Below are 57,671 nucleotides of genomic sequence, written 5' to 3' on the forward strand. Positions count from 1 at the left end.
TTTTACCTCATTCTCCCGCCGGAAAATCGGTCGAAGCGGCCAACTTGGTCTGAGTTTTAAAATCAGCGACACGCTTCTCTAACGTCTCAATTGTGCTTTGAAGTGCTTGGGACCCCAATACCATCCGCAATGGTGCTGGTTCTCGATCTGCACTTTCAATAATCCGACTCGCCATTCGAGCTGGATCACCAGGGGCTAACCCATTTTCAGGATTCAACATGGTTTGGAATGCGTGGGCTGGATTACCTTCATACGCTGGTAATGCCTTTGCGACCTGTGCGCTCCCGTAACGAAATTCGGTACGTGCACCACCTGGTTCAACGATCGTCACGCCGATATTAAAACTGGCAACTTCTTGGGCAACTGATTCCATAAACCCTTCGATACCAAACTTAGCTGCGTGATACATCGAATTGCCTGGAAAAGCAACCTGACCACCATAAGACGAAATCTGAATTAACCGTCCGTGACCTTGCGCACGCATGCTTGGTAAAATTGCCCGCACCATTTGAATCGAACCCGTTAAATCAGTGGCAATAATCCGCTCAACTTCTGCATCACTGAGTTCCTCAGCGGCACCAAACAGACCGTAACCCGCGTTGTTAACCAGAACATCAATTTGATACGTTTTAGTTAGTTCATCAATTAGTTGGTGAATCGCGTTGATATCAGTCACGTCTAAAGTTCTACCAATAAACGTTTCTGGGTATTGATCCAATAAATCCTGAACCTTCGTCATGTTACGCACCGTGCCAATCACCGTTTTGCCCTGAGCCAAAAGCTGTGTCGTCATGGCACGACCAAAACCGCTACTAACACCTGTAATTAACCAAGTTTGATTTTTTATCATTTTAATCTCCTTTTTCATTCAAAATTGCGATTCTCATATATACGAGCTAATCAATATACTTAATGACTTTTGCGGGCACACCGACCGCAACTGCGTTATCGGGGATGTCCTTGGTGACCACAGCACCAACGCCAATGATGGCATTTTCGCCAATTGTGACACCAGGCGCAACGTTCACTCGAGCACCCAACCAGGCATTCTTTTTAATGTGAATTGCCTTGGTACTCAGCAGCCGGATATTCTTCGGTTCATGATTATCAGTAAATAACCCAACACCCGGCCCCATCATGACACCGTCATCAATCGTGATCGTTCCGACCGACATCATTGTTAAATTGTGGTTGGCATAGACGTTCTTTCCGAGATGGACTTGACTGCCACAATCAATGTACATTGGTGGTGTGAAAAAAGTGCCATCGTGCATCTGATCAGCCAATAATTCATTTTCAAGTGCAACTATTTTGTCACGCTGACTTGGCAACGTCGCGTTAATTTGATAACAGAGATCATTACACCAATCAATTTCACCGTGAACTTCTTTTTGATACTCACTGTTGCGAATATCGATCGTCTTACCAGCACGAAAATCATCAAAAATACTCATCATCAACCTCCTAACCGATATTGCATACTTGCCTAATAAACCGGCCGTGATTCTCCCTGAGTTGCAGGATTAGCCATCCCCAAGCTCTCATTGGCACCAAAGTTGGGATCCGCAACAATTCTCAAAACAACATCAACGACACTCTGCCGGGAACCCGAAACACCAACGTATGGTTCACTCTGCTTAGTGATCGTGTACGTCACTTCATTGCGATCATTCAACCAAGGCAGCCGTAAAGTGGTGTACGTTAAACCAGAAGTCGCTAGCAGTTTATCCGAGTTAATTGCTGCGTCGAGACCGGCACTCACCATTTGTCGATTCCAAGCGCCAAATTCACCTGGTACTTCGTTATATAAACCTAAAATATTAGTGAAAATGACCCGGTCGACATGGTGTAACTTCATGCCTGCAATGACGTTTTTGGTCATCGCGTTATCTGCATCATGGTCAACAACGGCCACAAACACCATATCCTGTCCGGCAGTCGCGGTGGCAACTGAATCTGCGTCTTCCAAATCAGTTTCAATAACCCGCACCCGCGCGTTATCCTGAAGTGCAGATAAGCGCTGACTATGGCGCAATCCTAGCGTCAGGTCCACATCTTTGAACGTTGGTTTCGTCAGAATTCGATCAGTTACGATTCGTGCAATTTGACCATTTGCTGCTAAGATTAATAATTTCATTTTATTTATCTCCAATCACTTTAATCTGTTGACCCATTTTTGAATTTCAGTGTCATCGTTGGTACCACTACCTGCAATACTTAATCCAGGTAATACCGTGAGAGATCCCGCTGCCTTCTCGAAGTCCGCTTCGTATCCAACCGCACTACCAGCGTGCGTATAAAATGGTGCTAATTGAGCACTTACATTGCCGTGCTTCAATAGCTCTAACAAAGCCAAAACTGGTGTTGCCGGTGAACCTGACCACACCGGTCCACCCACCAAGATTTCATCATACTCACCAAAATTCGGTAACGGTTCGTTCAATGCTGGTAATTGACCGGTCGTCAATTGTTGCTTCGCAATATCAGATGTTGCGTACATATCCGTTGAGAAAGTGCCTGCTGGTACCTTTATTTCAAAGACATCTGCTGACATCAATTGTTGCAAACGATGCGCTAATGCAGCTGTATTGCCAGACCAAGAATAATAAATGATTAACTGTTTCATACTCGTACTTCCTTTCAATACGTGCTGGCTTCAATATGTTCAATTAACCAGCCCTGTGGTGTGTGACTGAAAAAGGCGTGAAGTTGCAGGCGCCAAGATCCGCGACTACCCCAAATCGTGGCGTCCACAAGATTTTGACCGAGTACCTCGTTATCATTCAATTGCTCAACCCGATGCTCTTGTGCCTCATGATACTGCATCTCACCACTATCGATTGCAGCCAACCATTCTGCCTTAGATTGCTGCATTCCCGTCATGTGGACGAGGTAGAAATCTGGCGCTAGCAGTTTGCTTAACGCCTCAGTGTCTCCAGAAACCATTAACGTCACGTGTTGTCGGTAGAAGTCAATTAAGGTTGCCATTACAGTTCATCTCACCTTTCTCTTTAGTTGATAAGGTTACCTTAGACCCTTGAAGTAACTGTAAGGCAAGGGTTATTCTAAAAAAATTTAAAAAGGCCTAATAATCGTGTTCGACAACACAATTATTAGGCCTTCTATATCTAATCTAACTTCAATTCCAAATGCCGGTACCGATGACCCAAAATCGTCATCTCACCAGCTAATTGATACCCTTGGCGGCGGTACAGTTTTTCTGCACGCGGGTTGACGAGGTCAACGTTAAGGGCAAGCGTCTCTGCGCCGTATTGTTCTGCCAATGACTTGGTTGCAGCCAGTAACTTTGCGCCGACACCCTGGCCACGCGTTGCTGGAGCGGTGGCAAGCAGTTCTAAGTACCACTCACCCGGCAGCGTTTCACTTTCTGGGTGGACTTGCATTGAAACATCCGTAAAAGCTGAATTCCAGTGTGCGCCAACGGCACTCTCTTGGTCAGCGTGGTAGCTAAACGCCACCCCAACGACAGTACCGCTGGTTTCGGCCACCAGTGTCTCAGCAATTTCACCAAGAAATACTTGGTCGGCGAAGCACTGTGCAACCCGTGTTTCAAGGTCAGCAGGTGGTAATTCAGTGATACCCATTTGATCAAATATCACCATTAGAATTTTCGCAATTTGTCTTGCATCAGTCGGTTTGGCTGAACGAATCGTGATCATGGTAATGGCTCCCTTCGTTTGTGCATTGTCATGAATAAGGCTTTAAAATACATCTGTTGCATCCAGTGTAACATGACCATACTTTGGAACCGAACACAAGCTACATTCATTTTAAAAATCACCAAAGAGGGTCAAATTTGCTTGATTGCAAACTTGACCCTCTATCATTAAAACGCGCTATCCACTCCTGCAAAACTAAGTGTTTCGAAGACTTAGTATGCCATGTGAACTCGCACGGTTCGAGCAACTGAGGACTTGTAGCCCGTATAAACTTCCCACTTGGTGGACGCATCATTCGGAAGTTTCACCAAGACATGACGTGTCTTTCCAGCAATCTTTAACTTCGTTGGAATAAACATGAAGGTCCCACCTAAATAATCGAAACCTGCAGTCTTGTATTGCTTGGTCTTGGAGCCATTGATGCTAAGCTTGAATTTCGTATTAATATTTCTAACTGCCTTGTTGCTGAGTTTCACGGTCTTAGGCATGCCAGACACTTTCGCGGCTCCAGCTGTAAATTTAACTTTGGTTTGGTGCTTACCAGTTTTATGATACCAAGTACCACGAATCGACGGTGCGAAGGTACGAGCTGAGGCTTGAGTTGTCGTTGAAATAGTCAGCGCCAACACGCCTAGGAAGGTTGTGACAGCTATGAGTAGGTATCGCGGAAATTTGTTTAAATGCATGAGCATGGTCTCCTTTGTTGGGTAGTTAATCCTTAACGCATTAATTATACTTCAATACAAAATTCAAGTATACTGAGTTTGAAATCAATCCAGCTATCGGACGTCAATACATAGGCTGCAGACTAGCACAACTGATATATGCAATAAACCAGAAATGATTTAAAATAAAGTTATCCAATCAATCTAGGGGGATCCACTTATGAAAAAAGCCATCATTACTGGTATCGCTTTAGGCACCTTCGCCTTAAGTACAGGCCTAATGACCCAGTCTGCAAACGCTAGTACCGCCTACCGAACGCTCACAACCAAGAGCTACGCAAGTACCACTCCGGCCTACCATGCCAAAAATGCGGCCAAATCCGTTTATCTATGGAATAGCACCATAACCAAGAAGTTACATAACCTAAAAAACTATCCCAAAACAACTTGGTACGTTCAAAAAAGCGTGAAGTTAACTAACGGCAAGAAGACCGGTATCTTCTATTACGTTCAAAATAAACACAACTCAGCTAATGGTTACGTCTGGCGCGGTTACCTTAGTAAAGGAAAATTTACGTCTACCGTAACCAGTAGCACCACTACCAATGCGGTACCTCGTAACTATTCCTTTGATGCGAACGCAACGGACGCTGGCCCTGTTCCTTACATGGTAAAGCCTGGGGTTAAGAGCGGTTATATTTGGAATTACAGTCACACGAAGAAGCTATATAATATCAAAAACTTGGCTAGTTCTAACTGGTACGTTAACTACGCTTCAACTAAAAAATACGGTCAAAAAACGGCTGTTTATTACCGAGTCATTTCAAACTCAGGCCATGTAAAGGGCTTGATTTGGAGTGGCTATCTGACTCGCTTAATGGCAAAAGCGCCCAGTGAGTTTACCACGCAATCCAACTTTGAAACTTATATGAAGACTGCGCGTTCACAACGCTTTGCTAGACAAGTCATGAAGCTATTCCCGAACGCCAAATTAAGCTTAGATTTATCTCAGATTACTCAAAACGTTGACAGCAATAATCCCCTCAAAACAAAAAAGTATACTGACGTCATTAACATTGGTGATTTGAAACCAGCCGATAAAACTAGCGAGTTAACGAGTATTTCTGCAAAAACCGGTGTTAATATGGCTGGGAAAACCATTACCCCTCGAGTTAAGTATATCGAAAGTGTCCTGAACGATAATGGTCTTACTCAAAAAAAACGGCCTACGATGAGTGATTACTATCTCGGAATTTATATCCCTGACGATGCTCAAGTTATGAGTGATTTCCCGAAAGGCTTTACCTTTTCTTCGCCATACCCAATGGCAAAAGAAGATCACGGCATGACTAGTACGGTGCAAATTTTCATTGCTAAATTAAAATAATTCACTATATGAGTAAATGAAATAAATGTCGCAACCTCAATTCCGTACAAAAAGTAGCGCTATAAGTAGTCAAAAATAAGGACCAAGATCGCACAACTGCGACCTTGGTCCTTTTCAATACTTATAGATGGCAACGCCTAATCCATCACCACATGCTGGAACTCAATCGAACCAGTCCCTAAATCTACCTTGAATAAACCCTTAACGCCCGACTTCTCATCAGTCAAAACGACCATGTACTCGTCTTGAACCTCACCACGGTCAAAGGTCTCATATTCGCCACGAAAACCGTTCTTTCGAAAGAGACCGATGATCTTCATCATTTCGCGTTGTGTGACTTCTTGCTGTGCTACATTATCCAAGGTTTGTTTGCTCCATTCGATTATATTTGATTTTTTACTAAGAACCGCAGTGCCACAAAACAACACTGTAGTTGTGATTACCATATATTTCCACTGTTATCCTAAATTTCCACAGAAAAATGATCACCACTGGGCTTCAATTGACACCCTTCAGTGATCATTTTTTGTGTTTAACTTTAGTTGTGAGCTAAAAGTTTACTAATTATTCGCCTAACTTCGTCTTGCTTTGTACTTCAAGCTTTTCGTTGAAGTCGTAGACAACTGGTTGGCCAGTCTTCATTTCAAGGTTGATGATATCTTCATCACTGATACCTTCGATGTACTTGCTCAAGGCACGTAATGAGTTACCGTGGGCTGCGATGATGACGTTCTTGCCGTCAAGCAACTTAGGTGCGATTTCATCTTCCCAGAATGGCATAACCCGTTCGAGGGTCACCTTCAAGTTTTCGCCACCAGGCACGATGTTAGGATCCAAGTTAGCGTAACGACGATCGTTAACTGCTGAACCTTCGTCATCGGCACTCAAAAGTGGTGGTAATACGTCGTATGAACGACGCCAGATGTGAACTTGGTCTTCGCCGAACTTTTCAGCGGCTTCGGCCTTGTTTTGGCCTTGCAATGCACCGTAATGACGTTCGTTTAAGCGCCAAGTCTTCGTTTCTGGAATCCAGAGTTGGTCTGAATATTCCAAAGCGTAGTGCAACGTCTTGATGGCACGCGTCAAAACTGATGTGAAGGCGTAATCGAATTCGATGCCGGCTTCCTTGATCAACTTACCAGCGTTTTGGGCTTGTTTAACACCCTCGTCGCTCAAGTTAACGTCAACCCAACCAGTAAATTGGTTAGATAAGTTCCATTCACTTTGACCGTGACGGATCAATACTAATTTAGCCATGAATTAATACCTCTTTCTTCTTTTAATTACCAGACCATTTTACACCAAACTGACACGCATTTCACCAAATAAAAAGTTCTTCACAAAGTTGAAAACGCTTTATTTACCAATTACCTGCAATTTTGCTATTTTTTGTTGTTTTAACTGATTCACAACGTCATTTAACGCAGACCAATCATTCGTCTGAAGTGGATTTGGCCAGGTAATTTGAATGGCCTGATTTAAATCGTTCACCACCGTGTCGGATAAATAAATATCGGTTGCCGCCGTTAAACTATGCGTCACGTGAACGCCGCCAAGAATGTGCAATTGCAACAAATTTTCAATGTAATTAACCGGCACGTTACTCTGCCCAAAGTCGATGCACACAGTCACTTGATCTTCAATCACATCCGTTGGCAATAAATCAATCAATAACACTACAAAGTTATACACAATTTTAGGAACGCTATCCGCTGGTAATTTCAATTGGCTTGTCCGCTGCGCAATCTCACATAACTCCCGGGCCAAGCTCACAATTCCCGGAAACGACTGCGCTAGCCGATCAATGTTGAGCTCGTACTGTTCAGGCGTAGTAGTCATATTGAAAAAGGCCAGCCAATTACCAATGGTCAGCAATTGATCGATAACATGATCAGCATCAGCTACCGATAACCGTTGATGATTAATGATTGGTGTTTGGTTAAGGTATTTTTGGGATTCCTGCACCGCCAAGTTCAAACGCTTCGTCAACTTAGTTTCAAGTTTCAACGGTACGTCGTCAATCATTTTTTGACTCAATAAAAATAAGTAAAGGTACGTTACTTCAGACGACACATCGGTATTTTCAATATTAGGCACATAGTGGTTATAGAAATTGACGATAAACCCCGTCGTTTGATTGCTTTCTAGCTGAACCGATGAGCGCGTATTCAGGTCATGAAAGCCATGAATGCGTTGAACCTGCACCTGAAAAAACAGTTTTAGCTTCAACCGTTGGCTAGGCGTCAGTGACAATTTTAAGGTCATCGCCAAGAAGTTCAAAAAGTGGGAACTCACCTCTTCAAGTTCTGGAAACGGTGATTCGATGCCACTGAAATAGTAATAGCAAAAACTGGTCAGATCCGCTCGCTTCGCAAATTCCGGATGGACCGAAACACCTACCAGGTTCTGAAAGGCATCTTGCGTATGAAATTCTGTTTGGATCTGACTTCTCAGCGCATAATAGCGCGCCTGACTAATGTGGGCATTATCAAAGAAGTGCCGTCGATCCCCATGTCGGCGAACAAAGTACTCAAAGAACAGAATCTTGTAAGTCATATTCCGTTTCAATAAGTGTAACTGCAGAATTCGAAACCCCGCGAAGGTTGCATTTTGTAGCACCACCAAGCCATGTTTAAGCTCAATCTGCCAATCGATTAATTCCGGCATCTCGTTAAATATTTTCTGACTTTCTTCAACACTTTTATTTAATTTGTAACGCGACAACGATAATTGTGTCATCACATCAGTCACCAGCATTGCGTTACCTGGTGCACTTTCCAATAACCATACCAATGCCAAAGTGGCCTGATCATCCTGTTCCAGTAAGCTCCAATAACTCACTGCAATCCCCCCCAAGTTAAGGATGTGCCGTAATCGAGATTCCCCGTTTTAGACATTCTTATCATACCATATTTTCTTGATTTCTCAGTGATTCAACTGTTCTGATTCCACCTCATCTAATCAACAGCAGATTCATCGCTGCCACTTCCACTCTAGGGATCACGCTGGTTCAGTTGCTGTGGGACCGGCTTCAGCCACGTAACCGTGTCTTTCGCCTCGCTTGTGAGCCTTCATAACCCGAAGTCTCACAAGCGTCCAGTACGAGTAAGCGCTAAAGCGCCAACTCGTACTTCTCACTGCAACTGAACCAGCGCGTTTCCTTCCGTTATCGTTACCAATACGAGATTAGACACAGATCTAATATTGGTACGCATTGCGTTGATCGAATTTGAACTCAAAAAGACATGAAACTTCGTACTTCACCCACAGTGTGAGCCGTAGTGCCAGAAGCCTGCTTTTTGGACGGGGTTGCAGTGACTAGTGCCACTTTGCGCGCATGCGCTTAGTGGCACTGGACGTTTCTGAGACTCGTGGTCTGCGAGGCTCAGAAGCGAGACGGAAAACGCGAAGCGGTTGAAGTCGGTCCCACAGCAACTCCGTCCAAAAAGCAGACTGGCGGCCGAAGGCGGCCTAAACCCATGGATTTTCACGAACACACCAAAAAGCACCTGTTCCTCAAATTCGAGGAACAGGTGCTTTTCATGAATCAATGAGAATCAAAGCTAAGAACTAGTTACGCTTACGACGCTTAGTAGCACCCGCAAGGCCTAAGCCTGCAAGAATCATACCAAGCAATCCAAGGGCACCGGCTTCATTTTGATTTTCATCAGTTTGTGGCAATTGCTTCTTAGCAGTTGTCGCATTGTTTTGGTCTTGACCAACGCCTTGTGATGATGTGTTGGCAACCGAAGCGTTGTTGCTGTTGCTATCAGTTGAATCACCACTGTTATCACCAGTTGTCGAATCACTACCATTTGTAGCAAATGGTTCTTCTTTACCGTTACCAGAAGCATCAGTTGTTTGATCGCCTTCAGCTTCAACAGTTACAGTGGTTGTCGCACCATCGGCCGTGGTAATCGTCAATTGATCACCGGCTGAGATACCGTTACCACCTTGGTTAGCAGGAATGGTAATTGAGAAGTTCCCATTGCCATCAGCCGTACCAGAAGCAACGTGATCACCCTTACTGTTCGTCACCGTCACAGTTGTGTTTGGTGTCGTGGTCCCAGTAACTGTGATACTACCATCGTCACCCTTCGTGGCCGTTGGGTTCGTAATTGTTGGCTCACCCGTCGTACCAGTTGTGGTGCCCGTGGTCGTATCAGTCGTCGTACCCGTTGTGGCAGTCGTACCACCAGGAACAGTAATCACAATTGAATCACCGTTCTTTGGCGTTACCGTCAATGGATCGCCTGGTTTAACAGTCTTGCCATCCACTGAAATGGTGAAGTTGCCCTTACCATCTGACGTGCCGGTTGCAACTGGGTTACCATTTGCATCCTTGATCGTCACAGTCGTGTTTGGCGTTGTCTTACCAGTTACCGTGTAACCGCCATTACCATTATCAGTAATCTCTGGGTTAGTAATCGTTGGCTTAGGTACGGTTACCGTGACCGCATCACCATTCTTTGGCGTTACCGTCAAAGTATCACCTGGCGTAACATCTGAGCCAGATACTGGAATGGTGAAATCGCCGTTAGCATTAGTCGTACCCTTAGCGATTGGGTTGCCCTTGGCGTCGGTAATTGTGATTGGCGTATTTGGTGTGGTCTTACCAGTTACGGTGTAGCCACCCTTACCATCATTGGTTACCGCTGGATCCGTGATAGCTGGTGTGGTTTCAGGGACAGTCACCTTGGTTGGGTTACCGTTTTCTGGGGTAATTGTAACATCGCCACCAGGTTTAACAGTATTGCCATCCACTGGAATCGTGAAGTCACCGTTACCATCTGAGGTACCAGTACCAATCGTCTTACCTTTATCATCAGTAATCGTGACTGGCGTGTTTGGCGTTGTCTTACCAGTAACGTCATACCCACCATTATCAGTTGGCTTGACGGTTGGATCCGTCACACTTGGCTTCGTTGTGTCAGGCACAACGGCCGTGTTTGAGACGCCGTTATCTGGTGTAATCGTAATGGTTTGACCTGGTTTAACATCGCTACCCTTCACTGGAATCGTGAAGTCACCATTGCCATCGGAAGTCCCCTTGGCAATTGGGTTGCCGTTAGCATCCGTAATCGTCACTGGGGTATTTGGCGTCGTCTTACCAGTTACCGTGTAATCTGAACCGTCCGGAGTAACGGTTGGATCACTAACAGTTGCTGGTGTCGTCGTTGGCGTCGTAGTGGTATCTTCTGGCACTGTGACCTTGGTTGGGTTGCCATTATCTGGGGTGATTGTGACATCATCGCCAGGTTTAACAGTATTGCCATCCACTGGAATCGTGAAGTTACCATTACCATCTGAAGTACCAGTACCAATCGTCTTACCCTTATCGTCAGTGACAGTCACTGGGGTATTTGGTGTGGTCGTACCAGTTACCGTGTAATCACCATTGTCAGTTGGAGTAACCACTGGATCAGTCACCGTTGGCTTCGTGTCATCAGGCACAACAGCGGTGTTTGAAATACCGTTGTCAGGTGTAATCACAAGCGTTTCACCTGGTGTTACCTTTGCGCCAGCAACCGGAATTGAGAAGTTCCCATTGACATCCGCGTTACCGCTAGCAATGACGTTACCGTCTTTGTCAGTAACTGTGACGTGGGTGTTTGGAGAAGTCGTCCCGGTGACGTTGTAGTTATTGCCATCCGTCACAATAATTGGGTTGGCAATCGTTGGGGTATCAGCTGCAGGTACGGTGACCGTGGTTGGGTTACCGTCCTTTGGCGTAACTGTGACATCATCACCTGGTTTGACAGAACCACCATCAACCGGAATGGTGAAGTCGCCGTTACCATCTGAAGTACCAGTACCAATTGGGTTACCCTTCTCATCGGTAATGGTTACCGGTGTGTTAGGATCCGTCTTACCAGTTACCGTGTAGTCGCCACCGTTCGTTGGTGTGATGGTTGGATCAGTCACCGTTGGTTTAGTGGTGTCTGGCACCTTCGCAGTGCTTGGCGTCCCATTCTTAGGTGTGATCGTCACAACTTGACCAGGGGTTACGTTGCTGCCCAATGGAATGGTGAAGTCACCATTGCCATCTGCAATACCAGCAGCAATTTGGTTACCCTTATCGTCGGTAATCACAACTGGTACGCCTGGTGTGGTCTTACCAGTAACGTTGTAACCCCCGTTGCCGTTAGATACGACAGCTGGATCGGTAATCGTTGGTTTAGTAGTTGGCACTGAAACGGTTGTCGTGTTGCCAGCCTTAGGTGTGACGTTGATGTCGTCACCTGGGTTGACCGCATCGCCATCCACTGGAATGGTGAAGTGACCGTTACCATCTGAGGTACCAGTACCAATCGTCTTACCATTGTCGTCCGTCAGCGTAACTGGCGTATTTGGTGTCGTGTTACCAGAAACGTTGTAGCCACCGTCATCATTAGGTGTCACAACTGTATCCGTTGCCGTTGGCTTGCTACTATCAGGAACTGTAGTTGACTTCGAAACACCGTTGTCTGGCGTCAAGGTGACAGTATCGCCGCCCTTAACCGTTGTATCCAGTGGAATCGTGAAGTTACCGTTACCATCTGAAGTACCAGAACCAACAACTTTACCATTGTCAGTCACTGTGACGTTCGTGTTTGGTGTCGTCTTACCAGTTGCCGTGTAACCACCCTTGCCATCTGGTACAACGGTTGGGTTAGTGATCGTTGGCGTTGCTGCAACAATTGCTGAAGGAATCGTTGCCTTTGTGGCATTACCATCCTTAGGCGTTACAGTAACTTCTTGACCTGGTTTAACAAGGCTACCATCAACACCGATGATAAAGTTACCATTCACATCGGAAGTACCGCTACCAAGGATGTTACCGTTCTTATCAGTAATCGTAACTGGTGTGTTGGCCGCTGTAGTTCCAGTAAACTTGTAGTCACCAGTTGCCGTTGGTACGACCGACAAGTTCTTGATGCTTGGTTTAGTGGCATCAGGTACCACTGCCGTATTTGAAATACCGTTGGCTGGTGTCAACGTAATGGTTTGACCCGGCGTAACCTTCGTGCCACTCACTGGAATCGTGAAGTCGCCGTTAGCATCCGCCGTACCCGTTGCAATCACATTACCATCATCGTCGGTAATGGTTACCTTCGTGTTTGGCGTGGTCTTACCTGTGACGTTGTAATTGCTACCGTTTGGCGTCACGTTAGGACTTGTGATGGTTGGGGCATCCTTAGCTGGAACCGTCACCGTGGTTGGGTTGCCATCCTTTGGTGTTACCGTGAGGTCTTCACCAGGTTTAACCTTTGACCCGTCCACTGGAATCGTGACGTTACCATTGCCATCTGAGGTACCGCTGGCAATTGGGTTACCCTTGTCATCTGTAATCGTGACTGGTGTGTTTGGATCCGTCTTACCAGTAACCGTGTAACCACCATTGTCAGTTGGCGTAATCGTTGGATCAGTCAACGTTGGCTTAGTGGTATCTGGCACAACTGCTGTGTTAGACGTGCCGTTTTCTGGTGTGATCGTAATCGTATCGCCAGGTTTAACTGTGCCAGTAACTGGAATACTGAAATCTCCGTTACCGTCGGAAGTGCCTGTACCGATAGGATTACCTTGGTCATCCGTCAATGTAACTGGCGTGTTTGGCGTGGTCTTACCAGTTGCGACGTAGCCACCGTTACCATCTGAAGTAATCGTTGGGTTAGTAACCGTTGGCGTCGTCTCTGGCACGGTAACCGTGGTTGGGTTGCCGTCCTTTGGCGTAACCGTCAAGTCTTCACCTGGCTTTACATCGCCATCATCAACTGGAATCGTGAAGTTACCGTTGCCATCTGAGGTACCAGTGGCAATTGGATTACCCTTATCGTCAGTAATTGTAACCGGCGTGTTTGGATCCGTCTTACCAGTAACGTCGTAGCCACCATTGTTGTTTGGTGTCACATCAGTATCCGTAACACTTGGCTTCGTGACATCAGGCACAACAACCGTGTTTGAAATACCGTTGTCTGGTGTAACCGTCAACGTATCACCTGGTGTGACTTCGCTACCAGTGACTGGAATGGTGAAATCACCGTTACCATCTGAAGTCGTCTTGCCAAGAACCTTGCCATCATCGTTTGTCAAAGTGACAGGCGTATTTGGCGTGGTCTTGCCAGTTACTTTGTAATCATCGCCATCTGGTGTGATGGTTGGGTCACTAATGGTTGGCGTTGCCGTAGTTGGCGTGGTGGTATCAGTTGGTACCGTCACAGTCGTTGGGTTGCCATCTTTAGGCGTTACGGTCAGGTCTTCACCTGGTTTCACTTCATTACCATCAACTGGGATCGTGAAGTTACCGTTACCGTCTGAAGTGCCCTTAGCGATTGGATTACCCTTTTCATCGGTAACCGTCACTGGCGTGTTTGGCTCAGTCTTACCGGTGACATCGTAACCACCTTTATCGTTAGGCGTCACAGTTGGATCCGTCACGCTAGGCTTCGTTGAGTCTGGCACAACCGCCGTGTTTGAAATGCCGCCGTCTGGTGTAATCGTGACCGTTGAGCCTGGTGTCAAATCCTTACCAGCATTAATCGTAAAGTCACCGTTACCATCTGAGGTACCAGATGCAACCAAATTACCGTTATCATCTGTAACTGAAACGACTGTGTTAGGGGTTGTCTTACCCGTAACCTTGTAGCCGTCAGTAGCGTTACCTATGACTGCAGGATCACTGATTGTTGGTGTTGCTGGCGTTGTGGTTGCCGTTGGTACGGTGACCGTAGATGGGTTACCGTCCTTTGGCGTTACCGTTAAGTCTTCACCTGGGGTAACGTCTGTCCCCTTCACTGGAATCGTGAAGTTACCATTGTCATCTGAAGTGCCAGTTGCGACTGGGTTGCCCTTCTCATCGGTAATCGTAACTGGGGTGTTAGGGTCAGTCTTACCAGTCACATTGTAGCCATCATCAGTTGGCGTAATCGTTGGATTCGTCACACTTGGCTTGGTTGAATCTGGCACAACTGCCGTGTTAGGTGTCCCATCTTTTGGCGTAATCGTCACAGTTTGACCTGGTGTCAATTTGCTGCCATCCACCGGAATATCAAAGTTACCGTTGCCATCCGAAGTACCGTTGGCAATTGGGTTACCTTTATCATCCTTAACGGTCACTGGCGTATTTGGCGTCGTGGTACCAGTTACGTTATAGCCAGTAGTTGGGTCGCCAGTCACGGCTGGATTACTGATGGTTGACGGAATTGTTGGTACTGTAACCGTTGATGGGTTACCGTCCTTTGGTGTCACCGTCAAGTCTTCACCTGGTGTGACCTTCGTACCGTCCACAGGAATCGTGAAGTCGCCGTTGCCATCTGAAGTATCAGTTGCGATAGGGTTACCCTTTTCATCGGTAACCGTAACTGGGGTGTTTGGTGTCGTCTTACCAGTGACATCATAACCACCGTTGCCATCAGGGATAATGGTTGGATCAGTCACACTTGGCTTGGTTGCATTTGGTACAACCGCCGTGTTTGAAACCCCATTTTCTGGTGTAATGGTGACAGTTTCGCCTGGAATGACGTTATCGCCATCCACTGGAATGGTGAAGTCGCCATTCTTATCTGAGGTCCCTGTCCCAAGTACCTTACCGTTAGGATCAGTGACCGTCACGTGAGTGTTTGGTGTGGTGGTACCAGTAACGTTATAGTTATCACCATTTGTAGCTACGTTCGGATTACTGATAGTTGGCGAAGTCTTGGCTGGAACAGTGACCGTTGATGGATTACCATCCTTTGGCGTAACGGTTAAGTCTTCACCTGGTTTAACTTCAGTGCCGTCCACTGGAATCGTGAAGTTACCACTACCATCTGACGTACCCTTAGCAATTGGATCACCGTTCTCGTCAGTGATTGTCACTGGTGTGTTCGGTGTCGTCTTGCCAGTTACAGTGTAGTTACCGTCATCAGTTGGCGTGATCTTTGGATCCGTAATGGTGGCCTTGTTATCATCAGGCACAACTGCTGTATTGGACTTCCCATTTTCTGGTGTAATCTTAACAGTTTCACCTGGTGTCAAATCAGTGCCAGCAACCGGAATGTCAAAGTTACCGTTGCCGTCTGAAGTACCAGTAGCAATTGGATTACCCTGATCATCAGTAATTGTCACTGGTGTGTTTGGTGTCGTCGTCCCAGTTACGTGATAGCCATCGGTTGAGTCACCAGTTACAGCTGGGTTGCTAATCGTTGGCGTTGTTTCTGGTACTGTCACAGTTGTTGGGTTACCGTCTTTTGGTGTTACAGTAAGGTCTTCACCTGGTTTGACAGTATTGCCGTCCACTGGAATCGTGAAGTCGCCGTTGCCATCTGACGTGCCAGTTGCGACCGGATTACCCTTATCATCAGTGACCGTCACTGGTGTGTTTGGATCCGTCTTGCCAGTTACGTCGTAGCCACCCTTATCATTTGGTGTGACCGTTGTATCAGTGACACTTGGTTTACTATCATCAGGCACTACAGCGGTGTTTGAAACGCCGTTGTCTGGTGTGATCGTAACCGTTTCGCCAGGTGTGACAGCTGAGCCGTCCACTGGAATCGAGAAGTCGCCGTTACCGTCAGACTTGCCAGTGCCAAGCACATCACCATTACCGTTCGTCACAGTCACTGGTGTGTTTGGTGTGGTCGTTCCAGTCACCTTATAGTTATCGCCGTCAGTTGCCACAGCAGGGTTACTGATGGTTGGCGCTGCAGTCGTTGGTGTCGTAGTTGTTGTGGTCGTCGGTACCGTAACCGTTGATGGGTTACCGTCCTTTGGTGTAACGGTTAAATCTTCACCAGGTGTTACATCGCTGCCATCCACTGGAATTGTGAAGTTACCTTTGCCATCCGACGTACCAGTGGCAATTGGATCACCGTTATCGTCAGTAACCGTTACTGGTGTATTCGGTTCTGTCTTACCAGTTACGGTGTAGTTACCATCATTAGTTGGTGTGATCTTTGGATCCGTAATGGTGGCCTTGGTATCATCAGGTACGACTGCCGTATTAGATTCACCATTTGCTGGTGTAATCTTAACCGTCTCACCTGGTGTCAAATCAGTGCCAGCAACCGGAATATCAAAGTTACCGTTGCCATCTGAAGTAGTGTTGCCGACTGGGTTGCCTTTATCATCAGTGACAGTCACTGGTGTGTTTGGTGTCGTCGTCCCAGTGACATGATAGCCATCGGTTGGGTTACCAGTTACAGCCGGGTTGCTAATCGTTGGCGTTACAACTGGAACAGTCACCGTTGATGGGTTACCGCCCTCAGGTGTAACAGTAACGCTCTCACCTGGTTTAACATCGGTGCCGTCAACTGGAATGTTAACGTTACCCTTACCATCTGAGGTGCCACTTGCAATTGGGTTACCCTTGTCGTCAGTAACAGTCACTGGCGTGTTTGGTGTCGTCGTCCCGGTTACAGTGTAGCCACCCTTACCGTCTGGTGTGATTGCCGGATCAGTGATGCTTGGCTTCGTTGCATCTGGTACGACTGCCGTGTTGGAGATCCCTTTTTCTGGTGTGATGGTGATGGTGTCGCCACCGGTAACCTTCGTGCCAGAAACTGGGATTGAGAAGTCACCCTTAGCATTTGAAGTACCAGCACCAATGACGTAGCCCTTATCGTTCGTTAAAGTAACCACTGTGTTTGGTGTCGTCGTCCCAGTTACGGTGTAGTCTGTGCCATTTGGCGTTACTTTAGGATTACTAATGGTTGGCACCGTAGTAGCTGGCGTGGTGGTTGTCGTGTCAGTTGGCACGGTCACCGTCGTTGGGTTACCGCCCTTAGGTGTAACCGTCAGATCTTCGCCTGGTGTGACATCGCTACTATCAACTGGAATCGTAATGTTGCCATTGCCATCAGATGTACCAGTGGCAATTGGGTCGCCGTTCTTATCAGTAACGGTCACTTGCGTATTAGGTTTAGTTGTCCCAGTGATGATGTAGTCACCGTTGCCATCTGGCGTCATCTTGGCGTCAGTGACACTTGGCTTCGTTGCATCAGGCACAACGGCCGTATTTGAAATACCACCATCCGGTGTAATTGTGACAGTCTCACCTGGTGTCACCTTGGTGCCGTCTACTGGGATTGTGAAGTTACCATCACCGTCAGAAGTCTTAGTACCAAGGATGTTGCCTTCACCATCGGTTACCGTTACCGGTGTGTTTGGTTCCGTCTTGCCAGTTACGTTGTAATTATCACCATCAGGTACAACGGTTGGGTTGCTGATCGTTGGTGTAACAGTCGTTGGCGTGGTAGTTGTGGTGTCAGTCGGTACGGTCACCGTAGTTGGGTTACCGTCCTTTGGTGTCACCGTTAAGTCTTCACCTGGGGTAACGTCCGTACCCTTCACTGGAATCGTGAAGTCACCGTTGCCATCTGAAGTACCGGTTCCGACTGTGGTGCCTTTGTCATCCGTAATGGTAACTGGTGTATTAGGGTCAGTCTTACCAGTCACGTTATAGCCATCATCCGTTGGTGTAATGGTTGGATCCGTCACACTTGGCTTCGTTGCATCTGGCACAACGGCAGTGTTTGAAACCCCGTTTGCTGGGGTAATCGTGACAGTGTCGCCACCAGTTACTTTATTACCACTGATTGGAACTGTGAAGTCACCCTTACCATCAGAGTTGGCAGTGCCAAGAATATTACCGTTGTCATCAGTTACGGTGACTTTGGTATTTGGCGTGGTCGTACCAGTGACATCGTAGTTGGTACCATTCGGTGTCACTTTGGGATTACTAATGGTTGGTGCGGTCTTAGCAGGTACAGTTAACGTTGATGGATTCCCATCCTTTGGTGTCACCGTCACGTCTTCACCAGGGGTGACAGTCGTGCCGTCCACTGGAATGGTAAAGTCACCGTTACCATCTGAGGTACCAGTCCCAATCGTCTTACCACCAGCATCAGTCACCGTTACTGGGGTGTTTGGTGTGGTGTTACCAGTTACGGTGTAATCACCAGTGTCGGTTGGTGTAATCTTTGGATCAGTTACCGTTGCCTTAGTCGTATCAGGCACAGCCACCGTACTTGGTGTTCCGTCTTTTGGCGTCATGGTAACTTTATCGCCAGGGTTGACCATGCCGGTAATTGGAATGCTGAAATCGCCATTCTCGTTTGAATTACCACTGCCAAGTGGGTTACCTTCAGCGTCGGTCAGTGTGACTGGCGTATTTGGCGTGGTCTTACCAGTTGCGATATAACCGTCCTTACCATCTGAAACAATGGCTGGATTGCTAATGGTTGGCGTATTAGCTGGCACAGTTACGTCAGTTGGTTCGCCATCCTTTGGTGTTACTGTAATCGTGCCACCAGGCGTAACGTCACTACCATCAACTGGCACCGTGAAGTTACCTTTACCATCTGAAGTACCGGAGCCAATGACATTACCACCATCATCGGTCACCGTTACTGGTGTGTTTGGCGTGGTGTTACCAGTCACGTTGTACCCGTTATCGGTAGGGGTCACAACTGGATTAGTAACCGTTGGCGTGGTTGTTGTCGTTGTGTCTTTAGGCACGGTCACTGTGACAGGTGTCCCGTCTTTTGGTGTGACGTTGAGTGTTTCGCCTGGGGTGACATCAGTACCTTTGACTGGGATTGTGAAATCGCCGTTAGTATCTGCCGTAGCGGTACCAACCGTTTTGGTAGGATCGCTAGGATCAGTAACCGTCACCACAGTCCCTGGCGTGGTCTTACCAGTCACGTTATAGCCACCGTTACCATCTGGCGTAATCTCTTGATTCGTAATGGTTGGCGTTTCTGCTGGAACCGTCACAGTTGCTGGGTTGCCGCCTTCACCTGGTGTGATGGTTAAATTATCGCCTGGTTTGACCTCTGTGTTTGGTACTGTAACCGTGAAATCACCGTTAGGATCAGCGATATCGGTACCAACAGGATTACCTGCAGGATCAGTAACCGTCACTTCAGTACCCGGCGTGGTCTTACCAGTCACATCATAGCCACCATTGTCATTTGGTGTAATCTTTGGATCAGTTACACTTGGCTTGGTTGCATCAGGAATAGTTGCTGTCGCTGGTGTCCCATCCGCTGGTGTGACAGTAATCTTTTCACCAGTCGTGACTGAGTCACCTTTTACTGGAATTGAGAAAGTACCGTCAGGGTTTGAAGTGGTTTTTCCAAGATCAGCACCGTTACTGTTTGTGATAGCAACTTCAGTATTTGGCGTCGTCTTACCAGTTACGGTGTAGTCTGAACCGTCTGGTGTGACAGTTAGGTCTGTAATGGATGGCGTTTCGGATTCTGTGACAGTACCAGTGACGTTTTTAAGGTCAGCGATGGTGTAGGTTGAATCACCGTTACTTAATGCGTTTAAAGCATTAGTAACTTTTGTAATACCATCATCACTCAATTTGTATGAATAAGTCTTATTACCGTTCGCGTCCGTCCCAGTCTCAGTTACAACGAAATCATCACTCACAAAGGCAGGTAGGTTAAGCCCTTCTACGTCGGTGGTAACCACCTTATCTGCAGCAGCCAATGCAACGGCAGGATCTTGACCAGCAGCAACCGTGATTGGGTTAAGGGTCAAATGACCAGCAACCTCAGTACCTTGAGAAATCGTTGTGGTTTCAAAGCTCGTCTTAACGTCTGGCTTGATAGCAAGCAAGGCCTTATCAACGTCTTGTTGAGAGGCGTTTGGATCATCAAGTACCGTTTGGGCAGCTGCAGCAAGATCGGCATCAACGCCACTTTCTGCAACGGCAGCCTTTAATTGGGTCTTATCAACGTTTTGATAAGCGATCGTTGTGTTGGAACGCGTTACTGTGTTATAGAGTTTCGTAGCAGTATTAAAGGTTTCAGCTGTAAAGGCACCTGGTGTATTGGCCGACAGATCTGGATCTGTGAAGGTCAATGGCACAGCAACCGTTTGGCTGACACCAATCCCACCATCGATAACGTGATCGATAACACCGGCAATGGTCCCATTCAAACCACTTGTGATGTTGCTAATGCCATCTGTAATGGCATCAGAGGCAGTTTTAAGTGCAGCAGATAGGGCGCTAGAGAACGTCGTTAATAATGAACTATTCGTTAAGGTGCTCGTAATTTTAGTGATGGCCGTATCGCCATTTTCATCAGGTTGGGCACCAATAGCACTCACTAATGATTGGGCAATCCCGTTTGACCAGCCAATAACATATGAATTTACCATGTTAGAAATGGCTGATGAAACTGACTCATCACTCATAGCAGTGACGACACCATCAGTTAAGGTGGCCGCTGCTAATGAGGTCTGTGAAACCCCGTTGGTCATCAAATTTGAGCCATAATCGTTAGCAGATGAAATGTTGTCCTTGGCAGTTGCAATACCATCTAAATAAGTCTGAATCGCAGCATCAAAGTTAGTTGTATCCGTCCCAAAAATTGGGGCACCAACATCAACCGCCTTTTGGGCAACACCAACTGCAACAGTCAACGCATCCAGCGCTGCCGAACCGCCACCAGACAGAAAGCTGCTGACAGCTTGAATGACAGTGGTCACAGGAGTTGTTAAGTACTGCATCCCTGATCCGTTGAAGTTTGAGTTAACAACCGCCATATCGTTGATTTCGTCATCAACGTTGTATTTTTTAACTAAATCTGGATCTGTAATTTGATACTCTTCACCAGTTGCTTCGTCTTGTAATGTGATCCCAACGCTTGATTTGTTGGTAACTTTAAAAGTACCAACCTTAACGTTGGTCAAGTTAGCTGGGATACCGACTGAAGCACCATGTTGGTTACTACCAGCAGCTGAAACTGAAATGGCGTTGTTGATACCATTAACGTAAATAACGGTCCCACGAGTTTGCGCATTTTTCGCGTCGGAACTCACAGCACCTTGATCATTAATCATATCATTGGCAGGGTTATTGGTCTCTTGACCATCAACGTACACTGGTTCATCCAGATTATCATTGGCAGTATCTGTTACACCAGTGTTACCATAATCGCCTGCTTGTCGGTTGGTATCAGCATTCGACTTATCAACAATTGAATTAGTTCCATTAGTATTGGTTTGGCCAATACCAGCGGTTGCGCTGTTTTCAGCTGTCCCCGAATTACCACCAATCGAGCCCTTCAAAATGGCACCGTTAGTGTTGGGATCAGTTGTATTACCAGCATCCGTCGTCGTATTACCAGTAGTATCGTCACCCTCAATGGTTGGTTTCACACCGATGTTAGTTGTGGTTGTCGAAGTACTGGTGTTCTTAGTGACAGTCGCAGTGTTTGACGCAGCATCTGACGTTGTGTCAGTTGCTGTGTTAGTTGTTGTACTGCCAGTATCAGCCGTATCGGTTGGTGTGGCAGCTGGCGTTGCTGTTCCAGAATTGCCTGTTGTATCGGAAGCAGTAGTCGTTGTTGGCGTTTCAGTAGCAGCGTGTGCTGTCACTGTGGCCGTACCAGCGAACGCTAAACCAAGTGAAAAAGTGGTCAACCCAGCAATCAGCCAAGTACGACCTGCCTTATACATCTTGTAGTGTGTTTTACCCGTTTCCCGAAGAGCAGCCAATTTTTGGTTATTCTTCGCCAAATTTTTGGATCCTTTTAACATTAAAAATCCCCCCCGAAGTAAAATCCATTCTTCCAAAACGTGCTAAAAGTGCAGCCCACAAATTGCACTTTTAGTCATACTGGTATTCTACAAAACTGATACGGGTAAAAGTGGGGAAATTTAAAAAATATTCTTGTGTTTACAGGTTAAAAAAACAAAAACACAAGAGAAAATCTGTCGGGTATCGATTCTAACGGGATTTTATGAAAGCGTCAACAAATCCCGTCAAATCAGCGTTTAACCACAGTTTTCGTCGATTGTATACAGGGCTAATGAACTGACTTTTGACTGCAATTTCGGATAGATTTGGGTACTGTTTTTAGTGAAATCATTTTTATTTAGTATTTGAGAATAAGAATTGTCCAATTGAATATATTACGCCGCTAGCCCTCCGTTCACGTTGCATTCAAGTCATTCAATCAATACCTCACTAAAAATAGCGTCTCAGTTCAAACTCATTAAGACGCTTTATCGTCTGAGCAACGAAAAAGCACCCCAATGCAATCAACACATTGAGATGCTCTAGCCTGATAGGACCATATTTAGTTCGTATAGTGATTAATAATCTTTGCTTTACTGTTCCAGAAGCCAACTTTCACAACGCCGACAACTTTACTCTTTGGAACAAAGCCGTAAACTCGTCCGTCTTCAGAAACGCTACGATGATCCCCCATGACGAAGTAGCAACCCTTGGGAACCTTGTTAATTTTGTTATTACCAATTGCTAAGCTCCACTTGTTACTCCAGTCATTTTGACGGGCTGCAGAAACTAACGTAAAGCCGTTTGAATAACCTGAAACCGTTCCCGCCTTTTGTTCGTACTTTGAAATAAAGTTTTGTGCTTGATATTTACCGTTTACGTACAGCTTGCCCGTCTTTGTATACCGAATTGAATCTCCCGGTAAACCAATAACCCGCTTCACGTAATTTTCCTTCGGTGCCGCGTTTGAATCAACGCCCTGCGCATCAAAGACAATGACAGAAAAACGTTTAATTGGCGACGTTTTGACGGCTACAATCCGTTGACCATTTTTTAAGTTAGGTTCCATTGATGCCCCAGAAACACCCACTGGCACCAACCAAAACATCCGAATGATAATTGCAAGGGCCAACCCAACCGCAATTGGGATGATCCATGACATTGCTTTTTTCATAACGACAGCTCCTTAGTATAACTTAATCATCCGACTTAGAATGCCGGCGTTCTTTTAGCTTCTTGGTCAGCTCAGCTGGCGCAACGTGTAAGCCATGTGCTTTTTTGACGCCTAAAATATCAAGGAAGAAGGTAAAAATCGGAACGCTCACGATCAAACCCCAGGTTCCCCACATTGCCTCGCCTGCCAATAATACCACGAAGGTGTAAAAAATGGGTAACTCCGTCTTACTCGACATTAACTTAGGATTCAAGACGTAGGCTTCTAGTGCATGAACCACTAATAACAGAATCAAAATGGTGACTACATCGCGGAAACCGCCAACCGAATATCCAAGGATACTGAGCGGTACCGCCGAAATAATCACGCCAGCAACTGGTACCAAGCTTAAGATAAAGATCATGATGGCAACGACCAGCAGTTGTGGAATGTGTAGGAATGCTAACCCCACCGTGGTGATGGCCGTGTTAAAAATGGCAATCAAAAACTGGGCTTCTAATACCACCCCAAAAGTCTCCGCAAACTTATGACCGAAGTATGAGATGTCTTGAAAGAACCAGCCGTAATCACTACTTAAAAACAACCGAGAAAACGAACGCATTGGCTTCAGCTCAATCGTAAAGAAGAAGCTTAAAATTAAGGACATCAAAAATGTCACACCAAATGTCCCAATGCTCGTCACGTAGTCCACCAGCACCTTAACACCATCCTTAACTTGCGGAATAATGTTGGATTTACCAAGCCAGTCCGAAACAAATCGAACGGTCTGATTCGTGTCATTTGATGAATTTTGGTAGAAATTGTAGATCGATTGGACTGATGAAACCACTTGACCGGTAATCTTGGGGATGTAAGTGGTAATCGCAAAATACAACGCTAAACATAATAAGATGTATACGACCACCACGATAATTTGTGACGGAATTGGCACGTGTTTCTGGATACTATCAATAAGCCGTATGATTAGAAACGTGAAGATAAAGGTCAGTAGAATCTGACTCATCTCACCCCTCACAAGCCACAGTGTCACCATTAAAACAATTAAAACCACCCAACGTCGTAACGCAACGTTGTTAACAAATCGTTGATATAACCCCAAATGGACGCCTCCCTTGAATCTCACGTACTGCCAAATTTTCTACACTTTACATACGCAGTTAATTAAATGTTGGTTTTATTTTAAAATAAAAAAGTTCCCGTTTCCACAGCAAATGTGAGTCAACAGGAACTTTCCGTATTGCTATTTGTAGTTTTTCTCTGCATACGACTTGAAAGAAATTCCCGCCTTATTTGCCGCAATCAAACCATTACGAACATCTTGATCAGAGAAACTTCCTGATGCCACGCCAATTGACGAAAGCGTCTTACGGGCAGATGCAATCTGCGAAGCCGTGATGGTCTTACCATTCAATTCAGTTTGTGATTTTGAAACCGTATATTCGTTTGAACCAGTGTAGTTTTTGGCCGCTTGTTTTTCAGAATCAGTTAATCCAGCTACCGAGCTACTACTGCTTGTCCCGGTACTACTTGAACTGTCCGTTGTGGTCGACGTACTTGAACTTGTGACATCGCTTGACGCAGTACCATCGCCACCGTTCTTAATAGCATCATTGTTGGCCTTACGTAAATCAACGGCCTGATTATAGATGTCGGTGTAGTATGATTTCTTAGCGTCAGAATCCTTGAAGATGCGGTCCAATGTTGCATTCGAAGCCGTGTAAGACTGACCCTTATTCTGTGTCAGGGCTTGATCATAAATCTGCTTAAACATGTCTGCCTTCAGTTGGATCGTTTTGAGTTGCTTCAAAGCAGCTTTTGCCCGCTTCATCAACGTTGCGTTGTTCGGTTCTTCATTTTGAGCCTTCGTATACTCAGACTTAGCCGTACTGAAGTCATTATCAGACATGGCCGATTCTGCGGCCACAAAATGCTGTGTCTGCGTGAGGTACCCCTGTGCTAACTTATCGTTCGTTCGGTGTCTTAACGCCTCTTGAAAAGCCGACTCGGCCACCGAGTAGTTCTTCTTTTGAATTGCCGTTTTCCCAGTCGTCATTGCGGCCGTGTATGCTTTTTGTGTCATGTGGTGGCTGGTAAATGCAACCCCGCCAATGACTGCAATAACCAATACCGTCACAATGGTCCATATCCACTTCTTCAAACCAATTCCTCCCAGCTCAGTTTATTACGTTTCATTATACCATGATGCCGATGGTCACGCAGAACTCCAACGTTAAATTTAGGTAAAGGACTGTGAATCGGCTTGATTGCTCGTCACTGTCACTGCCACTACAGGGAACGCGGTTTTTATTGTAAAGCTCATTCTTTTGTTAGTAGTTCATTTTCAACCGCAAGAATTTCCCCCTGGATATAAGCCGTAGTGCCAGAAGCCAGTTTTGTCGGGTAGCAGTGACTAGTACCACTTTACGCGTCAGCGTTTAGTGGTACTGGACGTTTCTGAAACTCGTGGTTTTTGGGGCTCAGAAGCGAGACGGAAAACGCGAAGCGGTTGAAGTCGGTCCCACAGCTACTTGACAAAACTGGCTGGCGGCCAAAGGCGAACCTACCCCGGGAATTTTCGCCAAAATAAAAAAGGCCAATTCAAAAAACGAATTAGTCTCATAAATTACAATATTAAATATGTCTCACAACACCATCGCGAGTAAGAAAACGCTAATCAATCCTACCACAACTGAAAGTGCCATTGAACGGGTAAAGTAGGCAATAAAGCCAACAATAACCGCCGCAACGATCTCGGGTAAGTGGTGCATAATGTCAACTTGATAAGTGGCACTGATGAAGACATCCTTGACCACAAGTGCGGTAAACAACGACACGGGCACAAATCGCATCCATTCGTTGAACCACTCCGGAATCTTACGTTGGGTAAAAATTTTGATTGGGAGATATCGTGGCGCAAAGGCCACGAAGAACCCTAATATGACTAAGATTAAGTGTTGCGTTGTGTTCCAGTGATTTACTGCTGCCATAGCTTTCCCCTATTAACCGTTTTCGCCAGAATCTTCGACTGCATCTTCCTTGCTACCAGGACTGTGGATTTTGTAAAGGAACCGACTGCCCGGTTTCTTGGTCTTAAGGTAGTGTTCTAACGCAAACCCGATAAACGATGCAATTAACGTTGAAATAACTAATCCCAAAGTACTCTTGGTCAGTACTAGGAAGAAGGCTGCCAAAGCAGCCGCAATAATTCCAACAAAAATTGTTAACCGACTCTTGACCTGCATAATAATCATGTACAGGAATAGCGCCGTTAATGCAAAGTGAACAACCGTTAAATCAATCTTTAACGCACTCCCAATTAGACTACCAATCAAGTTGCTGACCGTCCAGAATAACAGTGAGTAATGTTCAACCATCAACGCTTCTCGCGGAGTCCACTTTTTATCAGTCGCAAATTTTAAGTAGTTAACCGCATAGTTTTCATCGTTCATAGAAAGTGCAAACACAAATTTAAAGCGTTCGGTCTCCTTGGTGAGGTACCGAGATAAGCTTGATCCGAGCAGTGCGTAACGTAACTCCAAGAAGAATAACATTAGCACAATGGACAACAGTGGTGCATTAATTGTTAACATCGACGCAATCATAAATTGCGCACCACCTGAAAAGATAACAATTGAAACAAGCCCGGTTAATATCGTGTTAAATCCGGCTGCGTGCAACAACACCCCACACGCAAGACCAATTGGGATATAACTCAAATTAAGTGGCATCGATACACGAAGCGTGGAGCGCCACTTGGGCTCATTTGGGTTTGGCACTTGTTTAGTCAAGAATTATGCCTCCATACAAAGCTTTTGACTCTTGATGAAACGTTCGTACATATTACCAGAAACGTCCATCGACAATGACACAATACAAGCATATTTTACCATGTTTCATGTCGTTTTCCTACGACCATTTCACAAGTTAAGCGGATAGCCAGTACAGGTGAAGCGATTTACCGACTAGAAAAACAGATTAAAGCCGAACTGACTGATTTTATAAATTCAGACAGTTCGGTTTTAGTTTAATTCTTTAATTAAATTGCTAAAATAACGCTACAAAGTTGCGCCAAGTTCGAACAATCCAGTTGGCTTGATTTACCGAAACAGTTGTCTTGATAGGTAAGCGCATTGTACCCGATTGACCAACTTGGGGAATACTTTGACCAGCCAACGTTAGCTTCGTCACACCAAAAGTCGTATTGGCTTTGATGGGTGCTTTCAGGCCACCCTTTTTGGCTTGGTAGGCTGAGTCAATTGTGACCGATGACTTTAACTGCTTAGTTGTTTGTTGCTTACGAATCCAGACCGTAGCTGGTTTAGCCACGGTTGCACTCGTCGTCGTTGTCTTCCCCATTGGCACTTTGATATCACTCAATTGATAGGTCTTAGTTGTCAACGCGATTGGCTTGTATGTGGCGTAAACCCACTTCATTAACCGTTTGGTTTGAACAAAGCGACTTGGATCACCCGTTGACTTGTTGGCAGCGTGCATGACCACCGTAATAATCCGATGACCATTTTTCTTCACTGTCCCAACAAAGTTCCCGCCAGCTGCTGTCGAGGTGCCAGTTTTTAAGCCATCTACTGGTAAAGTCGCATCATACTGGGTCTCACCCTTTAAAAGCAAGTTCCAATTCGTCATCTCAGTCTGACTGGAACCTCCTTTGTCAAACCACATTTTAGCCTGACTGGTTGTCTGTAGAATTTCTGGATAAGTCTTTAATAGATCTTGCGCTAATTTCGCCACATCACTGGCAGACATGGTGTTTTCATCTTTTTTGGGAAGTGAAGCGTAACCCAGACTCGCCGCTTGGCCATTCGTGATCCCTGAAGCGGTAATTAACTTGGCACTATTAAGATGCAATTGCTTGGCAGTTTTACGCATTAGGCTGACAAATTGGTGCGGTGAACCTGCGACTTTATTGCCCAACGCCGTAATCGCAGCATTGGCCGAATAAATCAGGGTTGCTTGATAGAGCTCGCGAACGGAATATGTACGTTTTGCGCTTAACGGTACGTTAGTCAGTTCGGTGTTGCGGCTCAGTTTGGCAACAGCTGGACTAATTTTTACTCGAGAATTCCAGTGCAACTTACCACTTTTAATCTGTTGAAGCACGATGTACGTCGATAATAGCTTGGTCATTGAGGCAACTGGCAGTGACTTGGCATCGTTTTTCTGATACAAAACCTGGCCTGTATCTGCGTCAATGGCAATTGCCGACTTGACTTGTAGATTGAGTGATGACGCATTGGCAGTCAAACCACCAAGCAACATCATGATGAAAAATACACACGCAAATAAGCCGATTTGAAAGCGACTTTTAACTGTTTTAAATACCATCGTTTCCTCCGTTGATTCAGTTTAAGGTTACTGTATCGGCTTTAATGAGTTGGTTTAACTTGTTGATTTTTTATTTTAACACCGTTTTTAACGGGTAAATGAATGACAAACCGCGTCAATTCATCATCAGAAGTGACGTAAATATAACCACCATGTAAACTAACAATACTCTGGGCAATTGCGAGTCCTAATCCAGTTCCCCCAGTGGCTTTTGAGCGGGATTCCTCAACCCGATAGAATCGCTCAAACACTTGACCGAGTGCGGCACGCGGAATTTTTTGGCCGTCGTTTTCAACGCTGATCACGACTTCATCATCGCTTACCGGGTTCACCCGTAAAGCGATGTGCTTACCACCTTCACCGTATTTCAACGCATTGGAAATTAAGTTATTAAAGACCCGGCCGAGCTTCTCGGCATCCGCTTCAATATGGACTGGTTCATCCGGCGTTTCAACACTGATCGACATGCCTTTCTCGCCAGCTTCTAATTCAAAACTAGCCGCGAGTTGTTCCATCATCTGGTCAACATCTAACGTCGCAATTGACAACGGTGTATCCGTTTGGCGCATCTTAGTGTAGACGAATAAATCATCCACTAATGACTTCATCTGTTTGGCCTTGCTAAAGGCTGTGTTGGTGTACTTAAGAATTTCTTCTTCGGAGTGATACTGGTGATCTTCAATCAGGCCAAGATAGCCAATAATCGACGTCAGTGGTGTCCGTAAATCGTGGCTGACGTTGGTGATCAGCTCATCCTTGGACTTTTCGATCCGACGTTCTTCATCAATTGACGCAATGACGGAATCCACCAGCGAATTGACAGAGGTCACGACCCGTTGTGTATCGCCTTTCAACGTGAAGGGAATGCGGTGGTCGAAATGACCATTGGCAATGTAATGCAGTTCCCCAATAATATGGCGCAACTGCATCTGATGATAACGCCGAATCAGACGCCAATAAACGACCCCAACATCAAATATCACCATTAAAACAATGAAAATATTCTCCCAGCTCCAGAGCTGATAATGCGTCGGGCCGATAAAGACTGAGCGCTTAATGATAAAAATGCCGTCTTGTAAGCCCGGATTAGTTTGGATCATTTCGTTCAAGATCACAATCACTGATAAGTTCACCAGTAACAGGATCACAACCGTAACGATTCCTTCCATTATCAAGGCACTTTTTTCTCGAGTGGTAAGTTTCACGTTTTCCTCCAACAAGTCCGCGTAAGCAAAAACTAGCTTAGTTACAAGCTTGCTCAGCCGTCCTCAAGCTCACTTGTAACTACGCTAAAATTAGTTCATAAATTCCGTATTAATGCGTTTCAATCTTATAGCCGACGCCCCAGACCGTCTGAATGACTTTTTCGCCACCAGTGGCTTCTTCAATCTTATCCCGCAAGTGAGACACGTGGACCATCACCGTTTTAGCTGAAACGATTGATTCTTGACGCCAGACCCGTTCGAAAATCTCATCGGCAGAAAAGACGCGGTTAGGATGGCTCGCCAATAAGTAAAGGATGCCAAACTCCAAAGCCGTCAAATTAACGAGCTTGCCGGCCAACGTCTTAACTTCATGAGAATCTTTGTTGATGGTCAGTGAGCCGATGTCTAACACGTCTGGTTTTTCTTCAGTCACGTGATCAGATGCCCGTCTAAGCAAGGATCTAACCCGAGCCATCACTTCCAATGGGTTAAATGGCTTCGTCACGTAATCGTCACCACCGCTGATTAGGCCTTGAATCTTATCCATGTCATCGGTCTTAGCCGATAAGATCAAGATTGGTAATTCGGAATCTTTCCGAACTTCCTTAATGACTTCGATCCCGTTCATTTCAGGCATCATGATATCCAAGATCATCAAGCCAATATCTGGCGTCGTGTGCAACTTAGTTAAGGCCTCACGCCCGTTATAAGCGGAGATTGGTTCGTAGCCCTCGTTCTTAATGTAAATCTCAAGTAATTGGGCAATTTCTTTATCGTCATCAACAACTAAAATTTTCATGTTATAAGTTCTCCTTATGTGCCGTCATATTAAATCATGCGTTAATTTACGCTAAATTACATGTGAAACTGCCATACCATTCAGGTAAAGCCTCAGGAGCAGTGCCCACCAATAAAGTATCGGGCCCGCTTAGGTCTATCTTAACAAAACTTAGCCAATCATTCATTATTAATCGTTTAACTTAAGGTTCTTGTTAGGAATTCAGAGTGAGTCTGATGGCAGTTAGTTCCCAGAGGATAGTCGAATAACCCATGTGACCTGTTTTTGGGTCATATGGGTTATTCGACTATCTGGCCGGGAGCTGCCATCATACTCACGTTTCAGCAACGCAGCCAAAAAAGTGCATCTATCAAAAACAAACGAAAGAGAAAAATCCCCAAAATCAGAAATTCACACTTTCGTTCGCTTCACTTCTGAGACCTAACCGAGTTTTGCTCCACTCTCAAAAAAACACGCCACACGACAGCAACCATTCACCATCGACCAGCGTGTTCATTATTCAATTCACTTCATTATTTGTAATTAGGCGCTGCCTTCGTTAATTGCACATCGTGTGGATGTGATTCAACTAAGCCGGCGTTTGAGATGCGCACGAACTGCGCATCGTTGATGAGGTCAGTGACGGTCTTGCACCCCGTGTAACCCATACCTGAACGGAGGCCACCAACCATTTGGAAGATGATATCGTCAACGCTACCCTTGTACTCAACGCGGGCTTCGATACCTTCGGGAACTAGCTTATCAGCTTCGTTCACCCCACCTTGGAAGTAACGGTCTGCAGAACCATGTGACATTGCGGCTAATGAACCCATGCCACGATATGTCTTGTACTTCTTACCGTTGTCTTCAAAAACTTCGCCAGGGGCTTCATCAGTCCCTGAAAGCATTGAACCAAGCATAACTGCGTTACCACCAGCGGCTAAGGCTTTAACGATATCGCCTGAATACTTGATACCACCATCAGCGATGATTGGTTTGTTGAATTCTTGGGCAACTTCAGCTGCGTCATAGATTGCAGTGAGTTGTGGGACACCAACACCAGCAACGACTCGAGTGGTACAAATTGAACCAGGACCGATACCAACTTTAACGACGTCAACGCCGGCTTCGAATAATGCCCGAGTACCGGCACCAGTTGCAACATTGCCGGCAATTAACGTTGCTGCTTGGAATTTTTCACGAATTTCAGCAATCTTACGTAAAACGCCAGCTGAGTGACCGTGGGCGGTGTCAATGATGATTGCATCAGCACCGGCGTCAAGTAAAGCTTCAGCACGTTCAAACGTGTCAGAAGTAACCCCAACAGCAGCGGCAACTAAGAGACGGCCTTGATCATCCACAGCGGCGTGCTTCGTATCAATTTTATCAGCAGCTAAAGCCTTCACCTTGGCCACTTCACCGGCTTGGGCTTCAACACTCATGTTCTTGTGAATGACACCTAAACCACCATTATTGGCCATGGCAATCGCCATGTTAGATTCCGTCACCGTGTCCATGCTGGCACTTAAAAATGGGACGTTTAATTTTAAATTATCTGCTAATTGGACCCTCAAATCGACATCATTTGGTAACACATGACTTTCTGCAGGTATCAGTAACACGTCATCAAAAGTAATCCCTTGCTTTGCAAACTTCGAATCCCAATTAGTAGTCATTGAAATAAACGCTCCCTTATTAATTTTTTTGTATTGTTTCGTAATATACCAGCCGTTTTCACAAAAAGCAAGTATTCTCATCAAACTGTTATTATTTTTGTTCGAATTCTAGTGCTTTTCCGGCAATTTTTAGCATAGTTTAGAATTTGTTCAAATACACTCTGAACAATTTAAATTAAAAGTTACCGAATCGTTCGTAATCTCATTTGAGATTAAAGCTGAAAAGGGATTCATTGACTGCATTCAACAGGCGAATGCTATCAACGAATCCCTTATCTAATTTAAGTTAACTTTTAACGACTAGCTGTAAAGAAGCCTTGTCGTAAATCCCAACGTCGCTTGACGAAGTATGACCCAAGCGCAGAAAGCGCCCCTAAAATAATTTGTGGCCATGCCGTTAAGACTGGGTTTAAGATGCTTGGCAGGAAGGCCATGACGTAGAACAGCAATAGCCATGCCACCATGAATAAGATTACCAACGGAATCCGAACCCAAAGCGAATACTTGTGCTCACGTTTGGAATCAAACAACCGCGGAATCATTGGCAAGGCCAACCCGGCAATCACTGCAGAGAAAATGATTGAAGTTAAACCAACTGGTTGGCTAGCCTTTTGCGTTGCTGGTGAGACCAGATACATGATACCAAACATCAAACTAAAGATCGTAAAGAACGTTAGACCGTTATAAAGCGCACTTGGCCAATAAGGGTCATCCGCACCAGCTGGTCGCTCAGGCCCTTCTACAATCTCTTTCACGCGTGCATTAACGTCGTTGCCGTATAAATTACGCGCCGTTTTACCGGTTTTTTGGGCCGCTTGAATTTCGGTGATCGTTGTCTGAATAATCTCAGACTTTTTCTCAGCCGTTAATTTCGACCCTTGTAAAGCTTGATTGAATCGGTACATGTACTCCGCGTTACGCTTCGTCAGGCCGATGTTATCGAACGCAGCCCGCTCATTTTTGGCCGTATTATGACGATCCTGATGAACGCCTGCGTTACGATTACGTTGTTGCGCATTCGCATTGCGCTTTTCGTTGTCGCTCAATTGGTAATCCTCCCTGGTTAGAGTGTGAAAAATAGCGGTTAATTCCCAGAGTATAAGTCGCTAACCCGGACGACCCTGAAACTGGGTCGTGTGGGTTAGTGACTTATACGGCCGGGAATTGCTATTTTTCACACGTTTCAGCTACATTAAAATCAAACCGCACTGACACATGTTACATAGACTAAACGTGCGATAAACGGCAAGGTCCGGCCATGTAAGCAACTGATTCAAATAGCCAAAATCCGGCTATCCGAATCAGTTGCTTACACTCTGGGCCTTAAACCCCGTTTATCTCACTCTACACATTAAACCTAAACTCCACAATATCCCCATCGTTCATCACGTAGTCTTTACCTTCTACGCGTAAACGACCAGCTTCTTTAACCGCCGCCTCGGACTCGTATTGATCTAGATCAGCAAAAGCCATGACTTCAGCACGAATGAACCCACGTTCAAAGTCAGAGTGAATAATGCCGGCTGCTTGAGGTGCTTTAGTGCCCTTCTTGAAGGTCCAAGCACGAGTTTCTTTACCGCCTGCAGTGAAGAAGGTCTGGAGACCTAACAGGTTGTATGAGGCCCGAATCAACCGGTTCAAGCCTGGTTCTTCAACACCTTCAGCTTCCAAGAAATCAGCTTTTTCATCGTCATCAAGTTGTGCAATTTCTTCTTCAGCCTCAGCAGCAACGGCAATTGCTTCCGCGCCTTCTTGAGCGGCGTAATCTTCAATTGTCTTAAAGTATTTTGAGCTCTCTGGGTCAGCCATGTCATCTTCAGCGATGTTGGCAACGTAAAGAACTGGCTTGCTAGTCAGCAAGAATAAACCTTTTACGATTGGTTGTTCATCTTCGTCAAAGTCGATTGTTCGAACGCCCTTACCGGCTTCAAGGACTGGCTTGATCTTTTCAAGAACCGCTAGTTCAGCCTTAGCTTCCTTATCGTTACCTTTGGCAGCCCGCTGTACCTTAGCCAACCGCTTGTCAACGGCTTCGAGATCAGACATGCCTAATTCAAGGTTAATCGTTTCGATATCATCAATTGGGTCGATTTTGCCTGAAACGTGCGTAATGTTGTCGTCGTCAAAGGCACGTACCACGTGCACGATGGCATCAACTTGACGAATGTTTTCAAGGAATTTGTTACCCAGACCTTCACCCTTGCTGGCACCCTTAACGATTCCGGCAATATCGGTAAATTCAAAGGTAGTTGGGACAACTTTCTTGGCTGGGATCAATTCTTGGATCCGGTCCAAACGATCATCTGGCACTTCAACCATCCCGACGTTTGGATCAATCGTGGCAAATGGGTAGTTAGCCATCTCGGCGCCTGCCTTGGTAATCGCGTTAAATAGGGTTGACTTACCAACGTTTGGTAAGCCGACGATTCCTGCTGTTAATGACATAGTACAGTCTCACTCTTCCTTTTTTAGTCAGTTTGTTGCTTTTTTTCAAGCACCTTTTTTAGTTTCTTTTCGAATTCACGTCGGCTGAGCATCACAATGTGACCGCAACCGGTACACTTGATTTTAATGTCGGCGCCCATTCGAATAATTTCCCAGCGGTTAACACCGCATGGGTGTGCCTTCTTCATTTCAACTAAGTCACCTAAATCGTACATCGTATCACTCCTTACTTGCCACCGCACGTTTAATCAAGGTGCACGTCTAAGATGTCCAAAATGCGGTTAAGGTCTTCATCTGACAAATACTCGATTTCAATCTTACCCTGACCGGCTTCCTTGGCTTCATTGATGGAAACCTGCGTGCCAAATTTTTCTTGTAACACATTTTCACCCGCACGAAGATAAGGTGACTTTTGCTTTGCGCGCTTCTTTGGTTTAGCTTCCGCCTGACCGTTCATTTTGTTGACGACGCCCTCTAGTGCACGCACCGTCATTTTACCGTCAGCAGCCTTATTTGCAAGACTAACCATCTGTGAACGATCCTTCAGTGACAATAGCGTTCTGGCTTGTCCCATTGAAAGGCGCTTTTTTTGCAACAAGTCTTTGACTTGCTTAGGCAAACCCAATAAACGTAAATAGTTGGCGATATATGGCCGACTCTTACCCAACCGTGATGATACTTCGGCCTGTGTCAGCTTTAGTTTACTCATCAGCATTTCGTAGGCTTCAGCCTCTTCGAGCGGAGTTAAGTCTTCACGCTGCAGGTTTTCCATGACAGCAATTTCCATCATCTGAGCTTCGGTAACTTCGCGAATAATCGCTGGAATGGTTTCATTTTTAACCAGCTTAGAAGCCCGGTAACGCCGCTCACCAGCTAAAATTTCATAACGCGCCACCTCTGGATCTGGCTGACGCAGGATGATGGGCTGGAAAACGCCAGACTTTTCAATCGAACGTGCAAGATCTTTGAGTGCCGTCTGGTCGAATTTTTGCCGTGGTTGATACGGATTAGGCCGAATCTGATCGAGCTTAACATCAATGACTGTTTCTACTTCTGGATCAACGCTATTATCCGCAAACAATGCTTCAATGCCGCGTCCTAATCCCTTATTATTTTTGTTTGCCATGGGCAGCTGCCACTTCCTTTGCAAGTTGCGTATAAACGAGAGCACCGGTTGACTTTGGATCATAATCCATAATTGGCAAACCATGACTTGGTGCCTCTGAAAGTCGCACGTTTCGTGGAATGATCGTTTCGTACACTTTATCTTTAAAGTACTTTTTAACTTCTTCGTTAACCTGTCTGCCCAAGTTGGTCCGGGCATCATACATCGTTAACAAAACACCCTCAATCTTAAGATCAGGGTTGAAGTGTTTGCGGACCAATTGAATCGTGTTAAGTAATTGGCTTAAGCCTTCAAGCGCGTAGTACTCACTTTGAACTGGAATCAAGATTGAGTTACTTGCGGTAAAGGCGTTAATCGTCAATAACCCAAGCGAAGGTGGACAATCCACCAAAATAAAATCGTATTGATCTGAAACAGCCTTAAGTGCGCCTAACAAACGCGTTTCCCGAGCAATTTGCGCGGTCAGCTCAATTTCAGCACCAGACAGTTGAATCGTAGCAGGTGCAATATCTAACCCCTTATGACTCGTATGTAAAATCACGTCGGTAATGGGCTCTTCGTTGACAAGCACATCGTAAATGTCTTTAGTGATTGCGGATTTGGCGATACCCACACCACTTGTTGCGTTCCCCTGTGCATCAATATCAACGATTAAGACCCGGTTGCCCAAATTAGCGAGACCGGCTCCTAAGTTAACACCCGTTGTGGTTTTACCAACGCCACCTTTTTGGTTCGCAAGCGCAATAATATCTGCCATCGGTTTTCTCACTCCTTTATGATTTTTTCATAATATCAATGATAATACGGTAACGGTCCGGATCGTCTTCTTCGGTCGTTTTGACATCTAAACCAGCGTTATTTACCATCTTCAGTGATTCTTTTATGGTATTAACCGCAATCCGGGTATCTGAAGACACTGAGCGAATCGTCGGCTTTGGCTTAGCCTTGGCTCGGCTACGCTGAATCAACCGCTCAGCATCTCTAACCGTTAAGTGATCGGAAATGATCCGCTTCAACAGTTTTTCTTGTTGCAATGGTGTTACCGCCAATAGTGCTCGGCCGTGACGTTCGCTGATCTCGTGATTTAAAATTGCCGTTTGAACTGGATCACTCAACTTCAACAAGCGTAACTTGTTCGCAATAAACGACTGACTTTTACCAACGTTTTTAGCCAATTGGCTTTGCGTCAGTTGGTTCAGTTTCATAAGCGCTTGATAGGCCTGCGCTTCTTCGATAGGCGATAATTCTTCACGTTGCAAGTTTTCAATCAGCGCTAATGACGCCGTTTCATCATCAGACATCGTCTGAATAATGGCCGCAACTTCCCGCCATTTTAACGACTTAACCGCCCGGAAGCGTCGTTCGCCAGCAATAATCTCATAATGATGTGGCTCATACTCTCGCACAACGATTGGTTGCAGTAGCCCATGTTCTGAAATGGTCTGAGCCAACTCAACGATTCCTCGCTCATCAAAAACCTGTCGAGGCTGAAACCGGTTCGGCACAATGGCATCAACAGGTACCATGACCACGTTTTGTTTCACTGTTTCGCTCTCAGTTTTATTGGCCTTATCCCGACCAAACAACGAAAACGCCATCACGACATCCCCTTTCTACCCATTACCAAGTGGTTCTTTATTAGGTGTACCGGCCTTGCGCGGATAGCGTTTTGGCGTTGGTTTCACCTTATCCACCACCACGATATGGCGTTCATCCCCTGACTCAGGTAATTCAAACGCCTGATCTAGCGCCAGCTTACCGCCCAATAGTGCGATTGCTTGGTTAGACTGTGTTAGTTCATTTTCGGTCTGTTGAGCCTTCAGTGCAATAAACTGCCCATGCAATTTGACCAATGGCAAGCAAAGTTCGCTTAACACACTCATCCGCGCCACGGCTCGTGCAGTTACGACATCGTAGGCTTCTCGATGTTCTGAGCGTTTACCGCCAAATTCTTCAGCTCTGGCATGGTATACCGCAACATCCGTCAGTCCCAGTTCATCAATTAAAGCCTTTAAAAAATTGATTCGTTTATTCAGCGAATCCACAATAGTGACCTTCAATTGCGGAAATAAAATCTTCAACGGCAGTGATGGAAATCCGGCACCAGCGCCCACGTCACAAAGCGTCAACGCTTCCGTCCGGAGTTCAGGCACGTAGAACGCCGGCGTAACCGAATCATAAAAGTGCTTCAGATAAACGTCTGGGCGATCTGTGATCGTGGTCAAGTTCAAGTGCTGGTTAGTTTCAACCAAGCGCTCAAAATATTGATTAAACTGTTCAAGCTGCGTTTGTGACAGGGTGATGCCCTGTTTCGCTAACGCAGCGGTAAATTGACTATCGTTCATGCCGATTCTCCTACTCCAATTCTGTGAAACAATGTGTTTCACATCCTGTTCTACTGTACCGTAATTAAAGGCAGGAAGCAAGACCCCGTAAGCCTTAATAATGAATCGTGAACCTTTACGATTGTCCACTTGCAAGCACTTACGGCCACTGTAACAATTACCCACCAATTTTCTGTTTTGTTCAACTCTAAAATTATACTAAATTTCCAGGTTGGACACTACTGGCTGACGTTAAAAAGTTATTTGACTTGCTTCAGTCACTCTAATTCCGATCGGTGATTTGTTTGTTGCTGTGAGAATTTTGTTGTGTACATTGTCAGTTGCGAATCTTACACACCCTATCCTGCCACTTTCACTCCGATCAGCGGGCTTTTTCGGTTGCTGTGGGACCGATTTCAGCCACTTGCGTGTCTTTCACCTCGATTATAAGCCTCACAAAAATCGTGAGGCTTATAAGCGTCCAGTCCTTGTAACCGCCAAAGGCGCTAACAAGGGCTTGTCACTGCAACCGAAAAAGCCCGCTGATCTCCGTTGTCGTTACGTTGAATCACCATGGATATGACAACGAAACACAATTGATTATTGCTATATCGCGCCGTTCAACTAAACTATAGTGCTAACATCATCCGAGACAGTGCCTATAAAACAATAGGTGCAAAACAAATTTAGCACATTTGGCGTCATTACAAGTTTAACAATCATTGCACCTAATACTACTGCAACCATACAATTCCTCGCTATGCACCTATTTTACAATAGGCACTGTACCAATGATTAAACTCATCTGCGTCACCGCAAACCCAGCCGGAGTGTCGTCAGTTCTTTCGGGTGCTGGTGGCAGTGAAAAATGTTGTTAGGTTAAAGTGAGGCACGGCACCATCGTGGCTTGCTTTAGCCTTACAACATTGGACGTCACTGAGACCTGCACTTTGGGCTCAGTGGCGAGGCGGAAAACGCGCAGCGGTTGAAGCTGGTCCCACAGCCACCAGGACCCGAAAGAACTGGCGGCCGGAGGAGGCCAGCCAAATCAATTAAAATCAAAAACCGATTCAAGCCCCTTACAGCCCGAATCGGTTTAATTTGTATAGTGGTATAAACAGCGTAACGCGTTAATTATTGATTGATTTTTGAAACTTCGTCCAAGAACCACTTGTTAAAGGCTTCATCGTCAATGTCAACACAAACTGACGTGTTGATCTTGCCATCGTGGTATGCGCCACGAATGTCACCAACTGTTTCGCCCATTGCAGGACCGTCCGTGACAACATCGACCCACATATCTTCAGTCTTAATGGCTTCTGGGTGAAGCAAGTAGAAGATCGTGTTCACATCGTGCACGGCACTACCAGCGTCTGACTGATCACCATCATGAATAATGATGTCATGCAGCATCTTACCAGTTTCGTTTAACTGTTCGAGCTTTTCAAGACTAGCTGGCGTCAACAAAGCCTTCATGGTAATGTCTAGGCCAACCATCACGATTGGAATACCTGCGTTGTAAACGATATTAGCAGCATGAGGATCAGTGAAGACGTTGAATTCAGCTGCACTGGTCATGTTGCCGTAGCCTAAAGTACCACCCATCGCAACGATGCGTTCGATGTGGTCCTTTACCTCAGGATATTCTGAGAATAACAGTGCAATGTTAGTGTATGAACCGGTTGGTACCAGCGTAATTTTTTCATCATTGGCCATGATTTCGTCGTGAAGTGCTTCAACCGCGGTCTTGTTTAATGGCTTTGGCAAATCCTCTGGAAAATCATAACCAGGCATCCCTGATTCACCATGGATACGGGCCGCATCTTCAAACGGCTTGATCAATGGTTGTTCAGCACCAGCTGCAACTGGAATGTCCGAATTGAAGAACCGTACGATCTTCAAAGCATTCTTAGTGGTTTTATCAACGGTCACATTACCGGCCACCGTGGTGATCAATTTCAGGTCAATTTGTGGGTCGTTGATTGCCATCGTTAAAGCAGCTGCGTCGTCGATACCTGGATCTGTATCCATGATAATTTTGATTGTCATAATAAAATAGCCTCCATACTAAACTAAGATTTTAAAGTAGAGCACTTAACACTAAATCAATGAGAAACAAACCGCCCAAAACATACATTGCTGGGCTGACGTTACGACCATCGCCTGACGCCAATCGTAAAATTGGGTAGAAGACGAAGCCAAATGCTAGTCCCGTTGAAATACTGTTGGTCAACGGAATCAACACAATGATCAAAAACGCTGGGAACCAGGCTGCAAAATCGTGCATATCGATACTGCCGATGGCTTCCATCATAATTGCACCCGTAATTACGATCACAGGTGCAATTGCAGCTTGCGGCACATAAGCCAACAATGGTACAAAGAACAACGAAATGCCAAACAAAACACCAGCCGTAATTGCCATCACACCGGTCCGGCCACCCGTTTCAATACCAGAAGCACTTTCGGCAGCCGCAACGGTTGGACTCGTCCCCAAAGCACCTGAAAGCAGAGCCGTAACAGAACTTGCCTGAAATGACTTTTTAAACTTCCGGTCATCTGGTAACACACCCTGTAGCAACCCCATTGACTCGAAGACCAAAATCATGGTCATCGAAAAGGCGGCGAGCACGAAGGGAATGGTCAACAGCTTCGAAAAATCACCATGCAGTAAAATCTGGTGATAATCTGCCAATCGCGACAGATGAACACTCACACTGTCATCGTCCTTAATACCGAGGAGGACGCCAATCGCACTGGTCACAACGATTCCAATTAGGAAGTTACCCGGCACGTTGCGCAAGTATAAAATAACACTCAGCAATATACCGAAAATTGCCAGTAATGGACCTGGCGTCGTCAAATTTCCAAGTACGATCAGTGAATTCTTACCAGCTACAATCAGGCCAGCTTTTTCAAGTCCAATTTCAACTAAGAAAAGACCAATCCCTGCCGTGATACCACTCTTCAAAGATTGCGGAATGGCTTCTGCTAGTAAATGGCTCAACTTAGTAAAGGCCACCAGTATATAGATAAAGCTGGCCACCATTGAAATTGCCACGGCCACTTGCCATGACAACCCCATTGTAGAGCATATTGTGTAGGTAAAGAAAGCGTTGACACCCATTCCCGGTGTTAAAATAATCGGTGCATTCGCGTAGAACCCCATAATCAAACAGCCAATCACTGAACTGATGATCGTGGCAAACACGCTCAAGTCAGTTGGAATACCAGCATCTTTGAGAATCATCGGGTTGACTAAGATGATATAAGAAATCGCAAAAAAACCGGTGAGCCCCGCAACAATTTCTTGCTTAAGGACCTTTTTATCCTGCCAGACTTGCTTGAGTGACATGTCGTTCTTTGCTACAATCTGTTGCACTTGTTTCATATAGAAAAATCCCTATCCTTTCGTCATCGCGACGTTTGTGATCGGGGTTGCATCTTCAAATTCATTTGAAGATGGGTTTCAGCCGGTATATGACCGGGGTCGACACCCTAAAACATCAACAGCCCAGACCGAAAGAATCCTCGATCTGGGCTGTTCGTGGTTATTAATTCATTATCAAGTTCTGTTCGATGACATAGTCTCAACTACCAAGTATTAACTATGCGAATCAATGATTACCAAACAAACAGCCCAACGATACCAGCTGATAAGAGTGATACTAAGATACCAGATAAGAGCATGTAACCAACGTTCTTAGAAATCAAGGCGTTTGATTCCTTGTCAGCCAAGCCCTTGAAGGCACCGATAATCATACCAGTGGTACTGAAGTTAGCAAATGAAGTCAAGAAGACCGTCAATTGTGCTTGATAGTGCGCACCGTACTTAGTTACATCGTGAATTGTTGGGGCAATCTTACCCATAACAACGAATTCGTTAGTAACCAGCTTGGTACCCATGTATTGCGCGAACTGGAACGCATCGTGAACATCGAGACCCATTAACCATGCGAATGGGAACATGATGATACCCAAGATGTGTTCAAGTGAGAGCCAAGGGTTGAAGAGGGCCAAAATCTTATCAATCAAAGCAGCTAAAGCAACGAAAGCGATAACGTTAGCGGCAATGATCAAGATCAAACGACCGGCACCCAAGATAGAATCACCCAAGAATGAGAAGAATGGTTCTTTCTTACCATCATCCATCTCAGCTTCTTCAGCAGCAGAAGCGCCACCAATTTTGGCAATGGTATCTTCTTCCTTCGTCACGTCGACTGGGTTCAAGATATTAGTGACCACGATTGCATTCAAAATGTTCAGTGGAATGGCAGTCAAAACGTAGTTACCTGGCACCATTTGAGTATAGGCACCGACAATGGAGGCAGTGATACATGACATCGACATCATGGCCAAGGTCACGTTACGTTCTGCACGCATCGTTTGAATTTGTAGACGTGAAACGGCTAAGGCTTCAGTGTTACCAAGGAACATCATTTCAACTGAGAAGAATGATTCGAACTTCGGTTGACCAGTAATTGCTGATAACCCACGGCCGATCCATTTGATGATCCATGGTAAGACGCCAATGTAAGTTAAGATATCAAACATTGGCACAATTAGCAGGATTGGTAGCAATGAACTCGTAACGAAGTTCATCGTCTTGGCAGTCCCACCGTAGTCGGCAGTTACCCAGTTAGGAAGTGCGAACACGATCCCTTGATAAGCAACCTGTACTAACCAGTTAAAGCCGTTGGCTGCAGCTTGCACTGCATCACGACCCCAAGAGAAACTGGTCAAGATCCAAGCAATCACAAGTGTCAATACCAGCACAATGGCTGTTGACTTCCAGTTGATTGCCTTCTTTTTCTTCGAGAATAGGAACGCGATCCCGAGATAAACTAAAACCCCAATAATGTTGACGATTAAGTACATCGACATTAAACTAAACCCTCTTTCTAAGATTTCGTTTGCGTCACCGTAATAACCCATATCACGGAAACGTTCACTTCTACATACAACGCGGTTAACGTCGATACTGTAGTCCTTAGATCGTTCATGCCGTCCGGTGTTTAGTCGCTTTGAAAACAGAATAATGGCACATACACTAGCGCTAAACACCCAACGTTATCAACTCACCCTTGGTTAACAGTACCGATTCGCCCTAATCATCGTTAACCAGATTGACCTACTTGCTTGACCACACATCAAGCGAATAAGGTCGTGACTAATTCTACCTTGTTTCATGAAAGCCGTAAACCAGAATTCCATGAAACTTTTTAGTGAAACGGTTTAACTTTCATTTGATTTTTCAAGTTTTTGAAAATAAATGAAAGAAGCCACTAATACAGCACATTCAAGGCAAAGAAAAAAAGGACTTACACTTGTTTCATCAACAGGTAAATCCTTTTACACAAAGAAGAAATGCCCATATTTCTTCAGTTGCCCCTGCCAAGGAACACTATTATATCATTTCTAAGTAAAATTAGCCCAAAAAATAAGACTCAAGGTTGATAGTTTGGATACTCAGCCTTAAGCCCTATGATGCTTTGGAAGAGACTTGGTTATTAAACCAATAGACCCGTTTCGTAAAAATTAAATTAATAGTCTATCGCCTCAAATACTTAATTTCTGATCAACTGCCGTAATTTATTCGTCATTCGTACGTTAGTTTCAATTACCGTTTAACCAGATGGTGAATCTAACACTTAAAACTTTAAACCTTTTGAATCTCATGACTTCGACTCTTTACACTCGAGAGGTTATTGCATAACCATCGCATAAACCCAGCCTACATCACATTCGAACCCTTTGTAACCCCTAAGCGGATATCACTACATCTAAGATATTCGTACGTTTTATGCGGAAACGCTAAGCACGTGTAACTTATTAAGTTGTAAAGTGGAACTAAACTTAGGTGGCTAGCGTTCGTTAGAAATTCACGCTGTGAACCGTTAAATCTATGACACTTTAACTCTGTTGGACCAAACGTTGTTTCTGTCTGTTACCAATCATTCACTTCGACTTACAAAACGGGAGTAAATCAACTTCATAATCGGTGGGACTCTACAAATGGAAACGTCTTGGTTTAAGTCCTTATCTCTTCCACGGTTATATCATATCATCAAATGTAATCGTTTACAACTAAAATGACCACCTTTTTGTTATTTTTTGAGCAACCATCAGTAAAGCCTTGATATCACTGGCTTTATAGACTATTAAATTTTGAGATATTTTAGTGCTTTTACTTAAGTTTACGGCGTCTCAATTTTTTCGCATTTCAGCCCACTTCGAGGCCGAGATAAACAAAAATGGCACGTAGTCTTAGACCACGTACCACCGTTAAATTTTGATTGGTTAAACCAAATTACTTAGTTTTCACCACTGCACCATCTTGGGTACCAACGACCACCGTTTGGGTCATATCTAAGAACAGACCGTGTTCAACCACACCAGTCATATTACTTAACTGGTCAGCCAAATCATATGGTGCTGCAATCTTATCAAGATGTAAGTCAACAATGATGTTGCCTTCATCGGTCTTGAAGAGTTGACCGTCCTTTTCACGAACAACTGGGTTATAACCCATCTCTTCAAACCGCTTCACCAATTGATGGTGACCGTACGATAACACTTCAACTGGCAATGGGAACTTACCGAGTTGATCAACCACTTTGCTTTCATCAACGATCCAGGCACATTGCTTGGAGTTAGTTGCAACTAGCTTCTCCCAAGTCTGTGCGCCGCCGCCACCCTTGATACCGTTGATTGCTGGGTCAACTTCATCCGCGCCATCAATCGTGATATCAATTTGATCAACGTCATCTAGTGACTTGATTTCCATCCCTAGATTACGGCCATAGTCTGCCGTCCGCTTTGAAGTTGGCACACCCGTAAAGTGAACGCCGTCTTTTTTGATCCGTTCGCCAAGGGCGTCAAGCAGGTAACGAACCGTGCTACCAGTTCCTAAACCCACTGTCATACCATCTTCAACTAATTCTGCTGCTTTGTAGCCCGCAATTTTTTTGAGCTCGTCTTGTGTTTTCATGAGTCCTCCCGAGTTAGTAAAACGTTTTTATTAACTTTTATTTCAACCACTATACTAGGCGATAATTATGCGGTGGTCAACTTGTAAGCGTTACCGATAATTGAGTTTTTTAGGTAAACAAGGTTCTAGAGTCGTTTCACCCATTTCTTCGCGAAATTCCCTCTATTACCCACACCGTCATTCATTCCAGTACGTAAAAATCCCGCGTAGCAACACCGCTACACGGGATTTAATAACCACTATTCTCCTTCTCAAAATTTACGACTTAATTATTTACGTTTTTTCATCAGTGTCACTTTAACACCGAACGCTGTTACTAAGATCAGAAGTCCTAGGACCATCAGCCAGTTATCCTTCAAAAATTCACCGGTTTGTGGTAAGAAGCCCTTGCTGCTTGAACTCATCGGTCTCGTTGACGTCGTCCCTGAACCCGTACCAGTACTGGTATGCGCTTGTGGCAACGCTGAACCATCTAGGTCATCACTAGGATCCTCAGTAGCAGGTCCAACGAAGTCCGGTGTCGTTTCATCATCATCCGTATCAGTATGTGGTTGATCTTCAGTCACTGGATCCGCCCGGTTGTAATAAACGACCTTGGCAGCATTAGGCTGACTTTGACTCACCACACCGGTAACGGTGGTGCCTTCACGAACTGGATTAGCGCCCTGACTCGTTGTCGTCACGTAGCCATCACTGGTATAGTCATCTTCCACAATTTGGTAATGAGCCCCATCCGGTAATTCGATCCGAACTGTCTCACCGTGTTGTAATGCGACTTGTCCTGCGCCATTCTCGTCTAACATCAACTGCCCGGTTTCGCTGGTACCAGCAGCCGTTGTCTTAACGATTTGAACGGTGCCAGTGATCGGGTTCAGCACGTGATCGTGCAAGTAAACGTTGAAGTTAAAGGCACGGTCTTTTTCGCCCGCTTCGCCCAGCACTGACTTAGTTAAAGCAAGCCAAGCAACTTGCGGTGTGACTGGTCGATCGTTTATGAAGGTCACGCGTTGAACCTGATCTGCCGACGTTGTGATTCCGGTCGTTTCGTGACCTGCAGTCACCTCACCACTATTCACCTGATGGGTCGTAATGAACTCAACTTCAGGCGTTTCCGAAATGATGAGTCGCTGTTCTTCCGGTAAACCTTTGATTTGGAGCCGTTCACCAGCGCGAAGTTTAACAACCAACTGTCCGGCTTCAAAACTCACCGTCTGCGTCACTTGTTCACCATCTGTTCGAGTTAAGGTGGCTTTATAATCACCCTCAAACAGTTTGTCCAATTCATAAACTGGTTCAGTCGTAGTCGGTGCCGTTGTGCTATCATCTTTGACTTCATCCGTCGTTACTTCACGTTGTGCGGTTAACGTAAATTCAAACTGACGATTCAAATCAGCCGCGACCATCGCACCGGTCACTTGTTTTTCAACGATCACGCTACCAGATTTGATGAGGTTCGTGTAGACCACATGACTCGTATGGCCCTGCTTTAACGCAATTGGCTGAGTTGTCAAACCCTCACCCTTCTGCTCATCAACCTGCCAAGTTGTCTCAACTCGGTCAGCCTGTTTAGCCTCTGTCACCGTGTAGTTTTGTAACGGCAGGTTCTTGATCAATAGCTTTTCGCCAGGCATAAACGTCACCTTGGCCTGACCCGCTTCAAACGGCACCTGTTTAGTGATTTCATGACCGTTTGCTTGCGTATACGTCGCTTCAAACGTCCCATTCAGGTTATCTTGCCCCGTAATTTCGAAGTCGATTGGCGTATTAGTTGGGTAATCACCGGCTGCAATCTTCTCTAATAGCAGCTGTCCGTCACCCTGCCAAGTATTCGTATAACGGACCGTTGTTTGTTTTTCGTCCTTGATTTGAACGGTTGGTCCTGCCTGATGGTCTTGTTGTTCGCCACCATCAACTTGATATGTGGCATCGAATCGATCAACCTTTTGTTCACTCACTTTGAACCGTACGCCAGTTGGCAAGTGATTAAGTTGTACCTTATCACCATGCTTCAAGTTGACCTTTAATTTGCCATCCTTGAACGTCACCGTTTCAGTCATCTGAGTGCCATCTTGCCGCGTGAAGGTTGCGGTATAGTCACCATTGAAGTGCGTGTTGGTTTGATGACGCCGACGCGCTTCGATTGTAAACTCGAAGGACTGATTGAGGTTGTCGGTGCCCATCACTTGTTTTTCAACCACTAATGTCCCGGTTTTAATTCGGTTATTGAACGTCACACGGGTGATTTTATCTGCTGTCACTGGTTGTGAATCAGCTTCTAAGCCAACTTGTGGGTCGTTATTATTCACTGACCAAGTTGTCTCCATGTTATCAATCTCCGGATCCACTTCGCTGACAGTGTAGTCACTCAGTGGCAGATTATCGATCACCGCATATTGATCTGCCTTAAGTTCGAGCGAAGCGTTGCCATCTTCAAACTCTAACTGACGACTATGCGCTAGATGGCCCGTTTCACGTTGATAAACCGTGAGTGGATAACCGCCATCATCAATGTCAGCCTGAACTTCAAACTTATAACTCCGTTTGCTATTGTCAGCACCCGTCACTATCTTATCAATTCGTAAACTACCAACAGGCGGTTTAGGCACTTCGCTATTTCGGTAAGAGATAACGTCATTCTCACCGTAAGCAATCGTCACTTCTGGCGCCTGGGTCGCCGTTAAATCTTGGTAGCCACCTTGATTATTCAGGTTCCACATTGGTGTTAACCCTGCTGCTTCAGTTTCCACTACCGTTAAACTGACGTCTACCGGTAATTCATTGATAACCACTTCATCACCGTGTTTCAGGGTCAGAGTTGCCAGACCCTCTGCGTCAAATTCTACTTTCTTGGTTTCGGGATGGTTCGTTACCTTGTACGTCTTACCAGCCACCAAGTTTTTGGTAGTTTCATCCGCACGAATTTCGAACTTGAATTCCTGATTCATATCCGCTTTATCGTCGCTTACCACGGTCTTTCGAAGTGTTAAATCACCAGTTTCAATTCGATTGGTGAAAGTCACCACGACCGTTTCATTATTTTGAACTTCTGCAGGATTCGCCTCAACTTCGTACTTGAAGTCACCCGAGTTAATCTGGGAAGTGGTCACCACGTTATCATCTTGGTCTTCTTCTCGGACAGTATAGGCTTGTTCCGGCAAACCTTTAATCAGCATCTGTTCGCCTGGATTAATTTTAACCTCAGCCTCACCCGCCACGAATTTAACGGTTCTCTTAGCTTCGGTGCCATCAGCTCTTTTCAAAATTGCTTCAAAGTCTTCAGTGAGTTTCAACTCATCAGTTATGGTAAACGTCACCAATTTATCGGTTGGGTAAGTTCCCATAGCAATTTTTTCAAGTAACAGTTCGCCTTCGCCGCGGCGGGTGTTGGTATAGATCAGCTTTTGAGTATCATCTTTAACAATCTCAGTGTCGAGGCCAGTGGTGTCCTGTACATGACTTGGTCCATCATTGACCTGATGCGTGATCTTAAATTCATCTTGCGGTGTTTCTTTGATGGTAAACTTAGCGCCGGCTGGCAAACCGGAAATGGTGATGGTCTGCTTGTGTTCTAAATTAACTACGGCGCGTCCATCGCCGTCAAAACGGATTTGCTTGTCCTCATAATTTGATACTGCATATTTTTGATCTTTCACATCTTCAACTGTTTCATCTTTTGCTTGAATAACAAATTCGAACAGTTTAGCTTGATCACCAGCCACGCCAGAAACCACGCGTTTGCCTAACGTTAGCTCACCATTCGGCAATTCATTAGTGAACGTTACCTTTTCCATGGCGTTATTAGATTCAAGTGTGATTGGGTCAGCTTCACGGCTATCTGTCTTACTCGAAGTCTTCGTTTGCCAACTCGTCGTCATATTCTTGACGTTAGGATTTTCTTCAGTAATCGTGTAGGCTGTTCCCAGTGGCAGACCATAGATCAACGCATATTGGTCACCTTTTAGCGTTATTGTGGCCTCATTCTTACTGTCAAACACTAAATCGTCACCATCTTCGCCGTGCTGTTGATTTAACTGATAAATTTCATACCGATATTTACCACTAAGTGCTTTATTGGCTTTGATTGTAAAATCAAACTCATGCTCTGCATCAACATTACCCGCAATCCGCTTCTCTAACCTGATTTGCCCGGCATCTTCGCGGCTGTTTTTAAACACAGCCGTTTGGTCCGTTTGATTTTCAATCGTCACATCTACGACTTGACTTGCTGCAAAATCGTTGCCGTTAAGCGACGAAGAGGTTGTAAAATCATCTTCAATCTTTTCGGTAATTTTAAACTGTGCGTTTTCAGGTAAATCCTTAATCAACAGTTGCTCAGTATGCTTTAGATAAACTGTTGCTTGACCATCTTGATTAAAGCTAATTGAATTTCGTGGTCCTTCAGTATCAAACCGTTCATTAGCCACCTTAGCCTTAGTTTCATCATCATCAGCTTGAATCGTAAACTCAAACGGCTTCGTTAAGTCTTCTGCCTTACTACTGATGACCTGCTTACTAAGTTCGAGATTACCCTTGCGCGCAGTGTTTTTCACGTTAATGGTCACCGCGTTAGGCGTTGCCTTCTCTAACATAAATTTACTAGACAGGTTGCCAGGTTGATAATCGGCACCATTCACCGCAATCGATGTCATGAAGTCACCAGTGCTGGTTTCTTCCACCTGATACTCGCGATCATAGGCTTTTTCATCTGCGTCATAGCCTTCTGTCGGTAAGTTCAAAATAGTCCGTGCCTCGCTACCAGTCACCTTGATGGTATCACTGACGCCATTAGTAAACTTAACTGTGCTGCCATCAGATAACTTATAGCTGCCGTTGAAGTTTGTATCAACAATTGTTTCATTGTTAACTTTTTTGTTGCTATATGCGTACACTTTGAAATCGAACTGCTTGTTGTCTGCCAAACCGGCTGTTAATTTACGAAGAGTTAAGTTGCCTGGTTCGACTGCGTAGTTTTTGATTTCAGGACACTTATCCAACCAACCGGCTTCTTTAGCGCTCGTCATTGTAAATTCGATTGGCGGGATTTGCCCGTCATAACCTTCACGAGCACCAACTTCAATCAGCCGATACCGGGCCAGCGTACCTAGCATATGGAACTGAACGTAACCGTCTTTTGTCGATGACACTGTACCATATGGTGTTCCATCGATACCCTTTGCGTCTGACCAATTTCCATTTTCTAGTTTCTGCAGTTTAAATTTCACATCAGACAGCGGTGTCCCGTTATTACCATCAACTTTTGCGAATCTAATCGTCCAATTGTCCATGAACGCATCTGCATCGAAGTCAACCTTTTTCGTATAGCTGTCACTGTAATAACCAGCCGAAATAGAGACTTCATTTTGATAATTTTCATCCCGAGTTTGCAGTAATGTCCGATACTTGATTTGAAGTGGTCGATTCACATCAGATAACATCGTAATTTTCATCTTTGAATAATCATCTGAGTAGCTCACTTCATAATCTTTTCCCAGCACCAGTACATCTGGTTCAATATTTTCATCAACTGTGAAATTGAATCCACCACCATTTTGGGTGTGTTTAACACTTACAAACGATACTTCTAATGCATCAGGATCAATATCATGAATATGGTTGCCTTTTAAAGTATCTTCTATTTTAGGCTTACCAATACTTTGCCCATCCGCATTCATAACAACTTGCCAGTTGATTTGGTTGCCATCCATTTTTGAACTTTCTTTACTACCGAAAATTCCATTAGAACTTAGACTCGTACTTGCTTTTACTTCTAAATTCTTGAAGCTACCATATGACACCCACGCATGATTTTGGAAAATAAATGCGTCTGGTATCCCTGGTGTGTTTGTCTCTTTAGCGTATTGTTCCCAAGCGGACATATCAATTGGTGTTTCAAATACAAGCGCTAAGTGTCGATATTCTTTATCATTCGCATTTTCATTAAATTTAATCGTAAATGTCCGCCCAGCCTTGTCGTCTGACCAAGTTATCTCATAATCATCGGCATCCACTTTTTCACCACGTTCACTGATGCTCTTCATCTGATAAAGTTTATACGCCGATTGATCATTCAAAAAGCTGAGATATTCAGGTTGGTTAGTGTTTAAAATATCTTTTATTGTTACCTTATCAACCTGAGTACTTCCAGTACCAAATTCACTGTTTAACCGACTGCCAAACCCAACTTGCCATTCCACAGTGTGATTACCACTGTTAGGATCATTTCCATTCAGAATGAGTTTAGCTTGTTTGTGTGCATTGGTATAAACATTCTCTTCAATTTTCACAGTGCCATCATGGGAATCGTACAGCTCATCTTCACCATTAGTAAACACAATTGCAGAGTGATTTGTATACCATCTCTCAATTTTTCCATTTGTGATTCCATTTACATATCCCTCATCCCAGGGTTGTTTTGTTTCAAGCTTAATTTGGAATTTTTCATTTCTAGTGTTCCCGTTGCCATTATCAGTACTAAAGATAAACTTCAGCGCTTCATGTTTTCTTGTGTCATCTTTATTTTTCTCAAAATCAAATAAATTATCTTTCGGATTTCCATTCGAGTATCCACTTTGAATTTCAAGATTGAGTTTTCCATTATTACCAATTTCAACTGGTATAAAGTTACCATCATCGGTCTTTACAGAGATAACAACATCTTCGGCTTTAACACCCTTTGGAAGTAAGTCCATTACGGTTAAAGTCTTAAAACTTCTACCCTTGGGATTCACACTCAAGACCCAGTTAATTTTTGCAAAGTCGCCATCAACATAGGTGTAGTCTAATTCGCCTTCTTTAGTAATCAGTTCATTGTCATTACCTGACTGGCTATCACTACTCTGTTGTTTGCCTTCAATCTCAAAACTAATACTGTTTCCAATTTTCGAGACATCTCCTGAACCTTTTTCTTCAGTTGCATAGGTTAACTTTAAATGTACCTTGCCACTTCCGAATTCAGTCAACAGGTTGTCAATTTGTCCTTGTTTAGGCACCAGAATCATCTGATTGTCATCACTTTCTGGTGTCAGTTCAAAATACGATGTCACGTCTTCTGTTCCATTCGTCGTGATCGATTCAATTTTTAATGAATCTTCAACATACTTGTGCGCGCCCTCCAAAGTATCAGTGATTGTCAAAGTCGACAAAGCATCTTTAACTGCCTGATCACCAGTATACTGACTGAGGTCAAATTCTAAATCCGCTGTCCAGGAATACTTTCCATCTTCGTACTCACCGCCGCTTTTCTTAATACTGTTAACGACACTTAAACTGCCTTCCGTCTGTTTTAATTTTAAATTTTTACCAAGGTTACCCTTTACATAATTTTTGAAGGTACCAGTTGTGCCTTGACCATAAGTTGATTTAATCGTAAATACCAGGTATTTTTTAGTCTTGTCAACTTGTGCTGACTCACCCGTCTCTGGTTTAACACCTTCAATCGTTACCAGATTTGTCACAGTCCCCAGTGATTCCCTGAAATAGTCCTTTAAAGAGTCGGCACTGTTTTCGTAGTGAACATCCCAACTGTCTTCATCTAACGTGTGTGCTGCACCATCATTGGCTTTTAACCAATCCGTCAATTGAATATCTTCAAAACGTAAATCATCTTTGACGCCAGCTAAATTAAGTTTTACCGTCCAAAGAATTTGATTATTATCAATAAATTGACCATTTTTCTCCAGCCATCCTTTTTCTTCTTCAGGCGTCACCGACCAAATGGCACTATCGTTGTATTCAAATTCAATTTTCTCACCACTCACATACTTCTGAGAAAAAGTCATTGAGTACGAAATGTTGGTATCAAGCATTTTGGCATTCGTTAATTTGATTGTGATTTCTTGATAGTCATTACCATCTTCTGTACCACTTGCAATTTGCCATTCTGCAACCTCTTCATTGTTAGCACCAACTTTGGCCGTAATTTTTCCCTTTTGAGTTTCCTCTGAAAACTTACCTAAACCGTGAATTCTAAACGTATATGAATCACCAACGGCTAACTGATGTGCTGGTTCCAATTTTGATAATTTATTAATTAACGATTCTGAATTCCACTCATAAGTTAAATCAAAATCCGTTAAATTAGTAACGTTTACACCCGCTTCAGTAATATCCGTTACATTATTGCCTTGCTTAATCAAAATTTTATCAAAAAAACTAACCGCATCCCGATCGTCATTCTTAGCTAAAAGACCACTTAAATCTGTCGCCTTAGTCGATTTAGTAGCCTTATCACTAGATTCACGTTCCTGTGCATCCGACTTACTGCCCGCATCCGCAGTTCGACTATTCTTTTTCAAGGCTTCTGTAGTCTTAGCGTCTTCGTCCGCCTGATCAACTTTATCCTGGTCAGCCTTCTTTTCATTTTCTTCCAGTTCTTTTATCTCTTGGTTATCTGCTTCATTCTTATCCTTAGCAGCCTCATCCGCTGCTTCTTTTTCAGTAGCAGCCGCCTCTTCCTTCGCCTTCTCAGCCGCCTGCTGCTCCTGCAGTTTTTCACTCTGCACAAACTGATTCAGTCCGGCTAATAGGTCCACCGGTAAACTCTCCCCAGTGCCCGCTTCAGCTAGCGCTTCATCATCAGTATCCGCCGCAACCACCGTTACTGGTTGGGCGAACGTCTTCACGCTACCAACTGCTACTGGTAGTGCCATCGCCGTCATCGGCGTTTTTAGTTTAACTGGCAGATCCAACTTAAACGTCATCTGCGTCGCTACTTTTTCCCAACGTAACCGTAACGTTTTGTCACGCCGACGTTCAAAGTAGAGTTTGGCGTTAGTATCCGCCGTCCCTGCTTCAGCCTTAACCTGTGCTTTTAAAACTTCAAGTTGATTTTCTGGTAACCAGAGATTGGCCGAACCATCCTCCTGATCACCGTCCTTGTTGCTAATCGTTACGGTCATTGCCAGGCGTTGTTCTTCGCCGACCTTGACCTGGTTAACTTTCGCACCGTTTTTGTCGTTCAGTTGAACACTCGTCAGATCAACTCGACGCGTATCATTGGCTAAGGCCAACACGCTTTGGTAACAGGTGCCAAATACAAGGGTGAATACTGCCACGACTTGAACTAGTACCTTCATCATTGCGACTTCCTCCGTTCTGTTTGTCTGTGTTGACCTCTCTCATGCTTTAAGACTAACAAACAATTTTGTCCGAAATTTGGCCCATTTTTGACCAGATTATGAAGCGCAAATTAGTTGCTTTTTTCAACCATATCGGTTATGTGACGGTTCTAAATCCTTATGTAGTACGGATTCGTTATGTCGCACGAATCCGCAAAGTCTCAAAAATTATTTAAATTGGTCTCGTACTTCGCGTCGCCATTTATAGACAGTTGGTCTTGAAACGCCATATTTTTTAGCAATTTCGGTGGGCGTCAAATGGTGCTTAACCGTATCGATCAAATAACGGCCGGCATCGTCACTCAATCGACCATGTAATTCATTTAAAATCATCTCGTCTTCGATAACCGCAAATGAATCCCCCTCTTCCGCTAACGCAACTAATCCGTCCGCATCATCCTCATTCATCCGATCTCGTCGCTGTTGTTTTTGAATAGCGTTTAAGAACCGGCGATACGGCGCCTGGTGGGCGTAACTCAATAGTTGTCTGCGATTAGTCGCGGGATCATCCGGAAATTTATCGTAAACGGTTGGGAAAATAAGCCAACCATCCTGAACGAAGTCTTCATACCGGTCGTCACTGGGCGTAATGCCTAATCGTTTCAATGCACTATAGATAATAACAACGTGGTCGCCCTCTTGTAGAAAAGTAAATGCTGCTGGTGTCTTGTTCATGTTATGAACCCCTTTATTCAAGTGATCCATAGCGCTATGGTCGCCTAACACCTTAGCAAGAAAAAAGGACACTTGAAATAAAAAGAGTAAGCATTTCACCCTTACGGAAAACTGTGCCATTTTCTTTTAAATTGATTTAAATAATATTTATGTGTTGCTACGATAATAATCCTCATTATTTTTCACAAAAAGGCCAAAATAATCGTTCCCATTCACAATTTCTTCATAAAAACCTCTTAGAATCGCGATATTTATTTGGCATACTTATTATTAATAAGAGAGAAAGGTTAAAAAGGAGGTGCGCTGTGTCGCCCCACTTAACCAAAAAGCACCATACTGTTGCGATTGTCATTATCTGTTGTCTCATCGGTGTTTTCGGCATTTCACTTTTCACACGTCAAGGTAATCTGCAATCCAAGCAACTCATGCCCCATACACAGAAGATGCTTGCCAATCACGTGAAAGTTAGTTTTGTCACCCATCGTGGCCGACTATTGAAGACCTACTACTGGTCAACCAGTCATTCACAGGGACGCGACACGGACGTCACTGATATTTTCAACAGCGACATTATTGAACCAAATAGTGGCATCAACAATCACATTCCACTCGATTATCAGTTTGACCAAACTGATCTCAAAAACATCAAGACGCTGCGCAACGTTCGCTTAGGTAGTGCGATTACGTTGGTGGTAGCCAAGATTGACCCTGCTGACCGTCCAACCGGATTTAGCCGTTTAATCAAATGGCTAGTTTCTGGTTAGGCCTCAGTCAGTGGTTCAAGCATTACTTAATCTGTTTCCAAACATATAACAGTCACAAAACGTCCCCCTAGGAGCGCACATGCTTGCGTGTGTTACTGGGAGGACGTTTGTTTTAGTGGTAAATATTGATTACGGTAGCCTTGAGAGGCTGTGTTTTAAGTTTATTGGCTTACTTTTACTTTACCAAAACGCGCGCCTCGAAACTGAAAGCTGCGCGTAAGGGGCTCCTAGTATAAATCCAAGTTCGGGATTTATTCTAGGAGCCCCTTACACTACGCTTTCAACCCGTTTCGTTTTGCGCTCTATCTAATAAAACCTTCTTCTCACCCAGCTTGCGATGCCGCCAATTAGAATTAAAACCGATAGTCCTACGACGGTGGCTTGTCGGTCCGCCGGTCGCTTTGTCTGGAAAAAGCGAATCGGATTGTCCTGCTCGCCAACCTGAATCTTAGCACTTCGGTTTGGTATTCTGATTACCCGCTGTGTTGCAACTACTTGGTCAGTCGTCGAAGCCTCAGCGGTGACTGGCTGACACATCACGACTAACAAAAATCCAACCATCAACAGCTTTAACCCAGTCATTGGACCACCTCCACTAGTCATCTTCAGCTTCTAGTTAAGGTATACACCCTGCGTTTTTAGTTTGCGTAAAGGTGGTGTAAAGGTTGGGTAAAGGTACAGAGTGGGACAAGCGGCGTTTAAGTCCCAGAGTATAAGCAGGCCACACCGAGTAGGCCGCTCTTGCCTGCTTGGTGTGGCCTGCTTATACGGCCGGGGCTTGCCGCTTGGCTCACGTTTCAGCTATGCTGCCATAAACCAACTCACCATAGCCACTTCACCCCTACTATCTAGCCGTAACGCGCAAAATAAAGCAGCGACCTGCATATAAGTACCTCAGGCCATAAATCTAAATTCGGGATTTATAGCACTTTCTCCCTATTCTCTAGCCGTAACGCGCAAAATAAAGCAGCGACCTGCATATAAGGGCCTCAGACCATAAATCCAAGTTCGGGATTTATGGTCTGAGGCCCTTATACACCGGTCGCTAACCGCTTTATTTTGCGCTCATTTACTTTTTACCAGTACCCCAGCTTTTGTGCTAACTTGGCACGATCAACATCTCGTGTTGATAGGCTTGGGGTTTCTCTTCTCGATTGGGTTGGATCCTTTGGTGAGGTCCAACTGTACTTGCCATTGACGCTACTGCTAAAGCCGTCGTCACTGGTTTCGGCGTACATGATATCCGTCAGATATGGCGTATGGTCAAGGCCCAGTGAATGGCCCAATTCGTGGACCAAGACACTTTCCCAGTAATTGGTGGCAGTTGGTGCCGCAGCTTTTTGCGCAGCAATCAACTTGGTGTATAAGTCATGGCCCTTCGTCAGGTAACTGGCCTTTTCACTAGAACCCGCCTTAGCGCTCTTATAGGCTTGCGCAACGTCTTCGTACTGGTTATACAGGTCCCGAATCTCAGGCGTATCAGCCACGCTGTTGACATAAGATGCGTCCTTTAGCGCCGTTGAACTCAAGTAGAGGTGCGTCCCATCATTGAGACCGTCCCAGTCGTTGGAAGCCTTCGACGAAACCACTAAATCATGCTTGCTGGCAGTCCCGGCAATGAAGACTTTCTTGCCAAGGGCTTTGTTCCAAACGCTCATCGCCTTAGTAACGTAGCTCTTCAAGCCGGCGTTAGAGACATAGACCCGCGTCTGATGATTCGTAAAACTGGTCAATGCGCCCGTCATGTTGTAGTTTTTTCGTAAAATAGCCCGGTACTTGCTATAAAAGGCACTCGATTGCTTAAGCAACGTTGCTGATGGGTCCAAG

37 protein-coding genes (1 of these 37 cut by a window edge) are annotated in these 57,671 nt (G+C 44.9%); 2 read left to right on the forward strand and 35 right to left on the reverse strand.

Going from position 1 to position 57,671, the window contains the following annotated elements; genetic code table 11:
* Positions 1–7 precede the first annotated feature (7 nt).
* The 7 genes from FD04_RS03520 to FD04_RS03550 form a co-directional block, all read right to left on the reverse strand.
* The gene (locus FD04_RS03520; protein ID WP_056947054.1) at positions 8–850 is read right to left on the reverse strand and encodes an SDR family oxidoreductase; all 843 of its coding nucleotides are present in this window, start codon (positions 848–850) and stop codon (positions 8–10) included.
* Between the two features lie 46 nt (positions 851–896).
* The gene (locus tag FD04_RS03525; RefSeq protein WP_056947056.1) at positions 897–1,454 is read right to left on the reverse strand and encodes an LbetaH domain-containing protein; all 558 of its coding nucleotides are present in this window, start codon (positions 1,452–1,454) and stop codon (positions 897–899) included.
* A gap of 32 nt (positions 1,455–1,486) precedes the next feature.
* On the reverse strand, positions 1,487–2,137 hold the full coding sequence (locus FD04_RS03530; protein ID WP_054699328.1) for an NAD(P)H-binding protein: 651 nt from the start codon (positions 2,135–2,137) through the stop codon (positions 1,487–1,489).
* Between the two features lie 15 nt (positions 2,138–2,152).
* Positions 2,153–2,626 (reverse strand): flavodoxin, encoded by a 474-nt coding sequence (locus FD04_RS03535; protein ID WP_054699326.1) that lies wholly within the window; start codon positions 2,624–2,626, stop codon positions 2,153–2,155.
* A gap of 14 nt (positions 2,627–2,640) precedes the next feature.
* Positions 2,641–2,988, reverse strand: coding sequence for a nuclear transport factor 2 family protein (locus FD04_RS03540; protein ID WP_056947060.1), 348 nt, complete (start codon positions 2,986–2,988; stop codon positions 2,641–2,643).
* Between the two features lie 140 nt (positions 2,989–3,128).
* Complete coding sequence (locus FD04_RS03545; RefSeq protein ID WP_082603106.1) at positions 3,129–3,680, reverse strand: GNAT family N-acetyltransferase; 552 nt, start codon at positions 3,678–3,680, stop codon at positions 3,129–3,131.
* Between the two features lie 212 nt (positions 3,681–3,892).
* Positions 3,893–4,366, reverse strand: a complete 474-nt coding sequence (locus FD04_RS03550) for a hypothetical protein (RefSeq protein WP_054699320.1) — start codon at positions 4,364–4,366, stop codon at positions 3,893–3,895.
* A gap of 199 nt (positions 4,367–4,565) precedes the next feature.
* Between FD04_RS03550 and FD04_RS03555 the strand changes: the two genes are divergently transcribed.
* Positions 4,566–5,732, forward strand: a complete 1,167-nt coding sequence (locus tag FD04_RS03555; protein ID WP_056947063.1) for a hypothetical protein — start codon at positions 4,566–4,568, stop codon at positions 5,730–5,732.
* Positions 5,733–5,869: 137 nt separating this feature from the next.
* On the opposite strand, the gene FD04_RS03560 is transcribed toward FD04_RS03555, so the two are convergent.
* The 26 genes from FD04_RS03560 to FD04_RS03690 all read right to left on the reverse strand — a co-directional run bounded on the left by FD04_RS03560 (position 5,870) and on the right by FD04_RS03690 (position 55,080).
* The gene (locus FD04_RS03560; RefSeq protein ID WP_338055705.1) at positions 5,870–6,094 is read right to left on the reverse strand and encodes a hypothetical protein; all 225 of its coding nucleotides are present in this window, start codon (positions 6,092–6,094) and stop codon (positions 5,870–5,872) included.
* Between the two features lie 202 nt (positions 6,095–6,296).
* Positions 6,297–6,989, reverse strand: a complete 693-nt coding sequence (locus tag FD04_RS03565; protein WP_054699314.1) for a 2,3-diphosphoglycerate-dependent phosphoglycerate mutase — start codon at positions 6,987–6,989, stop codon at positions 6,297–6,299.
* Positions 6,990–7,088: 99 nt separating this feature from the next.
* Positions 7,089–8,573: a hypothetical protein gene (locus FD04_RS03570; protein WP_056947066.1), complete on the reverse strand. Its 1,485-nt coding sequence runs from the start codon at positions 8,571–8,573 to the stop codon at positions 7,089–7,091.
* A gap of 729 nt (positions 8,574–9,302) precedes the next feature.
* Complete coding sequence (locus tag FD04_RS03580) at positions 9,303–22,247, reverse strand: Ig-like domain-containing protein (RefSeq protein WP_056947068.1); 12,945 nt, start codon at positions 22,245–22,247, stop codon at positions 9,303–9,305.
* Positions 22,248–22,789: 542 nt separating this feature from the next.
* Positions 22,790–23,401, reverse strand: coding sequence for a signal peptidase I (gene lepB, locus FD04_RS03585; protein WP_056947072.1), 612 nt, complete (start codon positions 23,399–23,401; stop codon positions 22,790–22,792).
* A 22-nt stretch (positions 23,402–23,423) separates the two neighbouring features.
* Entirely contained in the window at positions 23,424–24,500 is a 1,077-nt protein-coding gene (locus tag FD04_RS03590; protein WP_056947075.1) for an AI-2E family transporter, read from the reverse strand.
* 141 nt (positions 24,501–24,641) lie between these two features.
* Positions 24,642–25,559 carry a hypothetical protein gene (locus tag FD04_RS03595; protein ID WP_054699298.1) on the reverse strand — a complete coding sequence of 306 codons (918 nt, stop codon included), beginning with the start codon at positions 25,557–25,559 and terminating at the stop codon, positions 24,642–24,644.
* A gap of 484 nt (positions 25,560–26,043) precedes the next feature.
* The gene (locus FD04_RS03600) at positions 26,044–26,388 is read right to left on the reverse strand and encodes an AzlD domain-containing protein (RefSeq protein WP_054699296.1); all 345 of its coding nucleotides are present in this window, start codon (positions 26,386–26,388) and stop codon (positions 26,044–26,046) included.
* A gap of 12 nt (positions 26,389–26,400) precedes the next feature.
* Positions 26,401–27,129, reverse strand: a complete 729-nt coding sequence (locus FD04_RS03605) for an AzlC family ABC transporter permease (RefSeq protein WP_056947493.1) — start codon at positions 27,127–27,129, stop codon at positions 26,401–26,403.
* Positions 27,130–27,445: 316 nt separating this feature from the next.
* A complete protein-coding gene (locus tag FD04_RS03610; RefSeq protein WP_056947077.1) occupies positions 27,446–28,744 on the reverse strand; it encodes a D-alanyl-D-alanine carboxypeptidase family protein in 1,299 nt (432 codons plus the stop codon).
* Positions 28,745–28,785: 41 nt separating this feature from the next.
* Entirely contained in the window at positions 28,786–29,949 is a 1,164-nt protein-coding gene (locus FD04_RS03615; RefSeq protein ID WP_056947080.1) for a sensor histidine kinase, read from the reverse strand.
* Positions 29,950–30,058: 109 nt separating this feature from the next.
* On the reverse strand, positions 30,059–30,748 hold the full coding sequence (croR, locus tag FD04_RS03620; protein ID WP_056947083.1) for a response regulator transcription factor CroR: 690 nt from the start codon (positions 30,746–30,748) through the stop codon (positions 30,059–30,061).
* Between the two features lie 512 nt (positions 30,749–31,260).
* On the reverse strand, positions 31,261–32,403 hold the full coding sequence (guaB, locus tag FD04_RS03625; protein ID WP_054699290.1) for an IMP dehydrogenase: 1,143 nt from the start codon (positions 32,401–32,403) through the stop codon (positions 31,261–31,263).
* Between the two features lie 293 nt (positions 32,404–32,696).
* Complete coding sequence (locus FD04_RS03630) at positions 32,697–33,449, reverse strand: DUF1129 domain-containing protein (protein ID WP_056947086.1); 753 nt, start codon at positions 33,447–33,449, stop codon at positions 32,697–32,699.
* Between the two features lie 298 nt (positions 33,450–33,747).
* Positions 33,748–34,848: a redox-regulated ATPase YchF gene (gene ychF, locus FD04_RS03635; RefSeq protein WP_056947089.1), complete on the reverse strand. Its 1,101-nt coding sequence runs from the start codon at positions 34,846–34,848 to the stop codon at positions 33,748–33,750.
* Between the two features lie 23 nt (positions 34,849–34,871).
* The gene (locus tag FD04_RS03640) at positions 34,872–35,063 is read right to left on the reverse strand and encodes a DUF951 domain-containing protein (protein WP_056947091.1); all 192 of its coding nucleotides are present in this window, start codon (positions 35,061–35,063) and stop codon (positions 34,872–34,874) included.
* A 29-nt stretch (positions 35,064–35,092) separates the two neighbouring features.
* Positions 35,093–35,974: a ParB/RepB/Spo0J family partition protein gene (locus FD04_RS03645; protein WP_056947095.1), complete on the reverse strand. Its 882-nt coding sequence runs from the start codon at positions 35,972–35,974 to the stop codon at positions 35,093–35,095.
* Positions 35,958–36,731, reverse strand: a complete 774-nt coding sequence (locus FD04_RS03650) for a ParA family protein (protein WP_056947097.1) — start codon at positions 36,729–36,731, stop codon at positions 35,958–35,960. The genes FD04_RS03645 and FD04_RS03650 overlap by 17 nt, the downstream gene beginning before the upstream one ends.
* A 16-nt stretch (positions 36,732–36,747) precedes the next feature.
* Entirely contained in the window at positions 36,748–37,572 is an 825-nt protein-coding gene (gene noc / locus FD04_RS03655) for a nucleoid occlusion protein (RefSeq protein ID WP_056947100.1), read from the reverse strand.
* Between the two features lie 15 nt (positions 37,573–37,587).
* Entirely contained in the window at positions 37,588–38,319 is a 732-nt protein-coding gene (gene rsmG, locus FD04_RS03660; protein WP_054699286.1) for a 16S rRNA (guanine(527)-N(7))-methyltransferase RsmG, read from the reverse strand.
* A gap of 1,113 nt (positions 38,320–39,432) precedes the next feature.
* Complete coding sequence (gene rihC / locus FD04_RS03665) at positions 39,433–40,347, reverse strand: ribonucleoside hydrolase RihC (RefSeq protein WP_054699284.1); 915 nt, start codon at positions 40,345–40,347, stop codon at positions 39,433–39,435.
* Between the two features lie 31 nt (positions 40,348–40,378).
* Positions 40,379–41,653: an NCS2 family permease gene (locus FD04_RS03670; RefSeq protein ID WP_235805651.1), complete on the reverse strand. Its 1,275-nt coding sequence runs from the start codon at positions 41,651–41,653 to the stop codon at positions 40,379–40,381.
* A gap of 269 nt (positions 41,654–41,922) precedes the next feature.
* Complete coding sequence (locus tag FD04_RS03675) at positions 41,923–43,176, reverse strand: NupC/NupG family nucleoside CNT transporter (RefSeq protein WP_056947495.1); 1,254 nt, start codon at positions 43,174–43,176, stop codon at positions 41,923–41,925.
* A 1,432-nt stretch (positions 43,177–44,608) separates the two neighbouring features.
* Positions 44,609–45,289 (reverse strand): ribose-5-phosphate isomerase RpiA, encoded by a 681-nt coding sequence (gene rpiA, locus FD04_RS03680; protein WP_056947106.1) that lies wholly within the window; start codon positions 45,287–45,289, stop codon positions 44,609–44,611.
* A gap of 269 nt (positions 45,290–45,558) precedes the next feature.
* Positions 45,559–54,366 (reverse strand): DUF7601 domain-containing protein, encoded by an 8,808-nt coding sequence (locus FD04_RS03685; protein ID WP_056947109.1) that lies wholly within the window; start codon positions 54,364–54,366, stop codon positions 45,559–45,561.
* Between the two features lie 207 nt (positions 54,367–54,573).
* Positions 54,574–55,080, reverse strand: coding sequence for a sigma-70 family RNA polymerase sigma factor (locus FD04_RS03690; protein ID WP_056947112.1), 507 nt, complete (start codon positions 55,078–55,080; stop codon positions 54,574–54,576).
* Positions 55,081–55,385: 305 nt separating this feature from the next.
* Between FD04_RS03690 and FD04_RS03695 the strand changes: the two genes are divergently transcribed.
* Positions 55,386–55,844, forward strand: coding sequence for a hypothetical protein (locus FD04_RS03695; protein ID WP_056947114.1), 459 nt, complete (start codon positions 55,386–55,388; stop codon positions 55,842–55,844).
* Between the two features lie 306 nt (positions 55,845–56,150).
* On the opposite strand, the gene FD04_RS03700 is transcribed toward FD04_RS03695, so the two are convergent.
* Both FD04_RS03700 and FD04_RS03705 read right to left on the reverse strand, forming a co-directional pair.
* Complete coding sequence (locus FD04_RS03700) at positions 56,151–56,426, reverse strand: hypothetical protein (protein WP_054699271.1); 276 nt, start codon at positions 56,424–56,426, stop codon at positions 56,151–56,153.
* Between the two features lie 494 nt (positions 56,427–56,920).
* A protein-coding gene (locus FD04_RS03705) for a M57 family metalloprotease (protein ID WP_054699269.1) crosses the window boundary here: on the reverse strand, positions 56,921–57,671 show its 3' portion. The gene runs 404 nt beyond the window's last position; the window shows 751 of its 1,155 coding nt (coding positions 405–1,155); the start codon falls outside the window, past its right edge; the stop codon is at positions 56,921–56,923.

This window comes from Secundilactobacillus odoratitofui DSM 19909 = JCM 15043 (assembly GCF_001434895.1).
GTDB lineage: Bacteria > Bacillota > Bacilli > Lactobacillales > Lactobacillaceae > Secundilactobacillus > Secundilactobacillus odoratitofui.

What these genes read in the sequence shown, in the direction of transcription:
- FD04_RS03640 (WP_056947091.1), bottom strand. Translation starts at nt 35,063, where the DNA reads ATGTACGATTTAGGTGACTTAGTTGAAATGAAGAAGGCACACCCATGC.
- guaB (WP_054699290.1), bottom strand. Translation starts at nt 32,403, where the DNA reads ATGACTACTAATTGGGATTCGAAGTTTGCAAAGCAAGGGATTACTTTT.
- FD04_RS03700 (WP_054699271.1), bottom strand. Translation starts at nt 56,426, where the DNA reads ATGACTGGGTTAAAGCTGTTGATGGTTGGATTTTTGTTAGTCGTGATG.
- FD04_RS03605 (WP_056947493.1), bottom strand. Translation starts at nt 27,129, where the DNA reads ATGCCACTTAATTTGAGTTATATCCCAATTGGTCTTGCGTGTGGGGTG.
- FD04_RS03690 (WP_056947112.1), bottom strand. Translation starts at nt 55,080, where the DNA reads ATGAACAAGACACCAGCAGCATTTACTTTTCTACAAGAGGGCGACCAC.
- FD04_RS03535 (WP_054699326.1), bottom strand. Translation starts at nt 2,626, where the DNA reads ATGAAACAGTTAATCATTTATTATTCTTGGTCTGGCAATACAGCTGCA.
- FD04_RS03545 (WP_082603106.1), bottom strand. Translation starts at nt 3,680, where the DNA reads ATGATCACGATTCGTTCAGCCAAACCGACTGATGCAAGACAAATTGCG.
- FD04_RS03580 (WP_056947068.1), bottom strand. Translation starts at nt 22,247, where the DNA reads ATGTTAAAAGGATCCAAAAATTTGGCGAAGAATAACCAAAAATTGGCT.
- rpiA (WP_056947106.1), bottom strand. Translation starts at nt 45,289, where the DNA reads ATGAAAACACAAGACGAGCTCAAAAAAATTGCGGGCTACAAAGCAGCA.
- rihC (WP_054699284.1), bottom strand. Translation starts at nt 40,347, where the DNA reads ATGACAATCAAAATTATCATGGATACAGATCCAGGTATCGACGACGCA.
- FD04_RS03520 (WP_056947054.1), bottom strand. Translation starts at nt 850, where the DNA reads ATGATAAAAAATCAAACTTGGTTAATTACAGGTGTTAGTAGCGGTTTT.
- FD04_RS03650 (WP_056947097.1), bottom strand. Translation starts at nt 36,731, where the DNA reads ATGGCAGATATTATTGCGCTTGCGAACCAAAAAGGTGGCGTTGGTAAA.
- rsmG (WP_054699286.1), bottom strand. Translation starts at nt 38,319, where the DNA reads ATGAACGATAGTCAATTTACCGCTGCGTTAGCGAAACAGGGCATCACC.
- FD04_RS03670 (WP_235805651.1), bottom strand. Translation starts at nt 41,653, where the DNA reads ATGTCACTCAAGCAAGTCTGGCAGGATAAAAAGGTCCTTAAGCAAGAA.
- noc (WP_056947100.1), bottom strand. Translation starts at nt 37,572, where the DNA reads ATGGCGTTTTCGTTGTTTGGTCGGGATAAGGCCAATAAAACTGAGAGC.
- FD04_RS03525 (WP_056947056.1), bottom strand. Translation starts at nt 1,454, where the DNA reads ATGAGTATTTTTGATGATTTTCGTGCTGGTAAGACGATCGATATTCGC.
- FD04_RS03675 (WP_056947495.1), bottom strand. Translation starts at nt 43,176, where the DNA reads ATGTACTTAATCGTCAACATTATTGGGGTTTTAGTTTATCTCGGGATC.
- FD04_RS03610 (WP_056947077.1), bottom strand. Translation starts at nt 28,744, where the DNA reads ATGGTATTTAAAACAGTTAAAAGTCGCTTTCAAATCGGCTTATTTGCG.
- FD04_RS03530 (WP_054699328.1), bottom strand. Translation starts at nt 2,137, where the DNA reads ATGAAATTATTAATCTTAGCAGCAAATGGTCAAATTGCACGAATCGTA.
- croR (WP_056947083.1), bottom strand. Translation starts at nt 30,748, where the DNA reads ATGAAAATTTTAGTTGTTGATGACGATAAAGAAATTGCCCAATTACTT.
- FD04_RS03565 (WP_054699314.1), bottom strand. Translation starts at nt 6,989, where the DNA reads ATGGCTAAATTAGTATTGATCCGTCACGGTCAAAGTGAATGGAACTTA.
- ychF (WP_056947089.1), bottom strand. Translation starts at nt 34,848, where the DNA reads ATGTCATTAACAGCAGGAATCGTCGGCTTACCAAACGTTGGTAAGTCA.
- FD04_RS03600 (WP_054699296.1), bottom strand. Translation starts at nt 26,388, where the DNA reads ATGGCAGCAGTAAATCACTGGAACACAACGCAACACTTAATCTTAGTC.
- FD04_RS03645 (WP_056947095.1), bottom strand. Translation starts at nt 35,974, where the DNA reads ATGGCAAACAAAAATAATAAGGGATTAGGACGCGGCATTGAAGCATTG.
- FD04_RS03685 (WP_056947109.1), bottom strand. Translation starts at nt 54,366, where the DNA reads ATGATGAAGGTACTAGTTCAAGTCGTGGCAGTATTCACCCTTGTATTT.
- FD04_RS03540 (WP_056947060.1), bottom strand. Translation starts at nt 2,988, where the DNA reads ATGGCAACCTTAATTGACTTCTACCGACAACACGTGACGTTAATGGTT.
- lepB (WP_056947072.1), bottom strand. Translation starts at nt 23,401, where the DNA reads ATGAAAAAAGCAATGTCATGGATCATCCCAATTGCGGTTGGGTTGGCC.
- FD04_RS03550 (WP_054699320.1), bottom strand. Translation starts at nt 4,366, where the DNA reads ATGCATTTAAACAAATTTCCGCGATACCTACTCATAGCTGTCACAACC.
- FD04_RS03555 (WP_056947063.1), top strand. Translation starts at nt 4,566, where the DNA reads ATGAAAAAAGCCATCATTACTGGTATCGCTTTAGGCACCTTCGCCTTA.